This is a genomic window from Idiomarina piscisalsi (assembly GCF_002211765.1).
Lineage (GTDB): Bacteria > Pseudomonadota > Gammaproteobacteria > Enterobacterales > Alteromonadaceae > Idiomarina > Idiomarina piscisalsi_A.
This window is the reverse complement of record NZ_CP022133.1, coordinates 2529964-2587498: the sequence shown is the minus strand read 5'-3', so window position 1 is coordinate 2587498 and position 57535 is coordinate 2529964. Positions and strand designations below refer to the sequence as shown.

Genomic DNA, 57535 nt, shown 5'->3' with positions numbered 1-57535 from the left:
GCATGTCGTCATTACAGGGGAATGAGTCATGAAATTTTCTATTAATCGCGATGCGTTTTTAAAGCCGCTTCAGGTAGTGAGTGGCGCAGTAGAAAGACGTCACACGTTACCAATTCTTGCCAACTTATTGTTGCAGGTTGAAAACGGGCAATTGAAACTGACCGGCACGGATTTAGAAGTTGAGCTAGTGTCGTCTGTTGCATTGGAATCGGCGGATTTGGACGCATCGGTAACGGTGCCGGCAAAGAAATTAGTCGATATTGTCCGTAGTTTGCCCGATGGTTCAGTGATTGAGTTTACCGCTGAGGGTGATAGCGCCACGGTAAAATCCGGTCGAAGCAAATTTAAGCTGAGTACACTTTCTGCGGATGATTTCCCTAATATTGACGATTGGAAAAGCGACATTCAGCTCGTAACAGAGCAGGGCATTTTGAAAGACTTAATGGAGAAAACGCACTTCTCTATGGCAAACCAAGATGTTCGTTATTACTTAAATGGTATGTTGTTTGAGACAGATAGCGGTATGCTTCGCTCAGTCGCTACTGATGGACACCGTTTGGCTATGAGCACTTGCGCTATTGATCAACCCGGTTTAACTCAGCGCCAGGTAATTGTGCCGAGGAAAGGGGTGGTGGAATTGCTTCGTTTATTGGGCGAAGATGAACACGAAGTAACGGTATCGATTGGCAATAATCATATTCGTGTTGAAACACCTGAGCTGATGTTTACCAGTAAATTGGTTGATGGGCGCTTCCCTGATTATCGTCGCGTACTTCCAAGCGGCGGCGACAAAGTTGTTATTGCTGATAGAGACACACTTAAGCAGGCATTCAGTCGTGCTTCAATCTTGTCTAACGAGAAATTTAGAGGGGTTCGTTTGAACCTGAGCTCGGGCGAACTTTGCATTACAGCAACCAACCCAGAGCAAGAGCAAGCTGAAGAGATTATCGAAGTTGACTACCAAGGTGATGATTTGGAAATTGGTTTCAACGTTAGCTATTTGCTTGATGTAATGAATAATATTGATGAAGAGCAGGTGTCTTTCACGCTTTCGGATTCTAATAGCAGTGCGTTGATAGAGCCTCAACACGACGAGTCTTGCTGTTACGTTATCATGCCAATGCGTTTGTAATATCTGTTTAGATGTTTATAAACTCGCTCAATTTAAGCCACTTCCGAAACTTCCAGGAAGTGGCCATCTCTCCTGATAGACATATCAATTTAATTACCGGCAGTAATGGGTCTGGTAAAACGAGTCTTTTAGAAGCAATTTACTTATTGGGTTTTGGGCGGTCTTTTCGACCCGGTGGATTTCGGCAGCTTATTAATGAAAGCGCTGAGCAATTTACGATTTTCTGCCGTACAGAAAATCACTCAATTGGCGTTAGAAGGACAACCGCGGGTGAGCAAACGCTGCGACTGAATAATACAAACGCAACAAAAATGTCAGAGGTGGCTCGCTTAGTCCCCGTTCAACTGTTGACGCCTGAGTCTGTAGACATTCTTTTAGAAGGACCAAGTTTACGGCGCCAATTTTTAGATTGGGGAGTGTTCCACGTGGAACATTCGTTTTATCGAAATTGGGTGTCTTACACTCAGATACTGAAACAAAGAAACAGTTTATTAAAGCAATACTCGGCCTCCGCAAATCAGGATAAATATTGGGTTGAGCAGCTTTCGCATTATGGCGAGCTTATTACGGTCAGCCGTGAAAATTATTTGAAAGAACTGGCGGATTATATACAAGAATTAGCGAAATCTTTCCTCTCAAATGTTACAATCGAGGTTCGATTAAAAAAAGGGTGGGATAGTACCCAGTCACTTTTTTCGGCCTTAGAAAGCCATACAGACAAAGATAAGAAATACGGCTTTACATCGGTAGGTCCGCATAAAGCGGATATTAAAATTTTGGCAGATGGGGTGGATGTAAAACATCGTTTGTCGCGCGGTCAGTTAAAGGTGCTGGTTTCAGCATTGAAATTAGCGCAGGGAAAACACTTTCAGACGATGAAAAATGAGTCCTGTGTTTATTTGGTTGATGATCTGACATCTGAACTGGATGCAGAAAATCAGCGATTGTTTTGCCAACAGCTTGAACAACTAGATGCGCAAGTATTTGTCACAGCGATTACTGGTAAGCAGTTGTCGGATAAATTTCAAAAATCGCCCAAAATGTTCCACGTGGAACATGGGGCAATAAACGAATGATATCGAGATAATAACTATGGAAGAAAATAACTACGGTTCATCGAGTATTAAGGTCCTTAAAGGATTGGATGCAGTTCGTAAACGTCCAGGGATGTATATCGGCGATACGGACGACGGTACGGGTCTGCATCACATGGTTTTTGAGGTTGTCGATAACTCTATTGATGAGGCTTTGGCTGGTCACTGCTCAGAAATTCTCGTCACCATTCACTCTGACGGATCCGTGTCAGTAAAAGATGATGGCCGTGGAATTCCTGTCGACATTCACGAAGAAGAGGGCGTGTCGGCGGCCCAGGTTATTATGACGGTGTTACATGCCGGTGGTAAATTCGACGATAACTCTTATAAAGTATCCGGTGGTTTGCACGGCGTTGGTGTTTCTGTTGTTAACGCGTTGTCAGAGAAGCTACAACTAACAATACGTCGCCAAGGCAAAGTGTATGAGCAAACTTACCATATGGGTGAGCCGGAAAGTGATGTTACCCCTGTCGGTGAAACTGACTCGACCGGTACAGAACTGCGGTTTTGGCCGAGCGCTGAAACCTTTAGTGATACTGTTTTCCATTACGATATTTTAGCTAAGCGCTTGCGTGAGCTTTCCTTCCTAAACTCTGGAGTCGGTATCCGTTTGCGTGATGAGCGTGATGACCGAGAAGACCTCTTTAAATACGAAGGTGGTATAGCTGCGTTTGTTAACTATCTGAATCAGAATAAAACGCCTATTCATGAAAAAGCTTTCCATTTTGCTGCAGAAAGAGAAGATGGCATATCGGTAGAAGTCAGCATGCAATGGAATGATTCATTCCAGGAAAATATTTACTGCTTTACGAATAACATCCCTCAGCGAGATGGTGGTACTCACTTAGCCGGTTTTCGTGCAGCATTGACGCGTACGTTGAATGCCTATATGGAAAAAGAAGGCTTCACCAAGAAGACAAAAACATCGGCGACTGGCGATGACGCCCGTGAAGGTTTGACCGCTATTATTTCTGTGAAAGTGCCAGATCCGAAGTTTTCTTCGCAAACTAAAGACAAGTTAGTGTCGTCTGAAGTTAAATCGGCTGTTGAGCAAGCGATGAATGAACAGTTGGCAGACTATCTGTTAGAAAATCCAACTGAATCCAAACTCATTATTAATAAAATTATTGATGCGGCCAGAGCACGTGAAGCGGCACGAAAAGCCCGCGAAATGACACGTCGTAAAGGCGCATTAGATATCGCTGGCTTGCCCGGGAAATTAGCTGACTGTCAGGAAAAAGACCCGGCACTTTCTGAACTTTATATTGTGGAGGGTGACTCGGCAGGTGGTTCTGCGAAGCAGGGTCGTAACCGTAAGAATCAGGCAATACTGCCGCTTAAAGGTAAAATCCTAAACGTTGAAAAAGCACGTTTCGACAAGATGCTTTCTTCTGCAGAAGTTGGGACGCTGATAACGGCTATGGGCTGTGGTATTGGCCGCGACGAGTATGATCCGGATAAAACGCGTTATCATCGCATCATTATCATGACCGATGCCGACGTCGATGGTTCTCACATTCGAACGCTGCTGTTGACGTTCTTCTATCGTCAAATGCCTGAGATTATCGAGCGTGGCTATATTTATATTGCGCAGCCTCCGCTTTATAAAGTGAAAAAGGGTAAACAGGAAGTCTACATAAAAGATGACCCAGCACTTATTCGTTACTTAACGAGTCTAGCGCTGGATAATGCTTCCTTGCACGTCAATGAGACAGCACCAGGCATATCGGGCGAACGCTTGGAAAACTTAGTAAATGGTTATCAGATGGCGCAAGAAAACATTAAGCGTTTAAGTCGTCGTATGCCTGAGAGGTTCCTTCAGCGTCTATTCTATGCGCCTCGTTTGACTGACGAGCGTTTAAAAGACAAAAGCTATATGGAAGGTTGGGTTAAGACACTTAATGATGATTTAACTGCTCGTGAAGTGGATTCAGCCAGCTACAAGATGTCATTGCATGAAGACGAAGAGCGTCAAATGTGGCTGCCAACAACCACAATTCGTCAGCACGGTGTCGATACTGACTATCCTTTGAATTACGAGTTTTTAATGTCGAAAGACTACGAACAAATCGTAACGCTCGGCGAAGAAATTGATTCGTTGGTTGAAGAGGGCGGCTATGTACTTCGTGGCGATAAGAAGCAACCAATCGATCACTTTGTGGATGCGGTTGAGTGGTTAATTAGTGAATCTAAACGTGGTTTGTACGTACAGCGTTATAAAGGTTTGGGAGAGATGAACCCAGACCAACTTTGGGAAACCACCATGGATCCAGAAACGCGTCGTATGCTTCAGGTAACGATTGAAGACGCGATAGGAGCGGATCAGTTGTTTACGACCCTTATGGGGGACGAAGTAGAACCACGTCGAGCCTTCATTGAATCTAACGCGCTTAAAGTCGCAAACTTAGACGTTTAGTCTGTTACTTTTGATACAAAAAAGGCGGCTACCGTTTCCGGAGCCGCCTTTTTCTTTATCTTCTAAACAGTTACTGCAGTAATGAAATATCCGCTATTTCTAAGAACAGTTGTCGTAAACGGTACAGTAAGTTCAGGCGGTTAAGCCTAATATCGTTCTTTTCAGCGTTCACCATAACGTGCTCAAAGAATTCATCGACAGGCTCTTTCAGGTTAGACAGTTGCGTCAGGGCATCGGTGTAGTTACCGTCCTGAATGAGCGGCTTAACGGTTTTCTCTGTTTCGTCTAACAACTGATACAAGGCCTTTTCAGGCGCTTCTTGTAAAAGGCTTGGTTGAACCTGACCGTCTATTGATTCCTTGGATTTTGCCAGTATGTTACCTACGCGCTTATTTGCGGCAGCTAAGCTCTCTGCTGAATCCAGCGATTTAAAAGCTTCAACGGCTTTAACGCGCTTGTCGAAATCAACCGGTTTTGACGGTGAGCGAGCAAGCACCGCCTGAATGACGTCAACGGAAATGCCTTGCTCTTGATACCATGGGCGGAAACGTCCGAGTAGGAAGTCGAAGACATCCGCTTTAACCGCTTGGTTAGATAGTTTATCGCCAAAACCGTCGGCAGAGGCCGCTAAAAGCTCATTTAAGTCGAGTGCTAAGTCACGCTCGACCAATGTGCGTAAAAGCCCAAGCGCAGCTCGGCGCAGAGCGAATGGGTCGCGGTCACCTTTAGGCACTTGGCCAATACCGAAAATACCGACCAGAGTATCTAACTTATCCGCAAGCGCAACAGCGCATGCTTCTTTGCTTTGAGGTAAATGGTCCCCTGAGAAACGAGGCCAATAGTGTTGCTCTATAGCCTCTGCAACACTGGCTGTTTCGCCATCATTAAGCGCGTAATGTTTTCCCATAACGCCTTGTGTTTCCGGGAATTCTGAGACCATATCGGAAACCAAGTCAGCCTTACACAGCAGACCGGCGCGCTTAGCGGCTTGAGCGTCCGCTTTAAGAAGTGACGCGATTTTCTCTGCCAATTCAGCAATACGACGAGCTTTGTCGCCAATACTGCCAAGTTGCTTTTGGAAAAGAACCGAATCGAGTTTAGCGACCCGCGCCTCAAGAGGCTGCTTCTTGTCGGACTCAAAGAAAAACTGAGCGTCAGCCAGGCGAGGGCGAATAACTTTCTCATTACCATGAATGATTTGCTGTGGGTCGCGGCTTTCTATATTCGTAATGAATATGAACTGCGGCTGTAACTGACCGTTATTGTCCTCGACCGGGAAATAACGTTGATCGTCTTTCATGGTGACAATAAGCGGCTCTTTAGGTACATCCAAAAAGCCTTTATCGAAACTTGCCGTTAAAGCAACTGGCCACTCGACTAATGCAGCAACCTCTTCGATTAAATCATTGTCCTGAATAACGCGACCACCAAGTTCGTTTGCTAAACGCGTAACTTCGGACTGGATAATATCAATGCGCTCTTCGAAGTTAGCAATCACTTTCGCTTCACGCAGCTTACTTAGGTAGTTATCAACGTGGTCGAGCTCGAAACCTTCCGGTGAATGGAAACGGTGACCTTGAATAAAGCGGGCGCTTTTGGTTTCCAGTACTTCGGCATCAATCAGTTCACCGCCAAGCATGACGGTCAGTGTGTGCACCGGACGAATAAATTGAGCCGTACTGTCGCCCCAGCGCATGGGCTTAGGAATCGGTAGTGTCTTAATCGCTGACTCAATAAACTCTTGCGCTAATTGCGTTAAAGACTGGCCTTTAACCGTGGCTTTATGAAGTAGCCATTCGCCTTTATCGGTCTTTAAGCGCTCAGCCTGGTCAACCGTAATACCATTAGAGCGAGCCCATCCTTCTGCTGCCTTGGTTGGGTTGCCTGCATCATCAAAGGCAACGTTAACTGCAGGACCTCGTTTTTCAACAACTTTGTCTTGTTGTTCTGTCTCTACCTGATTAACAAGCACCGCTAAACGACGCGGTGTCGCATAAGCTTCTATGCTTTCGAAAGAGAGCTCAGCCGATTCTAAACCGGCTTGTATGCCCGACTTAAAACTGTCACGTAATGCTTTCAAAGCCTTTGGAGGAAGCTCTTCCGTGCCTAATTCAATCAGTAAATTGTCTTTATTCACAGCTATGCTCTCCTTAGTCTTCGGCTTTATTGTCGGCCATCGGGAAGCCTAACGCTTCTCGTGCCTGATAATAAGTTTCAGCAACAGCCTTAGCCATGGTACGTACCCGCAATATATAACGCTGTCTTTCGGTCACGGAAATTGCGTGTCTGGCGTCCAATAAGTTGAATGCGTGAGAGGCTCGCATGACTTGCTCATAAGCTGGCAGAGGCAGGGCCTTTTCTATCAGCAATTCGCATTCTTTTTCGCAGTCTTCAAAACGCTGAAATAGCACATCGACATCAGCGTACTCGAAATTATAAGTGGATTGCTCAACTTCATTTTGATGAAAAACATCGCGATATAAGATCTTGCCACGTGGGCCGTCTGTCCAAACTAAGTCGTAAATGCTGTCCACGCCCTGAATGTACATCGCCAGGCGTTCCAGGCCGTAAGTAATTTCGCCGGCAACCGGGCGACACTCTAGTCCGCCAACCTGCTGGAAGTAAGTAAATTGGGTAACTTCCATACCGTTCAACCAAACTTCCCAACCTAAGCCCCAGGCGCCGAGTGTTGGCGACTCCCAGTTGTCTTCCACAAAGCGTATGTCATGCGTCAAAGTGTCAAAACCGAGCATTTCCAGGGAACCCAAATAAAGCGCCTGAATGTCTTTTGGCGACGGCTTCATAATGACCTGAAACTGATAGTAATGCTGAAGACGGTTCGGATTTTCGCCGTAGCGTCCGTCAGTTGGGCGACGACAAGGCTGTACGTAAGCGAAGCTAGCCGGCTCCGGCCCTATTGAACGCAGAAAGGTCATTGGATGAAATGTACCGGCGCCCACCTCCATATCCAGAGGTTGAACCACGGCACAGCCTTGCTGAGCCCAGTAATCTTGTAAGGCTAGAATAAGCCCCTGAAAGGTTTTTACATCGTATTTCGACATACGCGTTCTCTGCTTTGTTATTTGTGGTTGACCGATGGTCGAAAAATATGCGTAGATTATACCCTCTGAAGCGCCTTGGTTATAGGGGATGGCATGACAAATAATCAGCCGGAGCGGTGTTCGTGGTGTGAATCGGCCGATGACTACCGAGCTTATCATGACAATGTCTGGGGAAGGCCGGTACGAGAATCGCAAGAACTCTTTGCGAAGTTGTGTCTGGACGGCCAACAAGCAGGTCTTAGCTGGATAACCATTTTGCGCAAACAAGCGGGTTATGAAAACGCCTTTTTAAAGTTTAACCCACAGGCTATTGTGGCAATGAGTGACGAACATCGGGAAGCGCTTTACACCAACCGTGATATTATTCGCAGTAAGAAAAAAATCGATGCCATATTTACCAACGCCGAAGCGTATTTAGCGCTTGAAAAACAAGGCGAAGACTTTGGTCGGTGGTTGTGGTCTTTTGTTGGTGGAAGACCTGTTATCAACAGTTATAAGACACAAGCGCAAATTCCCACCGAAAATGAAGCCTCCAGAGCAATGGCTAAAGCGTTGAAAAAGGCAGGATTCAAGTTCGTTGGCCCCACCATTTGCTATGCTTTTATGGAAGCAGTTGGTATGGTTAACGACCATGTTGTTAGCTGTCATTGTTACGAACCTGTCGTACAGCAAATGAAGCAATTTACGTTGTAAAACGTTGTTAAAAGAGCGAAGGAAGAATGATTGATATAACATTAGCGGATTACAGCAATCCCAAACATCGCAGCGCGGTTATCGCAATGCTTGACGCCTATGCTAAAGATCCCATGGGTGGCGGAGAAGGTATTTCTGAAGAAGTGAAAGAAAACCTGATAGATGAAATGGCAAAAAGAGATCATGTTTTTTCATTGTTGGCGTACGACGGGGATACTCCGGTTGGCGTTGCTAACTGTGTGGAAGGCTTCTCTACATTCGCTGCTAAGCCGCTGATGAATATTCATGACATAGCTGTTATACCGGAATACAGAGGTAAAGGAGTTGCCCGTAAACTGCTGGAAGAAGTGAAAACACTGGCAGAATTTCGTGGCTGCGTGAAGCTGACACTGGAAGTACTGGAAAATAACGACCGAGCCAAGCAAGCGTACAAAAATTTTGGCTTTGAACCTTACGAGCTCGGGGATGTTGGTCAGGCTGAGTTCTGGGAAATGTACTTAAATAAAGATAAAGCCTGACACCCAAGCGTCAGGCTCTTAGTGGGACTTCCTAACCCAGTACCGGTAAGGCATATCTTCGGTTTCAGAGCCCACTAATTCATGCTCCATAAACTCGCAAAAGCCCGGAATATCCCGGGTTGTTGCGGGGTCGTCCGCAATAATGAATAACACCTCACCAACTTCCATTTTACGAATAGCCGCTCTTACCAGCATGACTGGCTCTGGGCATTTAAGGCCAAGGGTATCGAGTTCTTTGTCGCAGGTAATTTGAGTCATTAGCGTTAATAAATTAAGTGAAATTAACGGAGAGTTTAACACTTTCGCGCATAAGAGGTGAGGGGGGAGTGATGGATTACACCGCTGTTTGTTGGTGGGAAATAGTCAGAAACTGTCTGCAGCCATGGATGGCTGCAGACAAGCCCCCAGAGATAGGTTCACGGCGTGTTTCTGAGTATCTTCTGACAAAAAAAAGGGGCGAGCCTTCGCTCACCCCTTCCTCAAAGCGGTTAAAGTGTTAAACCGCTCTAATTTTGCTGTTTCTTTTAAACGCGTTCGAAGACAGTAGCAATACCTTGACCAAGGCCAATACACATGGTGGCTAAGCCAAGTTTTGCGTCTTTCTCTTCCATCAGGTTGATCAGCGTCGTTGAGATGCGTGCGCCAGAACAGCCTAATGGGTGACCTAAAGCGATAGCACCGCCGTTTAGGTTCACTTTCTCTTCCATTTTGTCGAACAGCTTCAAGCCTTTAAGAACAGGCAGAGACTGTGCGGCAAAGGCTTCGTTCAACTCGACAACGTCAATGTCGTCAATAGACACACCAGCACGTTTAAGCGCTTTCTCGGTGGCCGGTACTGGTCCATAACCCATAATGGAAGGATCGCAGCCTGCAACCGCCATTGAGCGAATCCTAACGCGTGGTTTGAGACCCAGTTCTTTGGCTTTGTCAGCCGACATAACCAACATGGCAGCTGCGCCGTCAGACAAGGCTGACGAGGTACCTGCGGTTACCGTGCCGTTGGCAGGGTCAAACACCGGGCGAAGCTGTGACAGGCCTTCCGCAGTGGTTTCCGGACGAATCACTTCGTCTTCAGTGACACGTACCAGCTCACCGTCGGCGTTGTGCCCGTTAATTGGATAAATCTCTTTTGCAAAACGGCCTTCCACGGTCGCTTCGTGCGCTTTCTTATGAGAGCGAGCGCCGAATTCGTCTTGTTGTTCACGGGTAATACCGAATTTACGAGACAACAATTCAGCGGTCATACCCATGCTGCCCGACGCTTTTGCTACAGACTTATTCATTCCCGGGTGAAAGTCGATGCCGTGAGTCATGGGTACGTGACCCATGTGCTCAACACCACCGGCCATGAAAACCTCGCCGTCGCCATTCATAATAGCGCGTGCAGCGTCGTGCAGTGCTTGCATTGAAGAGCCACACAGACGGTTAACCGTAACGCCGGCTACTTTATGCGGAATACCTGCAATCAGTGCTGAGTTACGCGCAATGTTGAAACCTTGTTCTAAGGTTTGTTGCACACAACCCCAGTAAATGTCTTCCAACTCTTCAACGTCAACCTCAGGGTTACGCTCAAGTAAGCCCTTCATCAGCGCAGCTGAGAGGTCTTCGGCGCGAGTATGGCGGAAAACACCATTTTTTGAACGCCCCATTGGCGTACGAATACAATCTACAATGACGATGTCTTTCATTTTAATAACCTCCTCAAGCCTTACTTCGCGCTGGTTGTGTCAAAGTAAGATTTACCGGCTTTAGCCATTTCGCGCATGCCGTCGGTAACCTGATAAATTTCACCCAGGTGCGCGTACTTGTCTGCCAGTTGAATAAAGTTGTCGATACCCACTGTTTCCAGATAACGGAAGGGACCGCCTCGGAATGGAGGGAAGCCTAAGCCGTAAAGTAATGCCATGTCTGCTTCGGCAGCAGAGCCGACAATGTCTTCTTCCAGACAGCGAACGACTTCGTTCACCATTGGGATCATGCAGCGGGCAATGACTTCGTCTGCGTCCAGCTTTTTGCCTTGCTCACAACCGAGTAATTCGTAAGTAGCTGGATCCGCTTCTTTGGTTGGCTTACCTTTTTTGTCGGTACCGTATACGTAGAAGCCTTTACCGTTTTTCTGGCCATAACGCTCAGCCGCTGCCAGTTTGGCAATAGCGCTTGAGGTGTCACGTTTCATGCGGGTAGGGAAGCCTTCTTCCATAACTACCGTACAGTGGTCTGCGGTGTCGATGCCGACAACATCGCTTAAGTACGCAGGACCCATCGGCCAACCGAACTGCTTCTCCATAACCTTGTCGATGCCGACGAAGTCAACGCCTTCATCAACCATACCGGCAAAGCCTGCCAGGTAAGGGAATAGAACTCGGTTTACTAAGAACCCAGGGCAGTCATTTACAACGATAGGGGTTTTGCCGAGCTTCAATGCGTAGGCGACTACCGCATTAACGGTTTCGTCTGAGGTTTTTTCGCCACGAATAATCTCAACCAACGGCATCTTGTGGACCGGGTTGAAGAAGTGCATACCGCAGAATTTTTCAGGGCGTTTCAGGTTTTTAGCCAGTTCAGTAATCGAAATGGTTGAGGTGTTTGACGTTAAAATAGCGTCGTCACCAATGACACCTTCAATTTCTGCCAGCACCGAGCCTTTAATTTTTGGGTTTTCAACAACGGCTTCTACGACAATATCAACGTCTTTAACGGCTTCGTTCAGCAGGGTTGGAGTAATAGACGACAAGACTTTAATCATCTTCTCGTTGTTCACTTTGCCGCGCTCAACGCCTTTCTTCAGGATCTTACCAGCTTCTTTCATGCCCAGATCCAGTGCGTCTTGCTTAATGTCTTTCATGACAGCAGGAACACCTTTAAGCGCTGACTGGTAAGCGATTCCGCCACCCATAATGCCTGCGCCTAAAACACCGGCCGTTTTAATTTCTTTTGTTGCAGCTTTCGCGTATTTCTTCGACTTACCTTTTACGGCTTGATCGGCCAGGAAGATACCCACTTGAGCCTGACAAGCGTCAGTTTGGGTTAAGTCAAAGAACGCGTTATTTTCCGCTTTTAATGCGCCTTCGCGATGTTCGCGGGCACCATTTTCAATGGCTTCTAATGCCTTGTGTGGCGCCGGGTAATGCTTGCCTGCTTTTGCCGCAATCATTCCTTTAGCAGTAACCAGCGTCATCATTAATTCGGTGTCGTTCGCTTTTAACGGATCTAACTTCGGCTGACGTTTCGCTTTCCAGTCTTGCTCACCGGCAGCAGCAGCTTTTGCTAAATTCAACGCCGCTTTTGTCAGGTTCTCTGGTTCAACAACCGCATCGACAGCACCCACTTTAAGGGCGTCTTCTGCTTTGTTGTTTTTGCCGGTAGTAATCCACTCCAAAGCGTTGTCCGGACCAATCACCCGTGGTAAACGCATGGTGCCGCCAAAGCCCGGGATAAGACCCAGCTTAACTTCTGGCAGACCGATGGTTGCTGTGGTGTCTGCTACACGGTAGTCACAGGCTAATAGGGCTTCACAACCACCGCCTAACGCGAAACCTTTAACCGCACCAACTGTTGGTACTGGCAGGTCTTCCAATTGGTCAAATACACGCGATGCTTTTGCTACCCAGCTGCGGGTTTTTTCCTGATCAGAGAATAGTGTCAGGAACTCTGTAATGTCAGCGCCGACAATAAAGGTCGACTTGCTACTGGTGACAATGACGCCACGCAGGTCATCGGTATTTTTAAGTTTTGTCAGCGCTTCGCTGAATTCTTCTAATGTTGCCTGGTCGAATTTATTAACCGAGCCTTTCGCATCAAATTGTAATTCTGCGAAACCTGGTTCGATAAAATCGACCCGAATGCTTTCACCTTGATAGATCATCTTGGGTCTCCCACGACTTCCATTAATTTGTTGCTGTAAAGAAACTGATTCTGTTATAGCTTTGGGTTAAGGTAGAGAGAGTTTGGCGCGAATACGCTAATTTTTCAACGGTTATTTAAACATGCGTTTGAATTAATGAAGAAGCAATCGTTTATCATTCGTTACAGTCGGCCTTTTATTTTCGCTTGGGCAATTGCTGCGGGCGGGGTCTTGCATGCAGAGCCTGCGGTAACAGAGACTATGGGCTCAGAACAGCGAGAGCAGCAGCGCGAGTTATTCAAAAAGGCGGAATATGCCGCCAAAAGAGGGCGCTTAAACGAATACCGGCAGTTACTTCAGGAACTAGACGGTTATCCGCTAAAGCCTTACTTAGAGCTAACTCGGCTAGAACAGGTGGGGTATTTGGCGAATGAAGACAGAGTGCTTCAGTTTTTAGAAACCTATGAAGGCACCCCTCTGGACTGGCAGTTACGCCAACCCTGGCTCAGTTATCTGGCCAGTGAAGGTGAGAACAAACGCTTTATTCGTGACTTCAGGCACCCAGGTACGCTGACACATCGTTGCCAGTTTATTCATGCTCGCCGTGAAGAAGGGCTTGAAGAGGGTCCCTTTAAGCGACAAGTCGACGCGATTTGGCAGCATGGGTTCTCTTTGCCTCAGGCGTGTGATCCGATCTTAAAAGAGTGGACAGAGCTGGGTGGACGAACAGACGAGATGGTTTGGGAACGGTTGCGGTTGGCCGCCACCAGTGGCAACGCAACATTAATTCCCTACTTAACAGGGCTGCTACCGAAACTTCAGCAATATTTGGGCGAGTTTTATCATAAAGTACGCTATTCCCCTGCAGCGATAGAAGACTCAAATTGGTTTAAAGGCCGTTATCCCTCGCGTGAAGCTGAAATCGCTACCTTTGGTTTAAAAAAGTTGATTTGGCGGGACGAAAACATCGCTCTTAGAGCGTACAACAAGCTGAAAGACAGCCTCCCATTTAGCGAAGAGCAGCTGGCAGAGATTGCCGAAGAGTTTGCGGTGGCTCTTAGCTTGGACGACCACCCAGAAGCGCGAATATGGCATTCGCGGGTTCCACCGGAAGCCCTTAACGAACGAGTATTGCAGTGGCGACTGGCTGTTCATATACAGGACAACGATTTTCAAGGTTTAAAAGCGGTTATCAACGCGTTGCCGATGGCCATAAAGCAGGGGAATCAGTGGCGCTACTGGTTAGCCAGGAGCGAAGAAAAGCTGGGGAATGACTTAGCGGCGCAACAGCTTTATGAAGACCTGTCAGATGAACGACATTACTATGGCTTTCTCTCCGCCGCTCGTTTACAAAAGCCAATCAGCTTAGAGCAGGAAAAGCTGGAAGTCAGCGTGGTTCAGCTTGAGCAGGTGCGAAGTCATCCCAGTGTCCAGCGAGCTTATGAATTTATTCAATTAGAGCGATGGGTGGACGCACGCCGCGAATGGAATCATTTACTGACGCAGCTTGATGGTGAAGAGCAAAAAGTCGCTGCGTACTTAGCAAGTGAGTGGGGTTGGCACGATCAGGCCATTTGGACACTCGCGCAAATTGGACACTTTGACGCTGTGGGTATTCGCTTCCCCCTTGCGTATCAGGGAATTTTAAGTCGAGCGTCTCAAGCGGCAGGAATCGATGAAGAATGGGCACTGGCTATTACACGTAGAGAAAGTGCGTTTCGGCATGATGCATACTCAAGTGCCGGCGCTCGAGGGCTCATGCAAATATTACCGAGCACCGCTAAAAAGCTTGATGGTAATTCGAATTGGCGCCGCCTTAATAACCCGTCGGTCAATGTGCGCTTAGGCACCTATTATTTAGGTCGTCTAAAACATCGCTTCGAGAATAACTGGCTGTTGGCTACCGCAAGTTATAACGCGGGCTATTACCGTGTTAGGGAGTGGTTGCCAGAAGAACCGATGGAAGCAGATGCATGGATTGAAACAATACCCTATTATGAAACAAGAGATTACGTTAAAGCGGTATTAAGTTATCAACAAATTTATCGAATGCTGGGTGGTAAAGAAGATAACTTATTTGAAGACGTAATAGACATGAAAATTGTTGGTTCAGAATAGGACAACTATATGATCGCATCGGCCGGTTTATGGCGGTTGTTTCAAAGCCACATTGATGAATTGCAAAAGCGCGCAGAGCGTTTGTTAGAGCGCGAAAACTTAGAATTATTGGCCATTCATTCGGGACAGCAGAAGCGCTGGTTTCTGGATGACATGAACTATCCCTTCAGAGCGAACCCTCATTTCAAAGCCTGGTGCCCAGAAACACAATTGCCCAACGCTTGGGTAATTGTTCAATCTAAGACGAAACCGACATTGGTGCTGTTGGCAGCGGATGACTTTTGGCACACGGTCAAGTCGGTGGAGTCTGAAGATTGGATACGGGCGTTCCACGTGGAACATCTGAAAACGCCAGAGGCTATTGAAACCCTTCTACCTTATGACAAAAAACACGCCGCTTATATCGGTGAACACATAGAGGTGGCTAAAGCGCTTGGTTTTGACAATATAAACCCCGACCCAGTGTTGCACTTTTTTCATTACCATCGATTATTTAAAACAGACTACGAATTGGCGTGTCTGGAAGAAGCAAACGCGCTGGCGGCAAGAGGACATATTGCGGCAGCAGAGGCTTTCGCTGAAGGCGCCTCGGAATTTGAGTGCTTGCTAAGCTATATGTCAGAAACCCGGCAGGGTCAGAACGAAGTCCCTTACGGCCATATTATTGGGCAGAATGAGAATGCCAGCGTTCTACATCATTGGCAACTGGCCACGGCTAATAAAACCCCGTTGCGGTCAATGCTGGTGGATGCGGGGGCGGAAGTCTGTGGTTACGCGGCGGACATATCTCGTACTTGGTCGTACGAGCATAACGAATATGAAGAGCTTATTGCGGCGATTGATCAAATTACGTTAGCGCTGATAGATAAGCTAAAACCGGGCGTTAGTTTTCCTGATTTGCACAGACTTGCCCATGAGCAAATCGCGAACCTGTTATTTGCCTTCGGGTTTGTCCGTTGCAGCCCTGAACAAATGATTGAAGATGGCATCACTACGGTGTTTTTTCCGCATGGACTAGGTCACCCGCTCGGTCTACAGGTCCATGATGTCGGTGCTGCCCAAGCCGACGAACGCGGCACGCCTATTCCTTCACCAAAAGGACAACTAACGCTGCGGACAACCCGTACGGTTGAAGCGAGGCAGGTTTATACCATAGAGCCCGGCATCTACTTTATTGAGCCGTTACTGAATAAGCTGGCGTCGTCGAATAAAACGCACCTGATTAACTGGAAACGCGTGGACGAATTTCGTCCTTACGGTGGTGTTCGTATTGAAGACAACATTGTTGTTTACCGGGAGAAAAATGATAACTTAACGCGTCGAACTGAGCTGAAAGATTTTAAATTGAAGGTGAACTGACGTTGTCGGGTGAGAATTATTTAATCGTCATAGAAGGCGCTGAAGCAGAAATTGAGGTGAAAGGCAGTCGCTTTATTGCCTGTTTAAGTCCGGCAAAAACACAAGAAGACGCACTGGACTTTAAAGAGGCAATTAAAAGACGCTACCCAAAAGCGAGTCACTATTGTACCGCGTCAGTGTTTGGTCACCCCGAGGACAGTCATGGCTATGCTTACAGCGATGACGGCGAGCCGTCAGGAACAGCTGGTCGACCGATGTTGATGGCACTGTGTGACGTCGCTATAGGACAGGTAACGGCTGTTGTTGTTCGGTATTTCGGAGGGACAAAGCTAGGCACGGGAGGTCTTCAACGAGCCTATAAAGACGCCGTGTGTGAAGCGCTGCCTGATATAAAAACGGAAACCCTGGTGTATAAACAGTCGTTCTCAATACGCTTTGACTATACCGATCAAGGGGCCGTCGAACAGCTTTTTGAACGCTATGATGCAGAAGTTTGGGAAGCGGAATACAGCGATATTATTGCTCAGGAAGTACGGCTAGAGCCTTCGAAAGTGAATGAATTACAAGAAAAACTACAGGCTGCCACACAAGGGCGCGTACAGTTGCGCCCGTATGAGCCCATCGACTAGAAGAACATGGCACTGGGTTGGAAGACTCTTTCTACCTGATCGATGTATTTTTTATCGAGCAAGAACAGAATAACGTGGTCGTCTGAGTGAATGATGGTTTCACTGTGCGCCATAAGCACCTCGTTACCACGTACAATTGCGCCAATGGTGGTGCCTGGTGGTAATTTGATGTCTTTTATGGCTTTCCCCACTACTTTTGAGGTGTCCTCGTCGCCGTGCGCAATGGCTTCAATCGCTTCAGCGGCACCTTTTCGTAGCGAGTAAACGTTAACAATATCGCCTCGACGGACGTGAGTCAGTAGCGCCGATACCGTTGCGCGCTGCGGAGAAATCGCAATATCGATTTCTCCGCCCTGAACCAAATCGACATAAGCACTGCGCTGAATAAGTACCATGGTTTTGCGAGCACCCATACGCTTAGCCAGCATGGCCGACATGATATTCGCTTCGTCGTCGTTGGTGACAGCAATAAATACATCAATATCTTCAACGTGCTCTTCTTCTAAAAGCTTTTGATCAGACGCATCGCCCCGGAATATAAGAGTATGCTCTAAACGCTGAGACAACTCTTCGGCGCGTGTCTCAGAACGCTCAATCAGCTTCACCCGATGGTCATCTTCAAGCTGTTTTGCTAAACCGGCACCAATATTACCGCCGCCAACAATCATAATCCGGCGATACTTGCCTTCAAGCTTCTGAAGTTCCTGCATTACCGTGCTAATGTGTCGAGTATCGGCAATAAAGAAAATCTCATCGTCCGCTTCAATCACTGTTGTGCCGGTTGGGCGGATGGGTTTGCCCTGACGGTAAATAGCGGCAACACGAGTGTCGATATTGGGAATGTGCTCGCGCAGGGTTGAAATAGCATGGCCGACAAGTTTACCACCATAGTAAGCTTTGACGGCGACAAGAGACGCTCGACCGCCGGCAAACTCCATAACCTGCAGTGCGCCAGGGTAGTCAATTAAACGTTTAATGTAATTGGTAACAAGCTGTTCAGGTGAAATGATGTTATCGACGGGCGCGTCTTGATTATGAAATAACTGGTCTTTATAACGAATGTACTCTTCTGAGCGAATACGCGCTATTTTCTTCGGCGTATTAAAAATGGAGTAGGCGACCTGGCAGGCAATCATATTGGTTTCATCGCTACTGGTCACCGCAATGAGCAAGTCAGCATCGTCCGCCCCTGCGCGTCTTAAAACGTCAGGGTGGGCGCCGTTGCCTGCAACGACACGTAAATCGTATTTGTCCTGTAAGTCATCCAATAGGTCGGCGTTTGTGTCGACAATCGTGATATCGTTCTTTTCACCGACTAAGTTTTCAGCCAGCGTACCGCCAACCTGACCAACGCCCAGTATGATTATTTTCATTGTGCTTTTTTGAGTCTCGCGTAAAAGAAGCCGTCGCCGTCAGCATCACCCGGTAAAACTTGAACCATGGTCTGATTCGGCTCTATGGGTATGAGAGTAGCATCGCTGTGTTGTTTTAGGAAAGTCTCTATCTGAGACTGATTCTCTTCCCGCATTACTGAACAGGTTGCGTAAAGGAGTTCTCCTCCGGGAGTCAGTGTTTCCCATAGTGCGTTCAGTATGTTGCCCTGCAGTTCAGCAAGCTCGGTGATATCACTTTGTCTTCGAAGCCATTTGATGTCCGGGTGCCTACGAATTACGCCAGTCGCAGAGCAGGGCGCATCTAATAATATGCGGTCAAAAGGCTTGCCGTCCCACCACGTTGACGGGGCGGCCGCATCCGCACAGTGAATTTCTGCTGAAAGTTGCTGGCGCGCTAAGTTCTCGTTAATGCGTTCTATACGGTTTGCGTCGAGTTCGACAGCGTGAACCGGGCGTTCGAACGAGTGCCTTTCCAATAAGTGTAAAAGTTTTCCGCCCGGCGCGGCACAGCAGTCGAGTACTCGGTGTCTGCTATCCACATTAAGATAGTCAGCGGCCAGCTGTGCCGAGCGATCTTGCACCGACACAGCGCCGTCATGAAATTGAGGCAACTTATCGACTGGGCATGGCGTTAGCAACTTAATCGCGTTACGTGCTTCCGTGTCTGGCACCGCATCGATACCCTGGCTTTTCAGTTGCGCCATATAGTCATCGCGGGAGAATTGGCGCTCGTTAACGCGAAGCCACATCGGAGGGTGCTGGTTATTTTCCCTGAGAATGGATGTCGCTTTATCGCCGTGGTCACTTTCAAGCTGTTGTACCAACCAACGAGGGTGATTGTGAGTGCTATCTTCAGGTAAGTGGCGCTCAAAGTTTTCATCGGCGTCAGGCGCTTCTCGCAATAGTTGGCGCAACACTCCGTTGATAAGCGCTTTGTTATTGCGTTTTTTCAATACAGCGGCCGCTTCAACCGTTGCGCTCACTGCCGCGTGGTCTTTGATACGCTGACAATAGAGCTGATAGGCACCGACCAACAACAGGTAATGCAGGACTTTCAACTTGCCTTTAAGCGGCTGCTGAAGCTTAGCGCCAATAAGGTTGTTTAACGTAGGAAGGACGCGCAACACGCCGTAACTAATTGAACTTGCTAAACGTTTGTCCGGTGGGGAGAGCTTTGAGGTGGCGTTTGGCAGCGCAGTGGATAATGACTCGCCTTTTTCCAATACCTGAAAAAGCGCAGTTGCTGCAGCTGCTCGGCTCGCTGCGCCTGAACCCTTGCTTTCACTTTTATTTGATTCACTCATAATAGCTGTAAGCCTTCAGTAAAAACCTTGGCATAACCGTTAATGAGTGTTGCGGCTGGCTGAGGCTTCTTACCTGGCATTTGTGCTTTGGTGATTCGCAAAACACCATCACCCGTGGCAACATCAATACCGTCGCTAGACGTTTGTACAATCGTCCCCGGTGTTGCTCGGTTTGCGCCTTGTGCAATCTCTGCTTCAATGACCTTTATGGTTTTTTGTTCACCCAATTGGCCTGACTCGCACCAGCTCACCGGCCAAGGAGTAAATGCGCGAGTACATCGTTCTATAAAAGCAGCAGACTCATTCCAGTCGATTCTCGCTTCTGCTTTGCTGAGCTTTTTCGCATAAGTGGCCTGTGTATCATCTTGTACTTTTGCGTTCGCCTGATATGCGTCTAGCTCTTTCAGAGTTTCAACTAACGCTTGTGGACCAAGCGCTTCCAGCTTCTTATAAAGCGATGCGGAGGTTTCGTTAGGGTCAATTGCGCAGCGCTTTTCCAGTAGTACGGGGCCTGTATCTAATCCTGCTTCCATTTGCATAACCGCAACGCCGGACTCAGTGTCGCCCGCCCATATCGCTCGCTGAATAGGAGCTGCGCCGCGCCACCTTGGCAGCAGAGAGCCGTGAACATTCAGGCAGCCTTTGACCGGAATATCGAGTGCCGCTTGCGGCAATAGTAAACCATAAGCGACAACAATCATGACATCCGGCTTTAATGCCTGGAGCTGTTGCTGTGCTTCCTCGGTTTTCAGCGACTCGGGCTGAAATACGGGTAACTGATTAGCTTCAGCCAGCTGCTTAACGGCGCTAGGCTGTAACTTTTTTCCGCGCCCAGCCGGGCGGTCAGGTTGGGTATAGACACCGACAATATCAAAGTCGGTGTCTAAAAGATGCGACAAGTGCTGTGCCGCAAAGTCAGGCGTTCCGGCAAAAACGATGCGCATTATTGGGCTTCCGACGCAAATTTTTCAGCTAAGCGCTGCTCTTTTTCCAGTTTTTTGCGAATGCGCTCACGTTTCAATGGCGATAGGTAATCGACAAACAGCTTGCCGTTTAAATGGTCAATTTCGTGCTGGATACAAATAGCCAGTAAGCCTTCTGCATTCAGTGAGAACGCTTCGCCATTTTTGTCCAACGCTTTTACCGTAATAGTTTCGGCCCGTTCAACTTTGGCGTAAACGCCTGGAAACGACAGGCAGCCCTCGTCATTTTTAAAATGACCTTCTGCTTTGGTGATTTCCGGGTTAATAAAAACCAGTGGTTCATTTTGATCTTCGCTGCAGTCAGCAACAAACAAACGCTGATGCACGTCTACTTGCGTTGCCGCCAGTCCGACACCTTGTTCGTCGTACATCGTTTCGAACATATCATCGATAACCGCACGGATAGAATCGTCTACTTTCGCAATGGGCTGTGCGACTTTACGTAAACGTTCGTCGGGATATTTAAGAACTGTCATTTTTGCCATAGAAACCTCCAAAACTTCATCTACCCTATAGTTTACCTTAAATTGACTGGTGAAGGACAGGGCATGGATGCTGAGCAGTTATGTTTATTAATGGGGGCGGCAAAGGCGCCAAACAAGGTGCAGAAAGCGGCGAGGGAATGTACCTCTATTGCCGAGCTATCTGAGCGATGGGGGCAATCGTTTAAACCGGTCGACCCTAAATGGGTGAAAGCGGCGACAACATGGACGCAAACGGAGCGGCAGGGCGTCATTTCGTATTTTTGTGACGACTACCCTGAAGCTTTAAAGTCCATTCAAAACCCGCCTTGGTTGTTGTATTACCGGGGGCGCAAAGAATTACTGCAAGGCGTAGGCGTGGCTGTTGTCGGCAGCCGAAAAGCATCGCACAGTGGCTTGCAAATTACGGACTGGATAGCCAAAGATTTGGTTGCTGCCGGTATCGTCGTGGTGAGCGGCCTGGCAATGGGTATCGACGCGCAGGCGCACAAAACTGCCGCAGATAAAGGCAAAACTATTGCGGTGCTTGGGACGGGAATAGACCAGTATTACCCGCGCAGGAATAAAACCTTGCAGGATTTTATTGCTCACCAGGGACTGCTGATTTCTGAATTTCCACCGGGGCAGACCGCCAGAATTGATCACTTCCCCCGCCGCAATCGTATTATTAGTGGTATTAGTCAGGCTGTTGTGGTGGTCGAGGCGGCTCGTAAAAGCGGCTCGTTGTCGACCGCCATTCATGGTCTGAACGAAGGTCGGGAAGTGGGCGCGGTGCCGGGCTCTGTGCTGATGCCGGAACACCAAGGCTGTCATTGGTTATTACAGCAAGGCGCTAAGTTGATTAACACACCGCAGGATATTCTCGATTGGTTTGGGGTAAGCGCTAACGACGCGGTCGATGGCTGCGGGTCGCGCGAAGAGAATGAAAGCTTGGCAAACTGCCGTTTGTTCGCTAGTCTGAATTCAGAGCCACGAACAATTGATGACATGGTACAATTGTCCGGACTCGAGGTTGCTGAAGTCATGGAGAAGATAGTGTTATACGAATTAGATGGACTTGTGGCAGCCGTACCAGGCGGTTATATCAAAGTGGGGAGGCGCTAAATCATGTTTGATATCCTCATGTATTTATTTGAAAACTATATCCATTCTGAAATGGAAGTGGTGGTCGATCACGACGAGCTGACCAATGAATTAACGCGCGCTGGTTTCCGTGAACAGGAAATTCAAAAGGCGTTAGCGTGGTTAGAGCGCTTGGCCGACTTACAGGAATTAGAAACCAAATCTTATATTGATGCGTCCGCTACCCAAGCGACTCGCATTTACACAGCTGATGAAATGACTCGTCTGGACAGCCAGTGTCGTGGTTTTATCATGTATCTGGAAAACTTGGGCGTGTTGGACTTTGCCACACGTGAAGTGGTCATTGATCGTGTCATGGAGCTGGAAACAGCCCGCTTTACATTAGACGATCTGAAATGGGTTGTTTTGATGGTGTTGTTTAATGTACCCGGACAAGAAGCTGCTTACGACCAAATGGAAGGGCTTCTGTTCGAAGAAGCAGACGGACCCTTACATTAATGTCCGCTGATGAACGCTGCCCGCGTTGTCAGCGGCCGTTAGTTATAAAACATGTTGGCCATAACAGTTTTTTAGGTTGTACCGGCTACCCGGACTGCGATTACAAGCGTGGCTTAAGAGAACAGTCTGAAATAGAGCCTGAAAACTTAGGCGTTCCCTGTCCTGAGTGTGGCGAAGAACTGCAATTGAAAAGCGGCCGCTATGGCTTATTTGTCGGGTGCAGCAACTTTCCTGACTGCGAGTTCGTTACTGAGCCTGATGCGGGCAATGACGACACCATTCAATGCCCTGAGTGTAAAAAAGGTCAGTTACGACAAAAAACGTCCCGCCGAGGCACCGTTTTCTATGCCTGTGACCAGTATCCCACTTGCCAATTTACAGTGAATCAGCCGCCGGTCGATGAGTCTTGCCCTAAGTGTGGTTTTGCACTGTTAGTGAAGCGGAAAACAGCCTCTGGTATGCGAAAAGTCTGTATACAAAAGCAATGCGACTATAAATCTGACACGCTATAATACCCCGCAACAATTTAACGAGAGAGAGCATTATGTCTCACGACTGGGAAGCCGCGAAAGAAGCGGTAAAAACCGGGGTGATAGCGTACCCGACAGAAGCCGTTTTTGGGCTTGGCTGTGACCCGTCCAACGAAATTGCTATTCAACGACTACTCAGCTTGAAACAGCGTCCGGCAGAAAAAGGCGTTATTTTAATTGCCGCTGACTACAGCCAATTGCTGCCATATGTTGATGACACGGCCATACCTCAGGATAAACGGTTTTCTGTGCTTTCGCACTGGCCAGGTCCAGTGACGCTTATTCTGCCAGCAAGAAAGACCACATCGAGGCTGCTGACAGGCGGACGAGACACTATTGCAGTCCGAGTTTCAGCTCATGAAGCGGTGAGAGAGTTATGCCGTGAGCTGGGTCATGCGCTGGTGTCGACCAGTGCTAACCTGACTGGCGAAGAGCCGGCACGCACCGCCGAAGAGGTTAAGCAGCAGTTTGGTGACAAAGTCAGCTGGGTAATGGATGCCTCAACCGGCGGCGCTAAGAACCCGACTCGTATTATCGACCCATTTAGCAATAAGGTGCTTCGAGACGATGCATAGTAGCTATTTAACGCAAGTAAAAGACTACTTAATGGCACTGCAGGACAGTATTTGCCAGCAGTTAGAAAAGGCAGACGGTGCAGAAGAGTTTCAGGAAGACAGCTGGGATCGCCCAGGCGGGGGTGGCGGTCGCTCTCGTATTTTGAAAAATGGTGCGGTTTTTGAGCAAGGCGGCGTCGGCTTCTCGCATGTGTATGGTGAAAAAATGCCTGCCTCTGCAACCGCACACCGACCGGAACTGGAAGGTCGCGACTTTAATGCCTGCGGCGTGTCATTGGTGTTGCACCCTAAAAACCCCTTCGTACCAACGGTTCACATGAACGTGCGCTTTTTTATTGCCCAAAAAGAAGGGGAAGAGCCTGTTTGGTGGTTCGGAGGTGGCTTTGACTTAACGCCGTTTTATGCGTTTGAAGAAGACGTTGTTGGCTGGCATAAAACAGCGAAGCAGGCGTTAGACAGCGTTGATGAAGCGTTTTATCCGGAATACAAGCAATGGTGCGACGACTACTTCTTTTTAAAACACCGCAACGAAGCGCGCGGTGTGGGTGGTGTTTTTTTTGATGATTTGAATGACCGGCCGTTTGAAGAGTGTTTTTCGGTGATAAAAGCCGTTGGTGACGCATTCACCAAAGCCTATCTGCCGATAGTTGAACGCCGTAAAGAGACGCCTTACACCGAGCAACATCGAGACTTCCAGCTTTATCGCCGTGGGCGTTACGTTGAATTTAATTTGGTGTGGGACAGAGGCACCTTATTTGGCCTGCAAACAGGCGGCCGAACTGAGTCCATTTTAATGTCAATGCCTCCGCTTGTGCGCTGGGAGTACAACTGGAGCCCTGAGCCGGGCTCAGCTGAAGAACAGTTGACGTCTTACTACTTACAACCCAGAGATTGGCTGGCAGAGCAATGACGAGTTCGGTGCGTTTGGGTGTCTTCGGAAACCCGGTGGCTCACAGTTTGTCACCAACCATTCATAGTTTATTTGCAGAGCTTCGCGATGAACGTATTTTGTATGAGAGAATGCTTGCAACGCCGGCTAATTTTCCAAAAGCGGTTGCTCAGTTTTTCCGTGATGGTGGAACAGGCGCAAATGTTACCTTGCCCTTTAAAGAGCAAGCTGCACAACTGGCAAACACCTTAACCGAAAGAGCCCGAGTTGCTGGCGCAGTAAACACGTTAATGAAAGTTAGTTCAGGCTTTGTTGTTGGAGACAACACCGACGGCGAAGGTTTCGTTAAAGATTTAAGTAGAAAAGGCTTTCATGTAAGTGGGTGCTCACTTGTGCTGTTGGGTTCAGGCGGCTCAGCTCGCGGCGTGTTATCGGCATTACTGAGTTTGAATCCGGCGAAAGTGTATTTGGTTAACCGAACGTTGGAGAAAGCCCAGGCGCTTAAGCAGCTGCTTGTCGACTTGAGCGTTCCCGGTGCCGAGAATATTCAGGTTGTATCAAATGCCGACAGTATTAATGAAAAGGTTGATGCAGTCGTAAATGCCACCAGCAGCAGTCTTCATAATATAGACATTCCGTTGCCGCAGAATTTTGCTGACGATGCATGGGGCTATGACTTAATGTACAGCGATAACGCCACTCATTTTCTTAAGCAACTAGAAAGGGCTGGCATTAAAAGCCGTGCGGATGGATTGGGAATGTTGATTGAGCAGGCGGCTTCCTCTTATCAATTGTGGATGGGTGGGGAGCGACCCGATACCACCTTTGTTATGTCCAAAATACGGGTCTGAACCCACTGATTTTTAAGTGGTTTAGAAAAACTTTTATAAAGCCGAAAAATTACCGAACAAAAGAATATAAAAAAATGGATTTTGGTAGTAGATCATCCCGAATTTTGTGGTAGTCTGTTTGACCGGTTTGGGAAAGTTTTTTCAGTCCTACTGAACACCAAATCAATAAGTTTCCACAGTGAAACTTTAGCAATAAAAATAATAAGGTAAGCTAGGGTACCTGCCGTTTTAAACCCATCAGTATCAACAAGTTAGCTATATTTAAAGACACGGGGAAACTTTGTTTTCTGACTGTGGAATAGATCGTTGTCAACAAACATATCCACAGCTTACACACAGGCTGTTCAGTGGTGTGAAACCGCCAGATGTGGCATCCTATTAGGAAATGTTTAATCGGACACAAAACCTATGTCGGCAACCGTTCCTAAGAACCCTTTTATTCTTGTTGATGGCTCATCGTATTTATTCCGTGCATTTCATGCGCCGCCACACTTAACTAACTCCAATGGTGAACCAACCGGCGCGATATACGGTGTGGTAAACATGCTTCGTAGCCTGTTGAAAAAATACCAACCCTCGCACATGGCCGTTGTGTTTGACGCGAAAGGTAAAACCTTCCGAAGCGATATCTATGACGAATACAAAGCGCACAGACCGCCAATGCCGGATGATCTCAGAAGCCAGATAGAGCCGCTCCACAATATCGTTAAAGCAATGGGCCTGCCGCTATTGTGCATTGACGGTGTCGAGGCCGATGACGTTATTGGTACATTGGCTCAACAGGCTGGCGATCAGGGCCGTTTTACGCTCATCAGCACGGGCGATAAAGACATGGCGCAGCTGGTGAATGACCACGTTATGCTGATAAACACCATGACCGATACACTCATGGATACCGAGGGGGTTGAGAAGAAGTTTGGTGTTAAGCCTCAGCAAATTATTGATTACCTGGCGCTCATGGGCGACAGCTCAGATAACATTCCTGGCTTGCCTAAGGTCGGTGAGAAGACCGCTCAGGCGATGCTTCAGGGCATACCCAGTATTGATAAAATTTACGACGATATCGACGCGGTAACATCGTTATCATTCCGCGGTGCTAAGTCGATGCCGGACAAGCTTCGTGAGTATAAAGATCAATTGCTGATGTCGCGTGAGTTGGCCACCATAAAGCTCGATGTCGAGCTGCCCATGCACCCGGATGATCTCCATATTCAGCCGGCAGATGCAGAAAAGTTAGCTGAGCTTTATGGTCAGTGTGAATTTCGTCGCTGGTTAGGCGAGCTTATGGAACAGGGCGCCGCGACTGATCAGGCGCTAGGTGAAGAAAGTTCTGATAAGGTCAGTAGCGATATTTCCTCAGAAGGCTACCGAACGTTACAAACCGAAAAAGACGTAGAAGACTATCTCAATGGGCTTTCTGACGCGGATTTTGTGGCATTTGATACTGAAACCACTAGCTTGAATTATATGCAGGCTGAGCTGGTTGGCGTGTCTTTAGCAATCGAGCCGGGTAAAGCGGTTTACATCCCGGTGGGACATGATTACATGGACGCCCCTGAGCAGGTTGGTCGCGATTGGTTGCTGAAAAAACTAAAACCAATTTTAGAGAAAGACAGCCCGAAAAAGGTGGGTCAGAATTTAAAATACGATGCGCATATTTTGCGTCGATACGGCATTCGGTTGAGCGGTATTTTAAATGACACCATGCTGGCGTCTTATGTGTTTAACAGCGTCGGCGCGCGTCATGATATGGACACTCTAAGCCTACATTATTTAAACCATAAAACCATTAGCTTCGAAGACATCGCCGGTAAAGGTGCGAAGCAGCTGACCTTCAACCAAATTGAGCTTGAAAAGGCCGCACCTTATGCCGCTGAAGACGCTGACATTACTTTACGTCTGCATGAGGTGCTTTGGAAAAAAGTGGAGGAAACGGGCAGCGAGCTACAAAGTGTTTTAACCGATATCGAGGTGCCGCTTATCTCTGTGCTGTGCGATATGGAGCAGTATGGTGTGCGCATAGACGCTAATTTACTGGGCAAACAAAGCCAGGAAATTACTGAAAAGCTGGCAGAGCTTGAGAAAAAAGCGTTCGATATTGCCGGAGAAGAGTTTAATTTAGGCTCGACTAAGCAGCTACAGCGCATTTTCTTTGAAAAGCTGGAGCTTCCGGTCATTAAGAAAACGCCTAAGGGCGCTCCGTCAACGGCAGAAGAAGTGTTGCACGAGTTGGCGCATGATTACCCGCTGCCGGATGTGATATTACAGCATCGAAGCTTGTCTAAATTAAAGTCGACGTACACTGACAAACTGCCAAAAATGATAAACCCGGAAACGGGGCGAGTGCATACCTCGTATCAGCAAGCGGTTGCGGCAACGGGCCGGTTGTCATCGACGGATCCAAACTTGCAGAATATCCCGATTCGAACCGCGGAAGGTCGTCGAGTTCGTCAGGCCTTTGTTCCTGAAGACGGGTATAAAATCGTTGCGATTGACTACAGTCAGATTGAGCTGCGGATTATGGCCCATTTGTCGCAGGATAAGTCACTGTTGAATGCCTTTGCCGAAGGTCTGGATATTCACAGGGCGACGGCGGCAGAAGTCTTTGGATGCAAAACCGAAGACGTCACGGGCGAGCAGCGTCGGCAAGCCAAGGCGGTAAACTTTGGGCTTATTTATGGTATGTCGGCATTCGGCTTGGCTCGTCAGCTGGGCATTGCCCGTAACGATGCTCAGCATTACATGGATAAATACTTTGAGCGTTTCCCCGGCGTCTTGAGATACATGGAAGACACCCGAAAGCAAGCGAAAGACCAAGGTTACGTTAAAACCTTATTTGGTCGCCGCTTACCGTTGCCGGACATAAAAGCCAGTAACGGCGCGCGTAGAAAGGGTGCTGAACGAGCGGCAATTAATGCGCCAATGCAAGGCACTGCGGCGGATATTATTAAAAAGGCGATGCTGCAGGTGGCTGGCTGGATTCATAAAAATAACTGCCAGGACGATGTCCGTATGCTGATGCAGGTGCACGATGAGCTTGTTTTTGAAATAAAAGAAGCAAAACTGGACGACTATATTAAGGAGTTAACAGCGGTTATGGAAAACGCTGCACGCCTTGATGTGCCTTTGATTGCAGAAGCGGGCAAAGGAAAAAATTGGGATGAAGCGCACTAGACTCAAAAAAAGCTGAACTTTTTTTGAGCACCCTAGTCAGATTAATTGAGGGAAATAATCCACCCTCAACAAATTGTTCTCCCTGGATTACTTTTACCCGGCTCTATTGAGCCGGGTTTTTTATGCATTTTACTGGGTTGCGTTGTTTTTGCTTTTATCCCGCGCAGGCATACCGGCAAGCCCTGAGCGACCTTTTCGGTTTGCAAACCAGACACCAACTAAAATGGCCGCCATGCCAATACCATGCTGAAACCAGAACGGCTCACCGTCCAGTACACCCAGCAACACGGCAACAACCGGAATAAGGTAAGTGACTGAACTGGTAAATACCGTATTGGTTAGGCGAACGACATGGTTAAAAATAACCAAGGCGCCGGCGGTACCAATAATGCCCAAAACTAAAACCGACACTAAAGAGAGCAGGGCGCCGGGTTGTTGAACCTGTGCTACAAATTCAGTGCCGACAAACAGATAAATGGTTGCGGGTACCGCCGCCATTAATAAGGAAATGCCGGTAATTGTCAGTGGCGCTAAATCGGTTATTTTGTGTTTTATCAGGTTGAGGTTAAGCCCGTAACAGACCGTTGCGGCCATGACCAGCAGTGCGTAGAGATTAAAGTCCCAACCACCATTCGCTGAGGCCGTAATTAGTAAAAGCGTACCGCCTAAACCAATGATAATACCGATAACCTGAGCGACTTTTGCCGACTGATGGAAAAATAGCGCGCCGATAACCAGTGTGGTGATGGGCGTTAATGCATTCAACACGCCGGTGACACCACTGGCGAGCTGCGTTTGGGCAATGGCAAACATGAACGCTGGTATGAAGCTTCCTACCAAGCCAACGCTGGCCAGCTTCAACCAATGTTTACGAGTAATTTTATTCAGACGTTTTGCTATAAAGGGGGCTAATACAATACCTGCAGAGCTAATTCTTAAAGCGCCCACTTCCATTGGGCCAAAGGCGATAAGCCCCTTTTTAATCAACAAAAATGAGCTCCCCCAAATAAGGGAAAGTAACCCCAATAACAACCAAGCGCTGAGTGGGTGTTGATTATCCGTCATCTTGGCTGCCAAACCACTCGTTGAGTTTGTTTTCAAGTTGCTCTACGCCAATGCGCTTTAAAGAGGAAAAGGCTTCAACCTGGACGTCACCATTGAAGGCAATGGAGGCTTGTCGAGCTTGCAGAACCGTCGATTTGCGCGGACCTTGCTTTAGCTTGTCTGCTTTGGTCAGCAACGCGAGTACAGGAATACCGCAGTCGGCTGCCCAGTAGATAAGCTCTTGATCCGTTTCGCGGAACGGATGGCGAATATCCATAAGTACCACAATGCCTTTTAAGCTGTCGCGTTTTTGCAAGTATTCAGCCAACGCCTTTTGCCACTTTTCTTTAACTGCCATAGGCACTTTCGCGAAACCATAACCGGGTAAGTCGATGAGTCGCTCGCCGCTGTCGAGTTCAAATACGTTAATTAACTGCGTACGGCCGGGGGTCTTACTGGTTCTGGCCAAAGCTTTTTGCCGTGTTAACGTGTTTAGCGCACTTGATTTACCGGCGTTAGAGCGCCCGGCAAAAGCAATTTCAATTCCCGTATCAGGCGGCAATTTCGTTATGTCTGGTGCGCTGGTGACAAAGCTAGCGCTTGCGTAGTTCAGAGGTTTCATTGACACAGATAGGGTCACTTATTGGTTAAAAAATCTAAAACAGACCCCATTATGAATGATCTCAGCACGTCAGCCAACGACGAATTCCAGATAGATTAGCTATTAATCATTTAATCCACACAAGTTTTGTGTAAAATAGCAACCTGTTTAAGGTGATTTGTTGGGGCGCGTGGCGCCATCCAGAACAGAAGAGAAGCAAACATGAAAAAATTCGCAATCTTATTGGGACTTTTCTTCGGTACCACGGGTATCGCATTAGCGCAAAGTGGCGATGCCGAAGCTGGTAAAGAGAAATCACAGGTATGTGCGGCTTGTCATGGGCCCAATGGTGAATCTCCAACCGATATGTACCCGCACTTGGCCGGTCAACACGAAAAGTATTTGTACAAGCAGTTGATGGACTTTAAGCGCGCCTCTGAAACAGGCGGTGAAGAAGGTCGCAACAACCCGATTATGATGGGACAAGTAGCAAGTTTATCTGAACAAGACATGGCGGATCTAGCTGCATTCTATGCATCGCAGGACGAGCCAAAAGGCGAAACACCTAAAGAATTAATTGCAAAAGGCGAAGACTTCTTCCGCCGCGGTAATCCCGAAACCAATATTCCATCCTGTGCAGCTTGTCATGGTCCGCGTGGTAATGGCATGGGCTTAGCGGCATTTCCTGACATTTCAGGTCAGCATGCAGCCTATACGGAGTCTCAGTTGAAAATGTTCCGCAGCGGTGAGCGTGCAAATGATCCAAATGGCATGATGCGAGGCGTTGCTGAGAAAATGACGGACGAAGAAATTGAGCTTATGTCAAAATTCTTAAGCGGCTTGTATTAAGCCTCTTAAAAAGTTGAAACCCCTTAGAAAAAGCGGCTTTTTAGCCGCTTTTTTCATTCTTAATTAGAATAATTCAGAACCTTTCAGAACTTTTTCAGGAGTTTCTGCTCTCCCGCTTTCATAGTTTACGCACCGTTTACTTATAGGTGCGAACAATGAGCCTCATAAAATCGAGTCATAAAAATCCATTTGCCACTGTCGTGGCTTTCTTGATTGTTATTATTCTTGGCACAACGGCATTAATTAACCTGCCTGTTCAATTAATGCCGAATATCGACAAGCCAGTCATTACTGTTCTGAACTCTTGGCGCTCAGCTGCTCCAGAAGAAATGGAGTCGGAGATTGTTGAGCCCCAAGAGGAAATTATAAAGAACATTGTGGGCGTCGAGTCTATCAAGACATCGGTACGAAACGGCATGTCTTTCACCACTATCGAGTTTAATTTAGAACAAGACATGCAGCAGGCGTTTATCAATGTAATCAATGCATTGAACCAGGTACAGGGCATGCCTATTGAGGCAGCAGAGCCTATGACGATTTTGGGCGAGTACCAGGCTGGCACTGCAACAATGATGATTCGTAAACTTGGCGAAAATCAGACCAAGGACTTTACTGAATACCAAGAGCTTATAAAGCATAAAGTTGCCCCACGGCTTAGAAATATTCCGGGAGTTACGAATGTTAATTTAGCGAGCTACCTAAATAACCAGCTACAAGTGACTTTTGACCCTTATAAGCTTGCAGCTCTCGGTATTACCATTCCTAAACTCATGAGCAGAGTGACAGAATCAAAAGACTTTTCTGGTGGTTTCGCAGACGTTGGTCGTCGTGAATATTCAGTCCGCTACCAGGGGCAGTTCTCACCTGAGGAGCTTGAGCAACTCGTTGTTTCTCATAACGAGGGACGCCCTGTCTATTTAGGTGAAGTTGCGGACGTAGTTTTAGGCTACCAAAAGCAGTACAACTTCATTTATCGTAATTCTCAGCCAGGGTTTTACATCTCTCTGGATGCGTCAAAAAAAGCCAACACCATTGAGATATTTGAGCACCTAAACAAAGTCATTGCGGAGTTAAATGAACATGAACTAAACCCGCGTGGTTTGGATATGGTTCTGAGCTTTGACTCTTCCTCGGTGATCAAACGTGCTATTAACCTAGTGCAAAGCAATCTGAGTATTGGTATTGCTCTGGCCCTGTTAATGCTTTACTGGATGATACGGGGCGTTCGCTCAACGCTGCTTATTAGCATCACAATACCTGTGTCATTAAGTGCTGCATTACTGGGTCTGAGCTTCCTCGATCGTTCTTTGAATATTATTTCTCTGGCCGGACTCGCCTTTTCGACTGGTCTGGTTCTGGATGCCGCGATTGTTGTTCAGGAAAATATTGTTCGACTTCGACAGCAGGGGCTAGGCTTAAAAGAAGCTGTTGTAAAGGGAGCACAAGAGGTATCTCGCGCCTTATTTGCTGCGACAGTAACAACCGTAGCTATTTTCCTGCCGGTTATCTTTATGGGGGGCGTTGCAGGTCAGTTGTTTCATGACCTTGCGGTAACAATGAGCATTGCTGTAGTTGCTTCAACGCTAACTGCTTTATTGTTATTGCCTGTTGTGGCTGCTTTTATTCTAAAAGGCACCTCCGAGCAAGTGAAGCCACTTCCGGCTTGGGGTAGCTTAGCTGCTTTTTATCAACGTTATTGCCGCACACCGAAGCAAATAATGAGCTGGGCTGTAGGCTTAGGTTTTAGCTCTATTTTGTGCATATTCTTCTTAATGCCTAAAACAGATTTTCTACCAGAAGCGAAGTTTGAAGGTATTATTGCCGTTCTTCAGACTCCTCCTTCTACCAACTATTGCGTATTGGAAGAAGAGCTCGCCCGCGAGATTATTGAGCGACTAGAGCTCTACCGTGCCGGTGAAAAGTTACCGAAAATTAAAGACTTTAACGTGACTATGAGCTCTGGTGGTAAAGCCGTCTTTATTTATCCGGAAGACCCGTCTAAGTCAGCTGAACTTTTGCAGGCGGTTCGGACAGATGTCCTGAGCGGACTGCCTGATACGAAAGGCTTTGCCTTTAATATGTCGTTAATCAACTCTGTAAAAGTGGGGTCAGGCCGGAGTGTTTATATGGACTTCACTGGTCAGCTTGATGACACTACTGATATTGTCATGCAACGCACTATGAAGTTAATAGGCGATCGCATTCCCGGGTCGTACATTCGACGAGTGCCTAATGCGCAAGCGGTGCAGGCTGAGCTGCAAATAACCCCCAATAATTATGCAATAGCGAACTCTGGGCTTAATCGTAATCAAGTGGGTCAGGTTATACGCAGCATGACCGATGGCCAATTTGTCGGCGAGCATTACGACGGTCTGGTAAGACGTGATGTTATTGTTAAGACGCATGCCTGGAACACTCCGGAGGAGCTGGCCGCAATGCCGGTTTATACGCCTGGCAGCGGTATTCAAACCATTGATCAACTAACTCAGCAAAGAAGAACGGTTTCGGCTACTGAGTTACGTCGACTGGACGGTCAGCGAGCATTAACCATTGGGGTGACTCCGCCGGATAATGTCTCACTTGAGGATACTATTGCCGTTCTTCAGGAGCTGAAACTAGAGGCGGAGCAGCAACTGTCCAACCAAACGTTTATTAGTTTAAGTGGTGGTGCGGACGATTTGAAAGAAACCGTTGACACAATGGTCACTAACTTCGCATTTGCTATCTTAATTTTGCTCCTAATTATGGCCGCGATATTCCGTTCGGTCGTCGACAGCCTGCTGGTTTTGTTGACAACCCCTGTCGCTGTTGCGGGTGGCACCTTGGGCTTATGGATACTGAATTTATTTAAGTTTCAACCGCTCGACTTATTGACCATGATTGGGTTTGTGATTTTGCTTGGCTTGGTTGTTAACAACGCCATTCTAATGATTGAAAAAACACGCCATGCCCAACAGCGAGGGCTTACTATTTCTGAAGCTATCGCTGAGGCCATATCGCAACGCGTTCGACCTATTTATATGAGTTCACTAACGTCTGTGGTCGGGATGCTTCCCCTTGCGCTAATACCCGGTGCCGGCAGTGAGTTATACCAAGGCTTAGCTGTCGTCATTTTAAGTGGTATGGCGATAAGCACCTTATTTACTGTGTTTGCCATTAGTTCACTACTTTACATAGCTGAAAGACTATCGCCTAAACGATTCGTTCTGGAGCCGTCAGTGTCTAGTCGTATACCTACATCTACCTTATAAGAGGTGAATCATGAAAATTATTGAGAAAACTTTATTAGTAACATTATTAGCAACTTTCCTGTTAAGCACGGCAACTTATGCGGCCAATGAGCCGGTCGTGTCTGTCGCGACAGTCGAGCAGAAAAAGCTGAGCCCCGCAATTCGAGTTACGGGTCATGTGCAGTCCCGCTATCAAACTGAGTTATCCAGCGGAATTTCAGGCATTGTCGACTGGACTGCTGAGGAAGGTGAATATGTGAATGAGGGGGATACGGTAGCTAAGTTAGATACCACTCAGCTGCAACTAGAAGAGCAACGCCTTGCGGTACGTATCATGCGTCAAAAGGTTGAGGTAAAGCGGCTGCAGCAGGAGTTCGATAGGTTGGAGCGCTTGAAAAGCAGCCAGTCAGTGTCTGCTCAAGCTCTAGATAGAGCTCAGACTGATAAAGAGCTAGCAGAAGCTGACTTGCAGTTATTGGAGCTTGAGCGTCAGCAGGCGCAGGATAATTTGAATAAGGCGCAGGTGAAAGCGCCGTTTTCTGGAATAGTCTCGAAACGTTATGTGAGAGAAGGGCAGGCGGTTGGCAGTACATCTCAATTGCTTAAATTGGTGAGCTTAGAAGAACTGGAAGTTAAGTTACACGGACCACTTGCTTACAGCCGTTATTTAGAAGCAAAAGACTCTGTAGAAGTTTACCTTAGTGGCGGACGTACTGTGCTTCCCGTTAGAGCAGTTGTGGCTGTCAGTGATGAACGATCGCAAACCTTTACTGCTTACTTAGATATCCCTGAGCTTCAGCTAGAGCGATTTGATATTGGACAGGTTGTCAGCGTAAGCGTGCCAAGCGCGGTAGAAAAGAACTATGTTTCAGTACCGCGTGACGCTCTAGTCATTAACTCTCACGGGCATTTTGTTTATAAGCTTGATAGTGAAAACCGAGCTCATAAAGTTCCTGTGGAAATTACTGAAGGTATGGGAAACCGCGTGGGCGTAACTGGTGGTCTGGCTATAGGTGAGAAGGTTATAGTAAGAGGTGCAGAAACCTTACAAGATGGCGTTATTGTTAAGGTATTAACGGCTAATGAGTTTCCATTGGCCAGTTAATTTCGAATATAGCTTTGCATTTTGCTCTTGATCCCATCAAATTTTGAATGTTGGTTTAGCGGCTCGTAAAGAGGGTCTATAGGAATGAAGACAGCGGCAGGCTGCTTAATTTCAATAGCCCTCTCAAGCCAGTGAATAGCTTGATCAAAGTCGCCCGCAATTAGCGCATAGCGCGCCCAGGATAGTGGCGGTAAGTGGTGCCCAAGGTTGGCCTCTATTCGCTTATCTAATAGCTCCTGATAAACAGAGGTTAAACCTTGAGTATGAAATAGGTTTTCATAATGTGTAATTTGTTCAGGAGAAAGCTCTTGCTCAATCATCATTTGTTTTAAGGTTCTAAATGTGGCGTCCTTGTCTTCTGTTAAAATCGCAATACGATTCAGAACTCTGGGAGATAGACGAGATTCAGCCTCCGAATTGGCAATGCGCTGCACTTCGGCTTTGGCAAGGTCGTATTCCCCCTTCAATAAATACACATACGACATGTTCAAGTATCTATAGTAATCGGGGTTTTTCCGGCGAAGCTCATCGAGAAACTCTTCTGCTTGTTTAAAGTCACCAATAGCAAGTAAAAACTCTGAATAACCTTGATAAACAAGTGGGTCATCTGGACTATACTTTAGTGCATTAAGGTAGGCGGCTTGAGCTGCTTCAAACTCCCAGTCAGCGATGTGTGAAAGCCACGCTCTCAATAGCCAGGCGCGGCCGTTGGCAGGGTCTTTTTCTATGATGAAATCCACTATTGACGACACTTCATCTCGATAAATCCCAATATCCCTGTAACTGTTCAACATGCTTAGGTTTAGTTTGGCTTCAGCAACAGTGAGATAAGCCGGAATATAGTCAGGCGTTAGTTTAATAACATCTCGAGCTATAGAGATCGCTTTGCGTTGGTGCTCTGTATCTACAACTTCCAGCGCTTCACGCGCCTGGTTGTGTTGTTCCGTTATTGCTTTTGGGAACTCGCTTTTTTCATTTTGCTTCGAGGGAGCATTAAAGAGGTGAAGGGCGCCAACGGTTAGTAGCGCTAGTGCGGTAGTGGCTAGTATGACAAGGCCTGTGTGGTACTTTCGAGGTTTGGCCTTACTTTTGTGAATCTGCGCTGATGGCTCTTTAGGTCGGCTCGGTTCCACTTCTGCTTTTTGGCTAGTGACTTCTTGCAGCCATTGATAGCCTCTGCCGGATAATGTTTTTACATAAAACGGGTTATGGCGGTTATCGGAGAGTACTTTTCGCAACTTGCTTATTGCAACCGATAGACTATCTTCGTTAACTACTCGGTCAGGCCAAACAGCTTCAATTATTTCCGCTTTAGAGAGTTCTTTATTGTGACTTTTGCAAAACACCACCAATAGTGCACAAACTCGCTGCTCCAAAATGACGGAGTGGGAGTCTGATATCAACAAGTTACGTTCAGGTTGAAACTGGAAGCCTGAAAAATGATATTCGGTGTTTTGCATTTGTGTTTTATTTTTAACTATAGCTAAAGTGGAGTCTGAAAGGCAAATGAATCTCCGTTGTTAACAAAAAGTAATAAAAAAGTTGTTTTTTAGATCAAGAAAGTTGTTGAATTAATATTTGGTTCAAGTATTGTTAACAACGCTCGAGGACGGTCTAGCCGGACAAAAACAAAAATAATTGGCTTGTAGCCCTTGAGAAAATAATAAAAAGACTGTAAAAATACAGCTAACTCGATACAAAAAAATAACAAGAGGTCGAGGCGATTATCGAAAAGTTAGATTTCCGTTTTGTAAACAGTCATCTCATTTATCGATAATCCAGGGAGTAAACAGCCGAGAGGCTTGCGGTTGCTCCATTTAATAATAACAACAATAAAAACAGGTTACGGAAGACCGCAATAACAACTCGGAAGCAGTGACAACCATTCTCATAGTAGCAGTGCGCTGCCCGTCTTATGAGAAAGCAGGCGATGGCAACATCGCCTTTTTTCTTTTCTACCCCCTCATTCTTATTCCAACAATGACGTTTTACGCATTCTTGCGTTACAATACCCCTATATCTTTACTTTAACGTTTTCCTAACCAGGAGCGACAATGACTCGCCGAAAGAAAACACGTAAGACAGGTCCTTTGGCACCCTCGAAGCAGCCAAAAGACAAGCGCCCAAGTGAAGTAAGCACTAAGGGGAAAAAGAAAGGGAAAGGTCTGCGGCCGGGCCAGCGCCACCTTGAGCATCAAAAAGCAACCGCGACTCAAAGCGAAAGTTCGGATGAGAAAGATCCTCGCGTTGGCAGTCGCCGTAAAATAGAACTTGTGATGACGCCTGAGCAGCAGTTGCAGCAGCTGCAAAACGATGAGCGCCTACAAAGTTTGGCTGAACGCTTTGAAGAAGGGGAAACCTTGAGTGCCGAAGAGCAGCGCTATTTGGATGAAAAGTCAGAGCGTTACGAAACACTTATCAGCAAGCTGGGTTACGAGCTTGATGACGACTGGGATGATGAGGAGTACTAATGTCCAGTGAACTACTTTGGGTAATAGCCATAGTTGGGCTCGTTATTATTATCGGGCTTGGATGGTATGCGGCAACGCTAATGTTACGACTACGTGGTCAGAATAATATACGCAAAGCGGCCGTACAAAAGCGTGTTGATCGAATTGACGAGAGTATTATTACGATAGCTAAGGCAATGCAACAAGAGCAGTGCCCTTTGTCTGAAGGGTGTTTACGAATCGTTGTGCTGCTCGACCATCGGCCGGAAGCGGTCAAATATGACTACTCGCAGGACTATCCGGCGATGCATGACATGTACGACAAAATTAAACACATGCCGACACATGAAAACCGCAAAAAGTTTCCTAAGAAAAAGATTCGTGAGCTGGATGATGAGCGTGAAGGATACGAGAAAAACATGCGCGACATTATCCTTGCTGACGTCGACAAGCTATTGAAGAATTTTCCCGCCGCCTGAGGAGGCCGCATGGCGTTTTTTAAAGGAATGAAAGAAGACATCGCCAGTGTATTCGATCGTGACCCGGCTGCTCGCAATACCATGGAGGTACTGTTCCATTACCCCGGGCTGCACGCCATTTGGTTTCATCGTATAAGCCATAAACTGTGGACGTGGAAGTTTTACTGGCTGGCTCGTTTTCTTTCAAACGTTGCGCGTTGGCTGACCGGTATTGAAATACATCCGGGCGCTAAAATAGGGCGCCGCTTTTTCATCGACCACGGTATGGGCGTTGTGATTGGTGAAACCGCGGAAATAGGTGACGACGTTACGTTGTATCACGGTGTCACTTTAGGCGGCACCAGCTGGCATAAAGGCAAAAGACACCCAACGTTGAAAGACGGTGTTGTTATTGGTGCCGGTGCAAAAGTCTTAGGGCCGCTCACGGTTGGCCAGCAGGCGAGAATTGGCTCGAATGCCGTGGTGGTACGTGACGTTCCTGAGCTAACGACGGTTGTTGGTATTCCTGCTCGTGTGGCGAAGTCGGGTGTTGATAAAGAGACCAGTGAACGCCGGGAAAAAATGGCGCGAGAGTATGGCTTTGATGCATATGCGATTTCGGCGGATAACCCTGATCCCGTCGCGACAGCGATAGGTCGTATGCTTGACCATGTTCAAGTTTTAGATACCAAGGTCGCTGATCTTTGCCAGGCGATCAATAAGCTTGGTGGTGATGTATGCGGCGAAATTCCGGAAGTTGATGTCGATGATGTCGACTTTTTGGAAGAAACTGAGCGCGCCGCTGAGCGACGCACTCATCATAAAGAGCAGGATAACTTTTAGGACTTCAAGTCAAAGCGTTCAATAAGCGAGTAGAGCTGCTTAATGGTTGATTGCAGCTCTGTGCTTGAACTCTGAGTCTGCTCCGATGTTGCTTGAGTTGAGCGTGCAGTGTCCGCAATAGAGGTGATTTGCTCGCTGATATGCTCAGCAACTCCGCTTTGCTCTTCAACGGCCGACGCCATTTGGGTGGACATATCTGAAATTTCCTGGATAGCCGTCGATATTTCGCCCAACGCTGTGTCGGCTTCTCTCACTTTGTTGACCCCATCAGCCGCAGCTTCTTCGCCTTTGTTCGATACAGAAACCGCGTTACCCGCTTTATCGCGCAGTTGTTGAATGACCTGATGAATGCTGTCTGTTGATTGAGTTGTGCGTTGCGCCAAGTTACGTACTTCGTCTGCTACTACCGAGAACCCACGACCGTGTTCACCGGCACGTGCTGCCTCAATGGCGGCGTTAAGAGCCAGTAAATTGGTTTGGTCAGCAATCGATGAAATTAAATCGGCTGCTTCACCTATCGCACCGGTTGACTGATCGAGCTCATGAACCGTTTGAGCAATTTCCTTAACTGCGTCGTGCAAGCTGACAATAACATCACTCGCTTGACGCGCGAGCTGAACACTGTTTTCGACATTAGCTCGGGCCGATTCAGCTTGCTGGGCGTTACGCTCTACCGTATCAGCCACTTCCTGAATTGCCGACGACATTTCATTCATGGCCGTTGCGGTTTGTTCGGTCGATGCTGTTTGCTTGTCTATTTGAGCTTTACTGTCCGCTGCTTGTTGGTGAGTGTCATCTGCTATCGCTAAAAGTCCTGAAACTGCATCTTTCATGCGGCTAAGGGCGGTCCTGTTTCGTGCGCCTTCGCTTAATAGCTGCATCGCCAGTTTTGCTTCTCGCCCCTGCATATTGAAGTAGGTCATTCCTACTAACTCAGAGTCGAAGGCTTCGGGACGTAGATTAAGTAGTCCTTGCAGCATTCGGCCAATATAAGCGCCATAGGCAAAGGTCGTTACGGCGGTCGCCGCAAGTGCGATAAGCGCAGCCACGGGTTGACCCATTAATGCAATGACCGCACTGGCCGTAACGCCCGGAATCACAACCGGCATGAGGTCTTTGCAGCCAAGCCAGAAACGCTGAGTTAGCGGTAATGCATGTTTGCCTGCGTTTAGTCGGTCATAAACCGATTGAGCACGCTTTTTTCGGGTATCTGATGTGGCGACACGAACGGACTCAAAGCCTTGCGGCTTTCCGTCTTCCATAATGGGTGTGACATACGCACTAACCCAGTAATGGTCGCCATTTTTACAACGGTTTTTAACAAGGCCCATCCAGGGCTTGCCCCGTTTAATGGTTTTCCACATATGCTCGAATACGCCTGCTGGCATATCCGGATGGCGCAGAATGTTGTGTGGTGAACCAATGAGTTGGTCGCGTGTGTAGCCGCTTACTTTGACGAAATCTTCATTGCAGTGACGAATAACGCCTTTTAGATCTGTCGAAGAGATTAGTCTGTAGTGATCGGGGAAACGGTTTTCCTTGCCGGTGACCGGACCATTATTTTTCATAACAACCTTTTAAGAAACTTTGATTAATATCAATACTAGTAAAGTTATCGTATTTTTTCAGGAATAGTTGAGGGAAAGACAAAAGAAAGTTTATTAATGCATAAAAAAACGCCGCTTAAAAAAGCGGCGTTTCGAAATTCTTTAAAACGCTTAATGCACTATGTGCACTAAGAGTTCCTTACATAGGAACTACGTTTTCAGCTTGAGGACCTTTAGGACCTTGAGCAACGGTGAAAGAAACTTGTTGGCCTTCAGCCAAAGTTTTGAAACCGTCTGCTTGGATAGCGCTGAAATGTACGAATACGTCTGCGCCGTTTTCTTGCTCGATGAAACCGAAGCCTTTTGCTTCGTTAAAGAATTTTACTTTACCAGTAGTAGTAGACATGCTGATATTTCCTCGTAGTGCATGTTAAAAACAAAAATGCTCAAAAAACTTGGTATTACTTGGACTTACAAAACGAGGTACAGCAAAAAAGGACTTCGTAAATAATCTCAAATCAATAGCCGAAATTTTCTCAGCGGCTTCGAGTATACGCTTTATACAGCCCGAGTCAACAAGACCTTGTTTTATTTTAACCAGTTACGACTAATGTGGCGGAAAGTATCGGTACCAGACTTCTCAAGCCACTCGAACGCCGCCATTTCAGAAGTAATAATTTCAATGCCGGAGTTTCTCATGCGCTCTATCGCACATTCTTTGTCTGTGGGGCGTCTTGAGCCAACCGTGTCAGACGGCAAAAAGACCTGGTAACCCGCATTTTGCATATCTATAGCGGTTTGCATGACACAAACGTGCGTTTCCATGCCCATAATAACAAGGTGTTTTTTATTGTATTCACTGAGCACATCGCGGAAGGTTTGCTCTTTCAAGGCACTGAAGTGGGTTTTCTCGACCACTCGGCCGGCTTCAATAATGTCCTGCAAGGCACTAACGGTGTAGCCCAGGCCTTTGGGATATTGCTCGGTAATTAAAATGGGCACGTCCAGTTGCATAGCAATTTCGCCCAGCCAGCGCATACGTGAGGTGACAACGTCACGTTGGTGAATGGCCGGTAACAGCCGTTCCTGAGCATCGACAATAAGAAGCAGCGAGTCTTGGGCTGAAAGCAACATGGAATACCTCATTAGCAATGTTTTATAGCATTCTACCTTAGCGGATTAACAAGGCGATTAGCAAAAAGTCGTAGCTTGCTTAAAAAATCCGCAGTAAATTTGCAGTCGCGCCCGCCAATAGCTACAATTCCCGCCTTTCCAAATGCAGATGCACATCCAAAACAGTAAATAAAAGGTGACACCATGGCTCCGGTATTGATTCTAATGGGTTCCCAGTCCGATTGGCCGGTAATGCAAAAAGCAGCAGAAATGCTGGAATCGCTGAACGTAAAGTGGCAGGCGAAGGTCGTTTCTGCGCATCGTACGCCGGACTTACTTAAGTCGACTATGGAACAAGCCGAGCAAGACGGAGTGCCTGTGGTTATTGCCGGCGCCGGCGGCGCTGCTCATTTACCGGGTATGCTGGCGGCTTATACGGCTATTCCTGTGTTTGGTGTGCCGGTTCCAAGCAAGCAATTAAAAGGTTTAGACAGTTTATTGTCTATTGTGCAAATGCCTAAAGGTGTCGCTGTTGGTACTCTGGCGATTGGTGATGCCGGTGCGGCCAATGCGGGCTTGTTGGCTGCTCAGGTTATTGGCAGCTTTGACAGCGACGTGCGTAAACGCGTACATGAATTCCGCACAGCGCAGAAAGAAAAAGTCATGGCGAACTCAGATTTGGAGCTGCCAAAATGAAAATTTTGATCCTTGGCAACGGGCAGTTAGGTCAAATGCTGGGTAAAGCTGTTATTCAGCAGGGGCATGAATGTGTCTTATACAGTGACCGACTGGATAAGGTGATGGCTTTAGGTAGCCAACAACCTTTGGCAATGACGCTAGCCGAGGCGAATGACTGGGCGGATGTAACCACCTGGGAGCACGAGCACTTAGGCGAAGCGCTGGTTGCTAAAACGGCCGATAAGTTTTTATTAAAAGCAGAGCGTTTCAATGGCTTAGTTGATCGTCGTACGCAAAAAGCGCTTTGTGATGAGCTGGATATTCCCACTTCCGCCTGGAAAGCTTATGAGAACACTACTGAATTGACGGCTATTTTAGAAAGCTGTGACCATGCGGTTGTGATCAAATCAGCAAAAGGTGGTTACGACGGTAAAGGGCAGTGGCGCTGGAAGCCAGGCGAGGACATTACCGCTATTGCTGAAGATGCAGGACAACGCCCGGGTATTGTCGAAGACATGATAGCCTTTACCGATGAGGTGTCCGTTGTTGGAGCGCGCTCGCATAAAGGTGAGCAGCGCTGTTTCCCGCTGACTTTGAATGTTCATACGAAAGGTATCCTGTCTTATAGTTTGGCGGGCGCAGAACACTTTTCTAAAGCGCTTGAGGCGTTAGCCAAAGAGCATCATAAAAAGCTGACCGATGCACTCGACTACGTCGGCGTTTTGGCTATAGAGTTTTTCGTGGTTGGAGAGGGTGACAACCAGCATTTGCTGGTGAACGAAGTGGCTCCGCGAGTTCATAATTCAGGGCACTGGACGATGAGCGGCGCTAATTGCGACCAGTTTAATCTGCATATTCGTGCGATTACCGGCTTACCGCTGCCAGAGCTGCTTATTGCGCCGACATTAATGGTTAATGTGATTGGCGTGGCCGGTATTCCTGAAGCTTTATGGGAAGCGGCTGCCGCTGAATGTCATTGGTATGGCAAGGATGCGCGACCGGGTCGTAAAGTCGGTCACGTGAATATTATGATCGACTCGTTTGAGCGGGGCGAGAATTTAGCTTCTACGTGGGCGGATAAACTGCAACTGTTAGCAAGTTAATTCCAGCTTAGGTGAGCGGTTAAAACCGCTCATCCAGCCATTTCTGCATGTCCTGAACCTGCTCTAAGCACAGTGAGTGCGGCATTGGGTAGGTTTGATACGTCACTGAGAACCCTTTCTCTTTCAAAATTGCACACGCTTTCTGGCTAAGAACTTCCGGAACCACAGGATCTTGGGTACCGTGCTGAACCAAAATGGGCAGTTGTGCATTGGCTTCATTGACCTGAATATCGTCGGCTGTCGCAAAGTACGTAGAATGCGCCATTAAACCCGCCAGCGGTTTCGGGTAGGTCAAAGCAGCTTCATAACCCACGGCGCCGCCCTGTGAGAACCCGGCAATGATAATGCGTTTACTGTCGATGCCTTGAGCAACTTGCTCGTCTATCATGGCGTGTACTTTAGCCGCCGACTCGCGCAGCTGTTTGCTGTCTATCTGGCGATCGATGCTCATGTCGGTAATGTCGTACCAGGCGGGCATAACCATGCCCTGGTTTATGGTGACCGGCATTTGTGGCGCATGAGGGAACAAAAAGCGAACCTGCGCGTTGGCAAATTTTAAGTGCTCAGTCATGGGGACAAAGTCATTGCCTGAAGCACCCAGGCCATGCAACCAAATGATAACGGCGTCGGCTGTGCCTGCCGGTTCGTGTTTTATGACTTCCAGAGACATTACTGCTTTCCTATTTCTGCGGCAGGGTAAGACCCCAGCCAGTGAATGTTGTTCATAGCGGTCAATTCTTCAAGAGCAGAAGCGACACCCGGTTCGCTGCGGTGACCATCAAAGTCGATAAAGAAATGATAGTCACCAAACTGACTACCCGCCGGCCGCGACACTATAGAGGTTAAGTTGATTTGCTGCTTTGCAAACACCTGCAAGCTGTCGACCAGTAAGCCGGGGTGGTCGTTGTCATCAATGAGCAGCAAGCTGCTTTTCCAACGCTGGTCCTTAATGAACTCAGGCTCTTCAGATGTTGCGGATAATACCACGAAGCGCGTTTCGTTGCGTGGGTTGTCAGCGATATTGTTATTCAATATCTGCAACGTCTCCGGGCAACTAATGTGTTGGGGAACGATGGCTGCAGACGCCTCTTCAGCCGTCAGTAGAGCTTGAAGCGACGCGGCGTTGCTGGCCGTATGAATAATAGGCAGTCCGAGCTTGTGTAAGTACGAGTTACATTGTCCGGCTGCGACAAACTGCGCCCATACCTGGGTAGGGTTCGCACGATTACTGAGACACTGAAAGCCAACAGGAATACGAATTTCCGCCTGAATGCGCAAGGGCCGTTGAACCAAATAGTCGACGACCGGAGAAACGAAGCCTTCGGTCAAATTTTCAATAGGAACAACGGCAGCGTCGCATTCCTTACCTACTGAATCCAGGCAGCTGACCAGGTTATCCAGTAACTGAATGTCGTGATCTTGTTCAGGCTGATAAAGCCCCGCGGCAACCTCGGAAAAGGTGCCGGCAGGGCCTAGCGTGGCGAACTTCATTTTTTATATTGCTCAAACCAGGCCAGTGCATGTTCTATTTTGGCAATCATGTTGGAGGGTCGAGCCGTCACCCCATGAAACGCATCCGGAACACGAACCATAGCTGTATCTACTTTTTGCAGCTTCAATGCCTGGTAGAACTGCTCGGTTTCAGATATCGGCGTACGACGATCTTTCTCACCGGTAAATAGCAACACGGGCGTTTCGACGTCGCCGACCATAGACAGTGGTGAACGTTGCCAATAGTGCTCTAGCTCTTCCCATGGCATACCCGGGAATTGGTTGGTAATTTGACCAATTGAGCTGTCAGCGGTCAGTACTTTACTCACCCAGTTAATGACCGGGTTCGTGGCTGCCGCAGCGTTGAAACGGTTGGTTAGACCTACGGCATACGCTGTGGCGATGCCACCTGCGGACCCGCCGGCAATAAACAAGTTGTCTGAGTCGGCAATTCCCTTATCAATGAGTAAATCAATGCCACTCATGTGGTCGGCAAAGTCATAAGGTGACGAGTAGTTGCCGTCCAGCAGCATGGCAAAGTCTTTACCGTATGAAGTACTGCCGCGATGGTTTACATAAAGCACCACATAGCCCTCGGCGGCATAGCGTTGATGTTCTGCCGCAAAATGCGGGCCGTAAGACAAATGAGGGCCGCCGTGTATTTCTAACAGCAGAGGATACTCTTTGCTTTCATCGTAATTTGGCGGCGTAATGTACCAGCCATGAATTTCCTGACCGTCGTAGCGAGATTCGTAGCGAATTTCGTGGACTTTACCCAGTTCACGATGGCCAAGAAGGTCTTCATTCAGTTGAGTAAATTGAACCGCTTCACCACCTTGAGGCTGATAGCCGACATCGGCCGGGCGATATTCGGAGCCTTTGGTGTAGGCAATAGCGCCGGTTTTTGACGCTGAAAACGAGCCCATGGTGTATGGTCGGCTGACATAAACGCCGGACACATCATCCACCCGATTCGTTAGTTCATTGTTCAATGTGACATCAGCAACAACGGTTTTGCCCTGGTCAGCGTATGAAACCGCTAGTGAGTCGTTTCCGGTCCATTGTGGCGAACTAAAAGAACGGTCAAAGTCAGCTTGAAGTTCGGTTTCTGAACGCTCGCTCCAATCCATGATCCACAGTTGTGATTTATGGTAAGGCACCGGCTCATTGGAGCTGTGCAAGTACGCCAGACGCTTTCCGTCAGGAGAAAACTGCGGGGATGACTCGCGACCAGGCTTGTCGGTAACTTGCGCTACTTCCTTTGAGCTCAGGCTGACACTGTAAAGGTCACTTTCGTTAACCTGATACGCCCAGTCTTCCGAGCGGTTACCGGAAAAGACGATATGGCTGTCGTCTTCTGTCCAGGCCAGAGGGCCGCCGTGTCGATAAGGGCCTTCGGTCAGTTGGCGCGCGGTGCCACCCTCAGCGGGAACCACGAAGAGTTGGGTATGTGCCGGCTCCAGAACGCCGCGACCATCGCGCTGATAATAAGCTTCTTCCACAATAATCGGCGATTCAGACCATTTAGCGCCCTTGGGTTTTTTCGGCTTTTTCACGCTTTTAGCGAATGGCGTAGGCTCTGCATTCACTGACATGGTGAAGGCTAACTGAGAATCGTCGTTAGACCAGCTGATACTGCCCGGGCTATTGCTCACGTGCGTGACTTTTGCGGTACGCTGCTCTTTAATCCAATGAACATGAATTTGGTTTTTATCAGAGCGGTTAGACGCAAAGGCAAGACGAGTACCATCATTCGACCAGGCCAGACTGCCGTAGCTGAATTGATCGTCAAAAATCGGTAAATGTTGACCGGTTTCAGTATCAATCAGCCATAATGAGCGACGCGTATTGTCTTCCATATTGTCGAAACTGTTGCGTATGTACGCAATGTATTTGCCGTTTGGCGAAATACTGACTTGATTGGCGTATTCAAGCTGGAAAATATCTTCCGCCTGGAATGTTGTCTTGGCGGCGTCTTGAGCCAACGTTGGCACGGAAGTGAAAAGTAGCGCTAGGCTACCTGCGATAACGGATTGCTTTAACCACATTGTTGTTCTCCTTTCGGTTATGGCTTTACGTTACTCAAGCTGACGAAGCGATGCAAAGAGTTCCGTTCAAGTTCGCAGAAAATACGGTAAACTGACGCTCTGCCTCCAAAACAGGAAAAAGGAAATCCCATGCACTACCGCCAAACTCGCGCCGAAATATCGACTGCAGCAATTGCGCATAACGCTCAGTGGGTACGTAAGACAATGAATGGCGGAAAGCTATTGGGCGTAGTAAAAGCGGATGGGTACGGACATGGTGTTGCGCCTGCTGCTCAGGCGTTGACGCCTCATGTGGATGGCATGGCGGCTGGTTTTATGGAAGAAGCCTTAGCCGTTCGCGAGACCGGTTACACTGGGCCCTTAGTCATTTTAGAGGGCTGTTTTTCAGCGTCGGAACTTTCCGTGTGCGCAGAGCATAACCTGAGCCCGGTAGTTCACTGTGAGCAGCAATTGCAGGCTATTGAACAAACTGCGTTAAATAAGCCGCTGTGGGTATGGCTAAAAGTTGATACCGGCATGCACCGGTTGGGTTGGTCTGAAGAGCAGACTCAGCAGGCCATGGTAAGGCTAAACGCAAGCCGGAATGTGTTGGGCGTCACTCTTATGTCGCATTTAGCCAATGCGGATGCAGACCATAAGCTGAACGCAGAGCAAAAGCGACTGTTTTGCCAGCTGTCTGAAAGCACCGACGGCTACCAAGCCCGCAGTTTTCATAATTCAGCTGGCTTATTGAATCCGGAGACCCAGTGGGTGTTGCAAGAGAATGACTGGGTCAGGGCTGGATTATTGTTGTACGGCGTTAATCCGTCAGCGGTCACGGAGGTGCAGGCGAGTTTAAAGCCAGCCATGCGTTTAGTTGCTCCCATCATTGCGTTGCATAAGCTAGAGAGAGGAGAGTCGGTTGGCTACGGTAGTGCGTGGACCGCTCAACGACCAAGTCTTATAGCAACCGTGGCAATGGGCTATGCGGACGGGTATCCTCGCCAGGCTGAAAACGGAACGCCTGCTATGGTTCGTGGGCAGATCGTTGGTTTAGCTGGTCGTGTGTCAATGGATATGCTGACCATAGATGTGACGGATGTTGCTGATGTACAAATTGGCGATGATGTTGAACTCTGGGGTCCGAATATCGACGTGCGTCAAATTGCCGCATGTGCTGGTACTATTTCCTGGCATTTGCTCACGGGTGTTAGCGTGAGAGTGCCGAGAGTTAAGGTGTAGAGGCTTATTACGCTATTAGCCATACAAAAAGTATGGCAATTATTAGTATTTGTCCTGCAAGCGCACCTGATCTTTATCAATAAGGGCGTATACTTAAGGCAATCCTAAACAACCGGTGCTTGCCATGTTTGAGAGTTTTGACGCGCTATTTCTGGCGCGCTTTCAGTTCGCTTTTACTGTTGCGTTTCACATTATTTTCCCTGCCTTCACGATTGGGGTGGCTAGTTATTTAGCCGTTCTAGAAGGGCTATATCTAAAAACCAGAAATCCGGTCTACCAGAAATTATTCCGATACTGGGTCAAGATTTTCGCCGTCGCTTTTGGTATGGGGGTAGTGTCGGGCATTGTGATGAGTTACCAGTTTGGTACGAACTGGTCGGTATTCTCAGACAAGGCAGGGCCGGTTATCGGGCCACTAATGGGCTACGAAGTGCTGACAGCTTTTTTCCTTGAGGCGGGCTTCTTAGGCGTCATGCTGTTTGGCATGAATAAAGTCGGCGAAAAGCTGCATTTCTTCGCTACCTTGATGGTGGCATTTGGCACAGCCCTTTCAGCGTTTTGGATACTGTCGGTAAACAGCTGGATGCAAACTCCGGCAGGCTACGCCATGAACGATGTTGGTCAGTTTATCGTTACCGATTGGTTTGACGTGGTCTTTAATCCTTCTTTTCCCTATCGGCTGGCGCATATGCTGCTGGCGGCTTATCTGACCGTCGCTTTTGTGGTGGGTGCAGTCGGTGCTCTGCATTTGCTGAAAGACAAAACCAATGCGGCGGCACGTAAAATGTTTTCCATGGCCATGTGGATGGCGCTTATTGTGGCACCGTTGCAGGTTCTTGTTGGCGATTTTCATGGACTGAATACGCAGGAGCATCAGCCGGCCAAAGTTGCAGCAATGGAAGGACACTTCCATACGGAAGCTGAAGCGCCTTTATATCTGTTCGGCTTGCCCAACGAAGAAACGGCGACAGTCGATTACGCACTAAAAGTTCCCGGCCTTGCCAGCATTATTCTGAAGCACGATATTAACGCCGAAGTCACTGGCCTCGACCAATTTCCGCGTGAAGAATGGCCGCCAGTGGCAACCGTGTTCTGGGCATTCAGAATTATGGTTGGTATTGGTGTGTTAATGGTGCTTGCAGGGTTATGGTCTGGTCTGCAACGGTTACGCGGTAAGCTTTACGATAATAGTCTGCTATTGCGCTTCAGTGTGTTTATGGGGCCAATGGGTTTTGTTGCTGTTATTGCTGGTTGGATAGTCACCGAAGTTGGGCGTCAGCCTTGGGTTATTCAGGGCTTGCTACGTACCGCCGATGCGGCGTCTCCTATTGATAAAGCCGGTGTCGCAGGCAGCCTAATCGCCTTTATTGTGGTCTACTTCCTCGTTTTTGGTGCCGGTACGTTCTATATTCTGCGCAAAATGGCTGGAGACCCTGAGAAAGTGACCATTCCTGATTATGCTAAGCATAAGCCTACAATGGCGGCTGAACGCATTTACGATGAGGAGGCCTAAGCTATGGATTACGCACTGATTTGGGCAATACTAATTTCGGTCGCCGTATTTGCTTACGTTGCACTGGACGGCTTTGACCTGGGAATTGCACTGCTTTTCCCCTGGTTTAAAAAAGAAGAAGACCGCGACGTCATGATGAACACCGTGGCGCCAGTCTGGGATGGTAATGAAACCTGGCTAGTGCTTGGCGGCGGTGGCTTGCTGGCGGTGTTTCCGCTCGCGTATTCGGTGCTGATGCCGGCTCTTTATATGCCGGTTATTGCGATGCTGCTGGGACTTATTTTTCGCGGTGTGGCTTTTGAGTATCGCTTTAAAACCAAGCGGGCGAAAGGCATCTGGGACTTGTCTTTTATCGTTGGCTCGCTAATAGCCGCACTGAGTCAGGGTATTATGTTAGGTGCAATGCTACAGGGTATAGAGGTTACTGATAGGGCGTATTCTGGCGGTTGGTTTGACTGGCTGACCCCATTTAGTTTCTTCTGCGGTGTGGCGGTGGTTATTGGCTATATGATGCTGGGAGCGACCTGGTTAGTCATGAAAACCAAAGGTGACCTGCAGCGTCAAAGTTATCGCGCGGGCTGGTACAGCGCCATTTTACTGGTTGCCTGCATTGCCTTTGTCAGTCTTTATTTGCCTTACGTTGACAGCTACATTGCCGAGCGTTGGTTTACTTACCCAGCATCGGTTGGCTTGTGGGTGTTACCGATATTGTTGGTGGTTATTACTCTGGGCTTACTGCGATCGTTACAAAAACGGCAGGAAGGACGACCTTACCTCTGGGGGCTTGGCCTGTTTTTACTGTCCTTTGCCGGGTTTGCGGTCAGCATTTTCCCTTACCTGGTACCGCGCAGCATTACCTTGTGGCAGGCCGCCGCGCCGGACAACAGCCTGAAGTTTTTACTTATTGGCGCTGTAGTGCTCTTGCCGATTATCTTTGCCTACACGGGTTATACCTATTGGGTGTTCAGAGGTAAGGTAGACCCGAACAGCGGGTATCACGACTGATGAAGCCTGTATTTAAAAAATGGCTATGGTTTGTCGGCCTGTGGTGCCTGGGTGTACTGGCTGTCACCTTAGTTGGTAGCCTGATCCGCTGGGCTTTATTGTAAGCTTGCGCTAGGCTAAAGGCAGATTTGACGCCGGAGGCAACCAAAATGAAATTGACTCACCTTCTGGCCGCAACTGTTGCGGCCTTATTTTTATCGGCTTGTAATAACGCCGAACCTCAGGGTAATGAAACCCGCAGTGCCGACTACGTCGTTAAAAACGTCACTGTCATTGACTGGCTTAAGGGCGAGCCTAATGTCATTGATCAACAAACACTGGTGGTGAATAACGGCTACATTAGTGGCGTATTTTCGAGTGCTGAAGCCCCGGTTTTTGATGACAACACGCGAATAATTGATGCTGAGGGACAATACGCTCTTCCGGGTATGGCAGAAATGCACGGTCATGTGCCGCCGGCAACAGACTTTGGTGACTTCCCTAAACGCTACGCCGACGACATGTTGTTTTTGTACATTGCCAATGGCGTAACAACGGTGCGTGGCATGCTGGGCTATCCGCACCAGCTGCAGCTGAAATCAGACATTGAATCGGGAGAGCGTCAGGGGCCAACTTTATATTTAGCCGGGCCCAGCTTTAGTGGCAATACCATAGAGTCGGTTGAACAGGTAACGGAGCGGGTTATAGCCCAACGTGAAGAAGGGTGGGACTTACTAAAAGTGCATCCGGGGTTAACCCTTGAAGAATATGAGGCTATGGCAGGCACGGCTCGACAGGCGGGCATGGACTTTGCCGGACATGTGCCGGCAGAGGTCGGATTAAAACGAGCCATGGAAGCAGGCCAGAGAACCATTGATCACCTGGACGGTTACCTGGCTTACGTTGATGCCATGAACAGAGAAATAACGCAGGGCGAACTTGATTTGCTGGTGGCTATGACACTGGAGCATGATATTGCGGTTGTGCCCACTCAGGCCTTATGGAAAACCCTGATAGGGGCGGGCGATCCGAACAAACTGAAAGAGTACCCGGAAATTCAGTTGGTACCAACGGCTGTTCGGGAAGGGTGGCTAAACTACTACGATAACCCCAGCAGCTACTTCAATCAGGAACAGGCACAAGTGCAGCAGGAAAATCGCCAAAAGCTACTACACGCTCTGCATGAAGGCGGCGCAAAGATCATTTTTGGAACCGATGCGCCACAGTTGTTCAGCGTTCCGGGTTATTCGGTACACCACGAAATACGTCTGATGTCGGAAGCGGGTATACCTATGGCTGATATTCTGCGTTCCGCCACGGTAGCGGCAGGCGACTACTTTGCCGAACAGGATACCTTTGGACGAATTGCCGCCGGACATCGTGCTGACTTTATTCTGTTAAAGGATAACCCTTTGGAGAACCCCGATACCCTGCGAGAGAACCAAGGGGTTATGGTGCGTGGGCAATGGCTGAGTCGAGAAGCTATTGATAAGAAAGTTGAGGAAATTCTCGCTGCTTATGCGCAGTAGTTAAAAAAAGCACCCATTTGTGGGTGCTTGTTATGAGAGATCTGGTGTTGCTTAGTTTTCTAACTGATGAACCCACTCAGTTAATAAGCGCACTCCGAAGCCGGTTGGTCCTGCCGGATGAATACCGGTATCTGAACTGACCATTGCGTCAGCGGCCATATCGATATGGATCCACGGCGTGTCGCCGGCGAAGTGCTTAAGAAACGCTGCACCGGCCTGTGTGCCCGGAGATCCAATGTTACGAATATCGGCCAGTGGACTGTCGATAATACCGTCATAGCCTGCTAATGGCAGCTCCCAGACTTTCTCACCAGTGACATTGCCAGCCTCGATAATAGCTGAGCGTAAGTCGTCCTCGGATGCAAATAAAGCTGCGTAGCCAGTACCCAATGCACCAACTTTCGAACCGGTTAAGGTCGCAATATTGGCAATGGCGCGAGGTTTGAATTTGTCGTTGGCATACCAGTTACCGTCGCCAAGAATCAGACGTCCTTCGGCGTCGGTGTTAGCAATTTCTACCAAAGTACCGTCACCGGCTTTAACGACGTCGCCTGGTAATGTTGCTGAACCAGAAATGAGGTTGTGCGACAGCGGTGCTATAGCAACCACATTGACCGGTGCTTCTTGTGCCGCTAGCGCCATAACTGCGCCAATAACGGCTCCAGCGCCAGCTTTGTCGGTTTGCATGCGCAAAATAGACGAAGAACTGGTTTTTAAGTTATAGCCACCAGTGTCAAAGGTATTGCCTTTACCGACCAATGCGATTGGGTCGGCGTTACTGCCTTTATAGTGTGCGGTCAGCAGGTAAGAGCCGTGTTGGCTGCCCTGGCTAACACTTTTTAATAAACCCATACCCATTTCGTCGACCTGCTCAGGCGTGACAATGGTCAGCTCAATGTTTAAGTCTTTCATGGCTTCCTGAGCTAATTTCACAATAGCTTCAGGGTAGCCGTCGCTGCCGGGCAGAGCGGTAATGTCGCGGGCAACAAACACGCCTTCAGCAATGGCGCGCGAGGCCAGATATTTTTTCTCTGCCATGTCAGGGCTATTTACTAACCAATGGTATGCTGTTTTTGGACGTTCTTTTGGCTCGGACTGGTAGCGGTCGAAGCGGTAATTGCGCAGGTCGATGCCATGAGCAATGTGTGCACTCAGCTCAGCAGCAATGCCTGGGTTGCTGATCAGGCGTGTATCGAAAACAACGCTTTCTAACTCAGGCTTTAAAGCAGCGGCAATAGACGCGCCTAACTTCTCGGCTTTAAAACGGGAAAGTTCAGCCGGGTTACCGACGCCCGCCAGAAGCAGGTGATTGGCTTTGGTGCCTTCCGGGGCAATCACTGTGGTTAACTGTGACGCTTCGCCTTTAAATTCTTCAATTTCTGCAGCGCGGCTAACGGCATTTACATCAGAGCCTGACCATTCTGGTAGCTCAACTGCCGTACCTTCTGGTACGAAAATAACGCGAGTTTTGGTGTTTTTGTTTTCATCAGAAAAGCTCGTGGACGTGTCCAGATAGTCACTTGCCAACGCAGGCAGCGACAAAACCGAAGAAACAGCCAGAGCACTCATGACCTGTTTTAACGACATAATGTTTTCCTTGAGTTAGGTTTTCTTAAGTTGTCTGCGTTTAATATAAAACCATAACCCACTGACAGGCAAAGCGATTAAGACTAAACCCGATAAAAGCACGATGAATTCGGTTTCCGCTATAGTTGATATCGGTAAAAGTTAATTCGGTTGTGGTAGTCTGTTAGAAAACAAGAAAAAGGTTAGATCATCATGAAAACGCTCTCCAAAATTTTGTGTGTTAGTGCCATTGCTGGCGCTTTAGTGGCTTGCTCTGACAGCGCAAAGGTCGAGCCAGAAGAAGGTACTTCACTCGAGCAAAAAATTCGCCAGACCGCAGAGCAGTCGTTGGATGCTTTTAACATTCCGGGCTTGGCGGTAGTTGCGGTAAAAGACGGTGAAGTCATTCTGGCCGAAGGCTTCGGTGTGCGGGATATGGAGTCGCAGCAACCGGTTACGCCAACCACCTTGTTTGGCATAGCTTCTCATACCAAGGCATTTACCGCTGCGGCTATGGCGACTCTGGTTGAGCAGGGCAAGTTAGGCTGGAATGACAAAGTCATTGAACACTTACCCAGTTTTAAACTGGCAGACCCGTACATTACTCGCGAACTGACCATTCGTGATTTATTGAGTCACCGCTCTGGTCTTGGGCTAGGTGCCGGTGACCTGATGATTTGGCCGAACACCGATAAAACCACAGATGAAGTGATTGCCGGGTTGGCGAATGTGCCTATTCAACACGGTTTTCGCGAACGCTTTGACTACAACAACTTAATGTTTGTGACAGCCGGCGAGGTGATCAGCGAAGTATCGGGTATGCCGTATCATCAGTACGTTGAACAAACACTGTTTGGACCGATGCAAATGGATGAAAGTACCATTGGCTTTTCCCGTATTGATGAAAGCTATGACAATGTAGCCGTCGGCACTATTGAAATGGACGGTAAGTTACATCGTTTTCCGCTCGACTTTTTGGAAGACTTCTCTGCCGCCGGCGCAACCGCAGCGAGTGTTGATGATATGAGCCGCTGGTTACTGACCCTTTTAAATGAGGGAGAGACGCCTAACGGCGAACGCTTGTTTAAGGAGGAGTCGCTGCATGACATGTGGCAACTGACTACGCCACTGCCGGTATCGGCTAACGCTGCAGAGCAGGGGACCTACTTCCGTGGTTATGGTTTGGGCTGGTTTGTGAAGGACTACTACGGCGTTAAGCACGTGTCGCACAGTGGCGGTATTCTGGGCATGCTGTCTTTCACAACGGTTATTCCCGAAAAAGAGTTTGCTATTACCGTTCTGAGTAACCAGCAGGCGTTTGGTGCGTTAACCGCAATAGTGCAAGAGTCGCTGGAAGAAGTTCTGGATGTGCCGGACCAGGACTGGGTGGCTAATGAAAGTAAGAAATATCATGAATTCATTCAGAAAAAAGCGGATTTTAAAGTAGAAGCCGTTGATGATCCGCAGCCATCGCTGGCGTTATCGAAATATGCGGGAACCTATAAAGATGCTTGGTACGGCGATGTCGTTATTTCTGAGCAGGATGATACGCTGAGTATAGACTTTACGCATACCAATATGCTGAAAGGCTCACTGGAGCATTACAACGGCAATACCTTTATTGTGCGCTGGGATGAGCCCTTGTTGGAAGCCGATGCCTTTATTGATTTTGATGTGAACAGAAACAACGAAATAAAGACGGCAACCATGGAAGCAGTGGCAGACTTCACTGATTTCAGTTTTGACTTTCACAACCTGAAACTTGAGAAGCAGTAACCATGTGAACTCTGGACATAGCGGGGGCCAGTCCCTATAATGCCCTCGCTTTTCCCAAAGTATGCGCACCCTTAGCTCAGCTGGATAGAGCGTTGCCCTCCGGAGGCAAAGGTCATAGGTTCGACTCCTATAGGGTGCGCCATATTCAAAGGCTCTCAGAGTTAGTCTTTACTAACAAGTTCCAAATTTACTAAAAAGTCCCACAGTTAGTCCCACACTTCGGACAAATTTGCTTGTAATGCTGTCTTTGTCCTGGTCTTTTCTTTGGAAAGACAAAGACAAAGACAAAGACAAAGACAAAGACAAAGACAAAGACAAAGACAAAGACAAAGACAAAGACAAAGACAAACAAATATACTTATACCGTTAATAATGGTTAGTAATCAACTTCTCACAATTAACGACCTTAGAGCTCGGACTCTTGAGCTTTTAAGTTATTATTAGACTTCCCTCTTGTTTCTTTAAGCTTTTCGCTGAAGTCGATGCCCCAAACCACTTTAAAGAACTTTGAAACCAAGTAGAGGAAGGCTAGTGGTAGCAATATTGAGCGCAGTATAAAGGCAACCATTGCTCTTAGCATGGAGTCTATAGCGTCCGACATTGAGTTTTTTAGGTTTTCATAAGACATTTTATCAGCCATGCCGCTAATTTTGCCTCCGATATTTGATATCGAGTCAGAAACCCCTCCCATAAACCCGGTGGACTCGCCACGTAGGCGCTTATTAAGTATATCTAGCTGCTCATTAGCCTCTTCAATATTGTCTTCTACAATCTCAAGCTTATCTTCCATTCTACTAAGCTCGGACTCGGCTTCGGTTAGTTCCGACTTTGTTTCTTTCGCATCCTCATTAGAGGTAAATGGATTATATGTATCAGTAACTGAGTACTGTTCCATTTCTTGCTCTAAGAGAACGATTTCATCTTTCTTAGATGCAAGCTGTTGCTTTAAGTCGTTAGAGTTGCTTGCCAGAGAGTCTTTTTCTGACTGAATTACCGAAACTTCAGCTTCGAGCTTTTGCCTTACACCGTCAGAAATAACCGGCTCAGAACTTATACTTTCAACAGAGGCTTCGGCTTGACGCAAAGCATTGAGATCTTGCTCGAGTCTTTCATCTAAAAACAGTTGACTTGCTATGCCGCTGAGCACCGCCATAAGAACCACTAAGAAGCGGATGACAACTAGAGTTACAAATGTCTTCATTGCAATTAATTGGTACTTAGCAGCATTTAGCAGAAAAGAAGCAACAGCTACACCGCCAGAAATTGTCAGTAAAATATTAAAGAGGGTTGTACCAACAATCTCGACCAATAGTTTTTGTAGAACAAGGGAACCAATGGCAAATTTCATTACAGTTGAAAAGTCTTCAACCATATCAAGCAACGGAGAAATAGCCTCCCCGGGTGATAGTTCACCACCAACACCGAAGCTGAATGAAAAAGAAAGAGATTCTAAAACTGAACCTGCGGCGTTGATTCCTCTTCCTATTGCAAATGCGACACCAGCGTCGACCAACGCATCATCAACATAGGATATAGCAAGGTAGTCCAGAGCATTAGTCCATGAAAGCCCAATAACCAGGGCAACAGCGAGAGCAAAAACCTTTGAGTAAAACTTAGTATTATCTTCAATCATAACTACTTTCCTTGTACTCACATAAACATTTTATTTACATATCAATAGAGAAATATTAAAGGCTCGGTTTATAGCTGTTAAAGAAGTCTTCAACGTTAAACTTACTGCCTTTAAAGCTTTGCTGC

The 57535-nt window shown here is 47.8% G+C and carries 50 protein-coding genes and 1 tRNA gene (1 of these 51 cut by a window edge); 30 read left to right on the top strand and 21 right to left on the bottom strand.

Annotation, left to right across the window (positions count from 1 at the left end):
• Positions 1–28 precede the first annotated feature (28 nt).
• Genes dnaN through gyrB form a run of 3 tightly spaced genes read left to right on the top strand, consistent with a single transcriptional unit; the run spans position 29 to position 4642 of the window.
• Positions 29–1132, top strand: a complete 1104-nt coding sequence (gene dnaN / locus CEW91_RS12270) for a DNA polymerase III subunit beta (RefSeq protein WP_088769315.1) — start codon at positions 29–31, stop codon at positions 1130–1132.
• 11 nt (positions 1133–1143) lie between these two features.
• Positions 1144–2208 carry a DNA replication/repair protein RecF gene (recF, locus tag CEW91_RS12265; protein WP_088769314.1) on the top strand — a complete coding sequence of 355 codons (1065 nt, stop codon included), beginning with the start codon at positions 1144–1146 and terminating at the stop codon, positions 2206–2208.
• A gap of 16 nt (positions 2209–2224) precedes the next feature.
• Positions 2225–4642: a DNA topoisomerase (ATP-hydrolyzing) subunit B gene (gene gyrB, locus CEW91_RS12260; RefSeq protein ID WP_088769313.1), complete on the top strand. Its 2418-nt coding sequence runs from the start codon at positions 2225–2227 to the stop codon at positions 4640–4642.
• A gap of 70 nt (positions 4643–4712) precedes the next feature.
• On the opposite strand, the gene glyS is transcribed toward gyrB, so the two are convergent.
• Together glyS and glyQ are read right to left on the bottom strand one after the other, a co-directional pair.
• The gene (gene glyS, locus CEW91_RS12255; protein ID WP_088769312.1) at positions 4713–6779 is read right to left on the bottom strand and encodes a glycine--tRNA ligase subunit beta; all 2067 of its coding nucleotides are present in this window, start codon (positions 6777–6779) and stop codon (positions 4713–4715) included.
• A 13-nt stretch (positions 6780–6792) separates the two neighbouring features.
• Complete coding sequence (gene glyQ, locus CEW91_RS12250) at positions 6793–7704, bottom strand: glycine--tRNA ligase subunit alpha (protein ID WP_088769311.1); 912 nt, start codon at positions 7702–7704, stop codon at positions 6793–6795.
• A gap of 93 nt (positions 7705–7797) precedes the next feature.
• On the opposite strand from glyQ, the gene CEW91_RS12245 reads away from it, so the two are divergent.
• The gene (locus CEW91_RS12245; RefSeq protein ID WP_088769310.1) at positions 7798–8397 is read left to right on the top strand and encodes a DNA-3-methyladenine glycosylase I; all 600 of its coding nucleotides are present in this window, start codon (positions 7798–7800) and stop codon (positions 8395–8397) included.
• Positions 8398–8423: 26 nt separating this feature from the next.
• Positions 8424–8915: a GNAT family N-acetyltransferase gene (locus CEW91_RS12240; RefSeq protein WP_088769309.1), complete on the top strand. Its 492-nt coding sequence runs from the start codon at positions 8424–8426 to the stop codon at positions 8913–8915.
• 18 nt (positions 8916–8933) lie between these two features.
• Here the strand turns inward: CEW91_RS12240 and tusA are convergent, their stop codons facing one another.
• The 3 genes from tusA to fadB form a co-directional block, all read right to left on the bottom strand.
• Positions 8934–9173 carry a sulfurtransferase TusA gene (gene tusA / locus CEW91_RS12235; protein WP_088769308.1) on the bottom strand — a complete coding sequence of 80 codons (240 nt, stop codon included), beginning with the start codon at positions 9171–9173 and terminating at the stop codon, positions 8934–8936.
• Positions 9174–9439: 266 nt separating this feature from the next.
• Entirely contained in the window at positions 9440–10603 is a 1164-nt protein-coding gene (gene fadA / locus CEW91_RS12230; protein WP_088769307.1) for an acetyl-CoA C-acyltransferase FadA, read from the bottom strand.
• Between the two features lie 20 nt (positions 10604–10623).
• On the bottom strand, positions 10624–12780 hold the full coding sequence (gene fadB, locus CEW91_RS12225; protein WP_088769306.1) for a fatty acid oxidation complex subunit alpha FadB: 2157 nt from the start codon (positions 12778–12780) through the stop codon (positions 10624–10626).
• A 135-nt stretch (positions 12781–12915) separates the two neighbouring features.
• Here fadB and CEW91_RS12220 point away from each other — a divergent pair, with 135 nt between their 5' ends.
• The 3 genes from CEW91_RS12220 to CEW91_RS12210 are packed head-to-tail and all read left to right on the top strand — an operon-like array spanning position 12916 to position 16865.
• A complete protein-coding gene (locus tag CEW91_RS12220) occupies positions 12916–14877 on the top strand; it encodes a transglycosylase SLT domain-containing protein (protein WP_088769305.1) in 1962 nt (653 codons plus the stop codon).
• 9 nt (positions 14878–14886) lie between these two features.
• Positions 14887–16236, top strand: coding sequence for a Xaa-Pro dipeptidase (gene pepQ, locus CEW91_RS12215; RefSeq protein ID WP_088769304.1), 1350 nt, complete (start codon positions 14887–14889; stop codon positions 16234–16236).
• A 2-nt stretch (positions 16237–16238) separates the two neighbouring features.
• Entirely contained in the window at positions 16239–16865 is a 627-nt protein-coding gene (locus CEW91_RS12210; protein ID WP_088769303.1) for a YigZ family protein, read from the top strand.
• On the opposite strand, the gene trkA is transcribed toward CEW91_RS12210, so the two are convergent.
• Genes trkA through def form a run of 4 tightly spaced genes read right to left on the bottom strand, consistent with a single transcriptional unit; the run spans position 16862 to position 21031 of the window.
• Positions 16862–18238, bottom strand: a complete 1377-nt coding sequence (gene trkA / locus CEW91_RS12205; protein ID WP_088769302.1) for a Trk system potassium transporter TrkA — start codon at positions 18236–18238, stop codon at positions 16862–16864. The genes CEW91_RS12210 and trkA overlap by 4 nt on opposite strands.
• Positions 18235–19563 carry a 16S rRNA (cytosine(967)-C(5))-methyltransferase RsmB gene (gene rsmB, locus CEW91_RS12200; protein ID WP_088769301.1) on the bottom strand — a complete coding sequence of 443 codons (1329 nt, stop codon included), beginning with the start codon at positions 19561–19563 and terminating at the stop codon, positions 18235–18237. The genes trkA and rsmB overlap by 4 nt, the downstream gene beginning before the upstream one ends.
• Entirely contained in the window at positions 19560–20507 is a 948-nt protein-coding gene (gene fmt, locus CEW91_RS12195; protein ID WP_088769300.1) for a methionyl-tRNA formyltransferase, read from the bottom strand. Before fmt ends, rsmB begins: the two co-directional genes overlap by 4 nt.
• A complete protein-coding gene (def, locus tag CEW91_RS12190) occupies positions 20507–21031 on the bottom strand; it encodes a peptide deformylase (RefSeq protein ID WP_088769299.1) in 525 nt (174 codons plus the stop codon). Before def ends, fmt begins: the two co-directional genes overlap by 1 nt.
• Positions 21032–21094: 63 nt before the next feature.
• On the opposite strand from def, the gene dprA reads away from it, so the two are divergent.
• The 7 genes from dprA to polA all read left to right on the top strand — a co-directional run bounded on the left by dprA (position 21095) and on the right by polA (position 28628).
• The gene (gene dprA / locus CEW91_RS12185) at positions 21095–22132 is read left to right on the top strand and encodes a DNA-processing protein DprA (protein WP_232506985.1); all 1038 of its coding nucleotides are present in this window, start codon (positions 21095–21097) and stop codon (positions 22130–22132) included.
• 3 nt (positions 22133–22135) lie between these two features.
• The gene (locus tag CEW91_RS12180) at positions 22136–22609 is read left to right on the top strand and encodes a DUF494 family protein (protein WP_088769298.1); all 474 of its coding nucleotides are present in this window, start codon (positions 22136–22138) and stop codon (positions 22607–22609) included.
• A complete protein-coding gene (locus CEW91_RS12175) occupies positions 22609–23121 on the top strand; it encodes a DNA topoisomerase family protein (protein WP_088769297.1) in 513 nt (170 codons plus the stop codon). Before CEW91_RS12180 ends, CEW91_RS12175 begins: the two co-directional genes overlap by 1 nt.
• Positions 23122–23153: 32 nt before the next feature.
• Complete coding sequence (locus tag CEW91_RS12170) at positions 23154–23714, top strand: L-threonylcarbamoyladenylate synthase (RefSeq protein WP_088769296.1); 561 nt, start codon at positions 23154–23156, stop codon at positions 23712–23714.
• A complete protein-coding gene (gene hemF / locus CEW91_RS12165) occupies positions 23707–24624 on the top strand; it encodes an oxygen-dependent coproporphyrinogen oxidase (protein ID WP_088769295.1) in 918 nt (305 codons plus the stop codon). The genes CEW91_RS12170 and hemF overlap by 8 nt, the downstream gene beginning before the upstream one ends.
• Positions 24621–25454: a shikimate dehydrogenase gene (gene aroE, locus CEW91_RS12160; RefSeq protein WP_088769294.1), complete on the top strand. Its 834-nt coding sequence runs from the start codon at positions 24621–24623 to the stop codon at positions 25452–25454. Before hemF ends, aroE begins: the two co-directional genes overlap by 4 nt.
• A 408-nt stretch (positions 25455–25862) precedes the next feature.
• Positions 25863–28628, top strand: coding sequence for a DNA polymerase I (gene polA, locus CEW91_RS12155; RefSeq protein WP_088769293.1), 2766 nt, complete (start codon positions 25863–25865; stop codon positions 28626–28628).
• Between the two features lie 129 nt (positions 28629–28757).
• Here polA and CEW91_RS12150 read toward each other — a convergent pair whose 3' ends face one another.
• A complete protein-coding gene (locus CEW91_RS12150) occupies positions 28758–29693 on the bottom strand; it encodes a DMT family transporter (RefSeq protein ID WP_088769292.1) in 936 nt (311 codons plus the stop codon).
• Complete coding sequence (yihA, locus tag CEW91_RS12145; RefSeq protein ID WP_420038569.1) at positions 29683–30294, bottom strand: ribosome biogenesis GTP-binding protein YihA/YsxC; 612 nt, start codon at positions 30292–30294, stop codon at positions 29683–29685. Before yihA ends, CEW91_RS12150 begins: the two co-directional genes overlap by 11 nt.
• 201 nt (positions 30295–30495) lie before the next feature.
• Between yihA and CEW91_RS12140 the strand changes: the two genes are divergently transcribed.
• The 3 genes from CEW91_RS12140 to CEW91_RS12130 all read left to right on the top strand — a co-directional run bounded on the left by CEW91_RS12140 (position 30496) and on the right by CEW91_RS12130 (position 35457).
• On the top strand, positions 30496–31122 hold the full coding sequence (locus tag CEW91_RS12140) for a c-type cytochrome (RefSeq protein WP_088769290.1): 627 nt from the start codon (positions 30496–30498) through the stop codon (positions 31120–31122).
• Positions 31123–31277: 155 nt separating this feature from the next.
• A complete protein-coding gene (locus tag CEW91_RS12135; protein ID WP_088769289.1) occupies positions 31278–34373 on the top strand; it encodes an efflux RND transporter permease subunit in 3096 nt (1031 codons plus the stop codon).
• A 10-nt stretch (positions 34374–34383) separates the two neighbouring features.
• Positions 34384–35457: an efflux RND transporter periplasmic adaptor subunit gene (locus CEW91_RS12130; RefSeq protein WP_088769288.1), complete on the top strand. Its 1074-nt coding sequence runs from the start codon at positions 34384–34386 to the stop codon at positions 35455–35457.
• On the opposite strand, the gene CEW91_RS12125 is transcribed toward CEW91_RS12130, so the two are convergent.
• Positions 35454–36917: a winged helix-turn-helix domain-containing protein gene (locus CEW91_RS12125; protein WP_088769287.1), complete on the bottom strand. Its 1464-nt coding sequence runs from the start codon at positions 36915–36917 to the stop codon at positions 35454–35456. The two genes, CEW91_RS12130 and CEW91_RS12125, sit on opposite strands and share 4 nt — an antisense overlap.
• A gap of 594 nt (positions 36918–37511) precedes the next feature.
• Between CEW91_RS12125 and CEW91_RS12120 the strand changes: the two genes are divergently transcribed.
• From CEW91_RS12120 to cysE, 3 genes are read left to right on the top strand one after another with little or no spacing between them, the layout of a single operon-like run.
• Positions 37512–37928 (top strand): GTPase-activating protein, encoded by a 417-nt coding sequence (locus CEW91_RS12120; RefSeq protein WP_088769286.1) that lies wholly within the window; start codon positions 37512–37514, stop codon positions 37926–37928.
• Positions 37928–38386, top strand: coding sequence for a DUF2489 domain-containing protein (locus tag CEW91_RS12115; protein WP_088769285.1), 459 nt, complete (start codon positions 37928–37930; stop codon positions 38384–38386). The genes CEW91_RS12120 and CEW91_RS12115 overlap by 1 nt, the downstream gene beginning before the upstream one ends.
• A 9-nt stretch (positions 38387–38395) precedes the next feature.
• A complete protein-coding gene (cysE, locus tag CEW91_RS12110; protein WP_088769284.1) occupies positions 38396–39208 on the top strand; it encodes a serine O-acetyltransferase in 813 nt (270 codons plus the stop codon).
• On the opposite strand, the gene CEW91_RS12105 is transcribed toward cysE, so the two are convergent.
• The 3 genes from CEW91_RS12105 to CEW91_RS12095 all read right to left on the bottom strand — a co-directional run bounded on the left by CEW91_RS12105 (position 39205) and on the right by CEW91_RS12095 (position 41889).
• The gene (locus CEW91_RS12105) at positions 39205–40776 is read right to left on the bottom strand and encodes a methyl-accepting chemotaxis protein (RefSeq protein WP_088769283.1); all 1572 of its coding nucleotides are present in this window, start codon (positions 40774–40776) and stop codon (positions 39205–39207) included. The two genes, cysE and CEW91_RS12105, sit on opposite strands and share 4 nt — an antisense overlap.
• 178 nt (positions 40777–40954) lie before the next feature.
• The gene (locus CEW91_RS12100) at positions 40955–41161 is read right to left on the bottom strand and encodes a cold-shock protein (RefSeq protein ID WP_006954095.1); all 207 of its coding nucleotides are present in this window, start codon (positions 41159–41161) and stop codon (positions 40955–40957) included.
• Positions 41162–41343: 182 nt separating this feature from the next.
• A complete protein-coding gene (locus CEW91_RS12095; protein WP_088769282.1) occupies positions 41344–41889 on the bottom strand; it encodes a hydrolase in 546 nt (181 codons plus the stop codon).
• A 183-nt stretch (positions 41890–42072) separates the two neighbouring features.
• On the opposite strand from CEW91_RS12095, the gene purE reads away from it, so the two are divergent.
• Together purE and CEW91_RS12085 are read left to right on the top strand one after the other, a co-directional pair.
• Positions 42073–42564, top strand: a complete 492-nt coding sequence (gene purE, locus CEW91_RS12090; RefSeq protein WP_088769281.1) for a 5-(carboxyamino)imidazole ribonucleotide mutase — start codon at positions 42073–42075, stop codon at positions 42562–42564.
• On the top strand, positions 42561–43649 hold the full coding sequence (locus CEW91_RS12085; RefSeq protein WP_088769280.1) for an ATP-grasp domain-containing protein: 1089 nt from the start codon (positions 42561–42563) through the stop codon (positions 43647–43649). Before purE ends, CEW91_RS12085 begins: the two co-directional genes overlap by 4 nt.
• A 19-nt stretch (positions 43650–43668) precedes the next feature.
• Here CEW91_RS12085 and CEW91_RS12080 read toward each other — a convergent pair whose 3' ends face one another.
• From CEW91_RS12080 to CEW91_RS12070, 3 genes are read right to left on the bottom strand one after another with little or no spacing between them, the layout of a single operon-like run.
• A complete protein-coding gene (locus tag CEW91_RS12080; protein ID WP_088769279.1) occupies positions 43669–44319 on the bottom strand; it encodes an alpha/beta hydrolase in 651 nt (216 codons plus the stop codon).
• On the bottom strand, positions 44319–45140 hold the full coding sequence (locus CEW91_RS12075; RefSeq protein WP_088769278.1) for a prephenate dehydratase: 822 nt from the start codon (positions 45138–45140) through the stop codon (positions 44319–44321). The genes CEW91_RS12080 and CEW91_RS12075 overlap by 1 nt, the downstream gene beginning before the upstream one ends.
• Positions 45137–47188, bottom strand: coding sequence for a S9 family peptidase (locus tag CEW91_RS12070; RefSeq protein ID WP_088769277.1), 2052 nt, complete (start codon positions 47186–47188; stop codon positions 45137–45139). The genes CEW91_RS12075 and CEW91_RS12070 overlap by 4 nt, the downstream gene beginning before the upstream one ends.
• 129 nt (positions 47189–47317) lie before the next feature.
• Here CEW91_RS12070 and alr point away from each other — a divergent pair, with 129 nt between their 5' ends.
• From alr to CEW91_RS12050, 4 genes are all read left to right on the top strand, one after another.
• Complete coding sequence (gene alr, locus CEW91_RS12065; RefSeq protein ID WP_088769276.1) at positions 47318–48409, top strand: alanine racemase; 1092 nt, start codon at positions 47318–47320, stop codon at positions 48407–48409.
• 124 nt (positions 48410–48533) lie between these two features.
• Complete coding sequence (locus CEW91_RS12060) at positions 48534–49922, top strand: cytochrome ubiquinol oxidase subunit I (protein WP_088769275.1); 1389 nt, start codon at positions 48534–48536, stop codon at positions 49920–49922.
• 3 nt (positions 49923–49925) lie between these two features.
• Complete coding sequence (gene cydB, locus CEW91_RS12055) at positions 49926–50927, top strand: cytochrome d ubiquinol oxidase subunit II (RefSeq protein ID WP_088769274.1); 1002 nt, start codon at positions 49926–49928, stop codon at positions 50925–50927.
• Between the two features lie 149 nt (positions 50928–51076).
• Positions 51077–52435, top strand: a complete 1359-nt coding sequence (locus CEW91_RS12050; RefSeq protein WP_088769273.1) for an amidohydrolase family protein — start codon at positions 51077–51079, stop codon at positions 52433–52435.
• A gap of 51 nt (positions 52436–52486) precedes the next feature.
• Here CEW91_RS12050 and CEW91_RS12045 read toward each other — a convergent pair whose 3' ends face one another.
• Positions 52487–54022 (bottom strand): leucyl aminopeptidase family protein, encoded by a 1536-nt coding sequence (locus CEW91_RS12045; RefSeq protein ID WP_088769272.1) that lies wholly within the window; start codon positions 54020–54022, stop codon positions 52487–52489.
• Between the two features lie 192 nt (positions 54023–54214).
• Here CEW91_RS12045 and CEW91_RS12040 point away from each other — a divergent pair, with 192 nt between their 5' ends.
• The 3 genes from CEW91_RS12040 to CEW91_RS12460 all read left to right on the top strand — a co-directional run bounded on the left by CEW91_RS12040 (position 54215) and on the right by CEW91_RS12460 (position 56147).
• Positions 54215–55777 (top strand): serine hydrolase, encoded by a 1563-nt coding sequence (locus CEW91_RS12040; protein ID WP_088769271.1) that lies wholly within the window; start codon positions 54215–54217, stop codon positions 55775–55777.
• A gap of 65 nt (positions 55778–55842) precedes the next feature.
• Positions 55843–55919: transfer RNA gene (locus tag CEW91_RS12035), tRNA-Arg, on the top strand.
• 96 nt (positions 55920–56015) lie between these two features.
• Entirely contained in the window at positions 56016–56147 is a 132-nt protein-coding gene (locus CEW91_RS12460; RefSeq protein ID WP_269766166.1) for a hypothetical protein, read from the top strand.
• 36 nt (positions 56148–56183) lie between these two features.
• On the opposite strand, the gene CEW91_RS12030 is transcribed toward CEW91_RS12460, so the two are convergent.
• Positions 56184–57410: a hypothetical protein gene (locus CEW91_RS12030; protein WP_088769270.1), complete on the bottom strand. Its 1227-nt coding sequence runs from the start codon at positions 57408–57410 to the stop codon at positions 56184–56186.
• A gap of 55 nt (positions 57411–57465) precedes the next feature.
• A protein-coding gene (locus CEW91_RS12025) for a hypothetical protein (protein WP_088769269.1) crosses the window boundary here: on the bottom strand, positions 57466–57535 show its 3' portion. The gene runs 704 nt beyond the window's last position; only the last 70 of its 774 coding nucleotides appear in the window; the start codon falls outside the window, past its right edge; its stop codon occupies positions 57466–57468.

Bases quoted from the DNA above. Each gene is read 5' to 3' on its own strand.
- CEW91_RS12115 (WP_088769285.1), top strand. From the start codon at position 37,928: ATGTCCAGTGAACTACTTTGGGTAATAGCCATAGTTGGGCTCGTTATT.
- fmt (WP_088769300.1), bottom strand. From the start codon at position 20,507: ATGCGCATCGTTTTTGCCGGAACGCCTGACTTTGCGGCACAGCACTTG.
- CEW91_RS12095 (WP_088769282.1), bottom strand. From the start codon at position 41,889: ATGTTGCTTTCAGCCCAAGACTCGCTGCTTCTTATTGTCGATGCTCAG.
- CEW91_RS12085 (WP_088769280.1), top strand. From the start codon at position 42,561: ATGAAAATTTTGATCCTTGGCAACGGGCAGTTAGGTCAAATGCTGGGT.
- glyQ (WP_088769311.1), bottom strand. From the start codon at position 7,704: ATGTCGAAATACGATGTAAAAACCTTTCAGGGGCTTATTCTAGCCTTA.
- CEW91_RS12220 (WP_088769305.1), top strand. From the start codon at position 12,916: ATGAAGAAGCAATCGTTTATCATTCGTTACAGTCGGCCTTTTATTTTC.
- CEW91_RS12075 (WP_088769278.1), bottom strand. From the start codon at position 45,140: ATGAAGTTCGCCACGCTAGGCCCTGCCGGCACCTTTTCCGAGGTTGCC.
- gyrB (WP_088769313.1), top strand. From the start codon at position 2,225: ATGGAAGAAAATAACTACGGTTCATCGAGTATTAAGGTCCTTAAAGGA.
- CEW91_RS12140 (WP_088769290.1), top strand. From the start codon at position 30,496: ATGAAAAAATTCGCAATCTTATTGGGACTTTTCTTCGGTACCACGGGT.
- recF (WP_088769314.1), top strand. From the start codon at position 1,144: ATGTTTATAAACTCGCTCAATTTAAGCCACTTCCGAAACTTCCAGGAA.
- CEW91_RS12150 (WP_088769292.1), bottom strand. From the start codon at position 29,693: ATGACGGATAATCAACACCCACTCAGCGCTTGGTTGTTATTGGGGTTA.
- dprA (WP_232506985.1), top strand. From the start codon at position 21,095: ATGGATGCTGAGCAGTTATGTTTATTAATGGGGGCGGCAAAGGCGCCA.
- CEW91_RS12175 (WP_088769297.1), top strand. From the start codon at position 22,609: ATGTCCGCTGATGAACGCTGCCCGCGTTGTCAGCGGCCGTTAGTTATA.
- CEW91_RS12240 (WP_088769309.1), top strand. From the start codon at position 8,424: ATGATTGATATAACATTAGCGGATTACAGCAATCCCAAACATCGCAGC.
- cysE (WP_088769284.1), top strand. From the start codon at position 38,396: ATGGCGTTTTTTAAAGGAATGAAAGAAGACATCGCCAGTGTATTCGAT.
- CEW91_RS12040 (WP_088769271.1), top strand. From the start codon at position 54,215: ATGAAAACGCTCTCCAAAATTTTGTGTGTTAGTGCCATTGCTGGCGCT.
- tusA (WP_088769308.1), bottom strand. From the start codon at position 9,173: ATGACTCAAATTACCTGCGACAAAGAACTCGATACCCTTGGCCTTAAA.
- fadB (WP_088769306.1), bottom strand. From the start codon at position 12,780: ATGATCTATCAAGGTGAAAGCATTCGGGTCGATTTTATCGAACCAGGT.
- hemF (WP_088769295.1), top strand. From the start codon at position 23,707: ATGCATAGTAGCTATTTAACGCAAGTAAAAGACTACTTAATGGCACTG.
- CEW91_RS12045 (WP_088769272.1), bottom strand. From the start codon at position 54,022: ATGTCGTTAAAACAGGTCATGAGTGCTCTGGCTGTTTCTTCGGTTTTG.
- CEW91_RS12245 (WP_088769310.1), top strand. From the start codon at position 7,798: ATGACAAATAATCAGCCGGAGCGGTGTTCGTGGTGTGAATCGGCCGAT.
- alr (WP_088769276.1), top strand. From the start codon at position 47,318: ATGCACTACCGCCAAACTCGCGCCGAAATATCGACTGCAGCAATTGCG.
- CEW91_RS12080 (WP_088769279.1), bottom strand. From the start codon at position 44,319: ATGTCTCTGGAAGTCATAAAACACGAACCGGCAGGCACAGCCGACGCC.
- CEW91_RS12460 (WP_269766166.1), top strand. From the start codon at position 56,016: ATGCTGTCTTTGTCCTGGTCTTTTCTTTGGAAAGACAAAGACAAAGAC.
- CEW91_RS12030 (WP_088769270.1), bottom strand. From the start codon at position 57,410: ATGATTGAAGATAATACTAAGTTTTACTCAAAGGTTTTTGCTCTCGCT.
- def (WP_088769299.1), bottom strand. From the start codon at position 21,031: ATGGCAAAAATGACAGTTCTTAAATATCCCGACGAACGTTTACGTAAA.
- CEW91_RS12125 (WP_088769287.1), bottom strand. From the start codon at position 36,917: ATGCAAAACACCGAATATCATTTTTCAGGCTTCCAGTTTCAACCTGAA.
- CEW91_RS12070 (WP_088769277.1), bottom strand. From the start codon at position 47,188: ATGTGGTTAAAGCAATCCGTTATCGCAGGTAGCCTAGCGCTACTTTTC.
- fadA (WP_088769307.1), bottom strand. From the start codon at position 10,603: ATGAAAGACATCGTCATTGTAGATTGTATTCGTACGCCAATGGGGCGT.
- yihA (WP_420038569.1), bottom strand. From the start codon at position 30,294: ATGAAACCTCTGAACTACGCAAGCGCTAGCTTTGTCACCAGCGCACCA.
- cydB (WP_088769274.1), top strand. From the start codon at position 49,926: ATGGATTACGCACTGATTTGGGCAATACTAATTTCGGTCGCCGTATTT.
- CEW91_RS12120 (WP_088769286.1), top strand. From the start codon at position 37,512: ATGACTCGCCGAAAGAAAACACGTAAGACAGGTCCTTTGGCACCCTCG.
- CEW91_RS12135 (WP_088769289.1), top strand. From the start codon at position 31,278: ATGAGCCTCATAAAATCGAGTCATAAAAATCCATTTGCCACTGTCGTG.
- CEW91_RS12170 (WP_088769296.1), top strand. From the start codon at position 23,154: ATGTCTCACGACTGGGAAGCCGCGAAAGAAGCGGTAAAAACCGGGGTG.
- trkA (WP_088769302.1), bottom strand. From the start codon at position 18,238: ATGAAAATAATCATACTGGGCGTTGGTCAGGTTGGCGGTACGCTGGCT.
- aroE (WP_088769294.1), top strand. From the start codon at position 24,621: ATGACGAGTTCGGTGCGTTTGGGTGTCTTCGGAAACCCGGTGGCTCAC.
- CEW91_RS12060 (WP_088769275.1), top strand. From the start codon at position 48,534: ATGTTTGAGAGTTTTGACGCGCTATTTCTGGCGCGCTTTCAGTTCGCT.
- polA (WP_088769293.1), top strand. From the start codon at position 25,863: ATGTCGGCAACCGTTCCTAAGAACCCTTTTATTCTTGTTGATGGCTCA.
- CEW91_RS12050 (WP_088769273.1), top strand. From the start codon at position 51,077: ATGAAATTGACTCACCTTCTGGCCGCAACTGTTGCGGCCTTATTTTTA.
- dnaN (WP_088769315.1), top strand. From the start codon at position 29: ATGAAATTTTCTATTAATCGCGATGCGTTTTTAAAGCCGCTTCAGGTA.
- CEW91_RS12180 (WP_088769298.1), top strand. From the start codon at position 22,136: ATGTTTGATATCCTCATGTATTTATTTGAAAACTATATCCATTCTGAA.
- pepQ (WP_088769304.1), top strand. From the start codon at position 14,887: ATGATCGCATCGGCCGGTTTATGGCGGTTGTTTCAAAGCCACATTGAT.
- purE (WP_088769281.1), top strand. From the start codon at position 42,073: ATGGCTCCGGTATTGATTCTAATGGGTTCCCAGTCCGATTGGCCGGTA.
- CEW91_RS12130 (WP_088769288.1), top strand. From the start codon at position 34,384: ATGAAAATTATTGAGAAAACTTTATTAGTAACATTATTAGCAACTTTC.
- CEW91_RS12105 (WP_088769283.1), bottom strand. From the start codon at position 40,776: ATGAAAAATAATGGTCCGGTCACCGGCAAGGAAAACCGTTTCCCCGAT.
- CEW91_RS12100 (WP_006954095.1), bottom strand. From the start codon at position 41,161: ATGTCTACTACTACTGGTAAAGTAAAATTCTTTAACGAAGCAAAAGGC.
- rsmB (WP_088769301.1), bottom strand. From the start codon at position 19,563: ATGAGTGAATCAAATAAAAGTGAAAGCAAGGGTTCAGGCGCAGCGAGC.